Here is a 54,760-nt window from a genome sequence, read left to right as displayed (position 1 = left end):
TCAGGGCGCGGACGGAGCGGCTGCATATCCTGGTCAACAATGCCGGCATCTCCTGGGGCGCGCCGCTGGAAAGCTTTCCCTACCATGCCTGGGCCAAGGTGTTCGGCGTCAATGTCACGGCGGTCTTCCACCTGACGCGCGAATTGCTGCCTCTGCTCGAAGCCGCCGCCAGCGATGCCGACCCGGCCCGGGTGATCAACCTCGGATCGGTGATGGGCACGCAGCCTTTGGCCGAAGATGCCTACTCCTACTCGGCCTCGAAGGCCGCGGTTCACCACTTGACGCGCATCCTGGCGAGCGAATTCGCCGCCCGCCGCATCACCGTCAACGCCTTTGCGCCTGGCCCTTTCCGGAGCCGGATGACGGCCTTCGCCACCGGCACCGAGGACCAGGTAAGACATGTCGGCAACCATGTTCCGATCGGCCGCATCGGCGCACCGGATGACATTGCCGGCGCAACGCTCTATTTGTGCAGCCGTGCCGGTAGCTATGTCACCGGCGCCATCCTGCCGATCGATGGCGGGCAGTCGGTGCAACACGGGCTGACATTATTCAAGGAATGAGACGCACGCCATCCGGCGAGTGAAATGCCGGGGGTGAAGATGGAGGACATCAGCGTGGAACCGATCAGTCTCGATGTGCTTCTGGCCAACGTCGGCAAGGAAGTCGGCGTGTCGCCATGGCGGGTCGTCACCCAGCGCATGATCGACCAGTTCGCCGATGCCACCGACGACCATCAGTTCATCCATTGCGATCCTGAACGCGCCAGCCGCGAAACGCCGTTCGGCGGCACCATCGCGCATGGCTTCCTGTCGCTTTCGCTGTTGTCGGCGATGACCTTCGAAACCATGCCGCCGCTGGAAAACAGCAAGATGGGCGTCAATCACGGCTTCGATTCGCTACGCTTCCTGGCGCCGGTGAAGACCGGCTCGCGTATCCGCACCCGTTTCGTGCTGGCCGACGTCAAGGTCAGGCCGTCGGGGTGGGTGCAGACGGCGCACGACGTGACGATCGAGATCGAGGGCTCGAAAAAACCGGCGCTGACCGCGCGCTGGCTGACGCTGACGCTGATCGAACGCCAACCGGAAGCGGTTTGAGGTATCCAACGCCTGGGGACCTAAATCTATTTGGCTTCGGCCGCGACGTACTTCATGTGACGGCTGACCTGCAGCGCAATGTAGACGACCAGTGAGCAACCGATTGGAAACACGATCTCGTTGAGGCCGGTTGCGATCGCCTGCGGCAGTGCGAGAGCAGCGTCATTTGCCGCGGCCGTCTCGATCGTCAGCACCGTGATGCCGCCGCCGAATACCGCGCCTATCAGGGCGCCTGCCAGCGCGAAATGGAGCGGACGCGGTTCTTCCTTCGATGCCAGCGACGCCAGTATCCAGCCGAGCAGCCCGTATTCGATCGCCCGCAGCACACCGAGCGTCGTGAGCGACAGGATGGCCGGCTTTGCCGCCGCGTCCAGCGCGCTGACCATGACCTTTTGCGTCCCTTTGGCGATGCCCATCGCCAGTGGCGCTGAAATCGCGCTGATCAAGCCGCCGAGTGAGGCTCGCACTTTGGTGAGTGCCGTGCCGAGGCTGACGCCGGCGCAGACGAAGAACGACCAGGTCACGCCTTGCGCCAGTTCGATCAGAACCTGCGTCGTCGCGGGGTAGGCACCTGCCGCAAATCTGACGGTCAGAATGAGAGCTTCCATGGCAAAGCCGAGCGCGATCGCCAGCCATGCGACCATGACGACGCGCCTGAGCGCCATCCTGGCGCGATGGGAAAGCGGGTCCACGTCCGGCACGCCGGACGAGAGCTCAGTTCCGGTCATAACGGCCTCCCGAAACGAAATTCTTGCAGAGCCGCGAATTAGTCTTTGTCTGTAACAGTCCGATGTTGCCGGCTTTATTGCCGGGTTACATGGGTATTGCGACAGTCAAGCTTCTGCTTCGTGCCACCCTTGCCCGACGCCGTACAGCGTATATATGCTGCATCCGGCCATCGGTCATAAGGCAGTAGAAAGTTGCAGCTAAGCGTCCAGGAGCGCCGCGAAAAACAAAAGGCCGAACTGCGTTCCGAACTGGTCGACGCCGCGCACAAGCTTGTCCAGGAAGAAGGCTATAACGGCCTCACCATCCGCAAGCTCGCCGAGCGCGTTGGCTATGCGCCGATGTCGGTCTATTCCTATTTCGCCGACAAGCAGGACATCCTGTTCGCGCTGGCCGAGGATGCATTCGAGACCTTGGCCAGGCGCATCGCAAATCATACGGCCGACGACCCGATCGAGGCGCTCAAGGCGGTACTTGTCGAATACGCCGCCTTTGGGCTGGAAAATCCCAACGAATACCGCACCGTCTTCATGACCGAAAAAGTCAGGCCGCCAGCCGGAAAGACCTTCGCCGAAATGGAGAGCGGCAACCCGGCGATGAAAGTGCTGATCGCGAGGGTCGAAGCCTGCGTTGCCGCCGGCAGGCTCAAAGGCGATCCACGCGCCATCGCCACCATGCTGTGGGCGGTCGGCCACGGCGCCATCTCGCTGCTGATCACCTTCCCGTTCTACCCGTTCGGCGACCAGACGACGTTCATCACGCGGATCGGCGACATCATGCTCGAAGCCATCGCCGCGCACGAGATTGCGCCGCTCACGCCGCCGGTCAACTCCTGAAGAGCGGCGCTCCTCCCGATCTGCAGGGTCTTCTCCGAACGATCTGCGCTGCGGTGCCGAGCGTTCGGCAATTCTCCGTACGCGTACGATTTTGCTTGAACACAGGGAGTCCAGGGCGTATCCGTACACAAGTCCGTACACGTACGAGAAATTCAATAGCTGAACCGGAGACCGACGATGAAAAAGGCAATTCTCATGCTCGCCGCCCTGCTGGCGCTCTCTGGCGCCGCATTTGCCGGCAGCAGTCAGCCAGCCAAGCAAGAAGCGGCCTGCATCGACACCAAGGCCGATGTAAAGCTCGATTGCGCGCCGACCGGATCGCTTGAAAAGGCGGACGCCGCGGCCCACAAGGCCGGCAGCAAGGGCCCGAGGCTCGGCATCGGCATCGACCCGTGGATCGTGCCAAGCAGCTTCTGAGCCGGTCGGGCGACAATACGCGGTGATGAACCGAAAGGGCGGCAGGAATTTCCGGCCGCCGATCTTGTCTGCTTCAGCCCTGCTTTATCGCGGCGTGCAGATCACTTCTTACGCTTCTGTCCCGCCACGTTTTTACGCTTGCCGGGTCTTGCTGGTGCGCCGGGAATGGCCGTTCCGGTGATCGACACCGGATCGCTGGCCGGGAATGTATCCTCGAGGCCTTCCTCGAGTTCCTCTTCGATATCCGTCCCAGTGCGCTGCTCGTCTTCAAAAGAGCGCACGGCCGGCGTCTTGACCGGCGACTTCGGCGCGGAGTTCGGCGGCATTTGCATTCTCCCTCGGCTCGCTGTCGCAGAACGGTCAGGCGCGGCGAACATGCCTATGCTGCCGCGTCGCGCGCTGCCTCGGACAGAAAAGTAAAGACATAATCGGAAAAGGAACGCCAGCATTCGACGCGGAACGCGTCGGCCGCCGTGCGCAACAGCACAATTTCGACCTTGCCGAGAATGCTACGCGACGCCGCCCCGACCGGAAAGGCGTCGAGCGACAGATCCTGCGGGCAGCCGGCATTGATCGTCGCCGCGGCAGCCGGACCGATAACCGATATGGCGACGTTGCGGTGCGAGATGCCGACCGCCGAATGCAGTACGGAAATGCTGGCGCAGTCGGCGAGCGGATCTTTTCCGTTCTCGTCAATGACCAGCCATTCGTCCGGCCCGAGCCACAAGGCCGTGCGTCCGGCCTTTGCCGCCGAGGTTTTCGGCCTTTGCGGCAGGACGACGCCGAGCGCTTTCGAAAGTGCCGCAATCGAGGCTTCCGGCGCGCGCAACGATATGCGCTCGGCCGGCGGCAGCACGGCAAGTGTAACGCCGGCGGCGGAAAGCGACTGGCCGGCGAGAGCCGGACGGCGCTCGACTGAGGGTCCGGCGGCGTTGGTTTTCACGGCGGCCTTAGCCATTGAGGCGCTCCCCCTTCTCATCGAAGAACACCATGCCGGTGACCTCCACCTCGACCACCCCGTTCGGCATCGGCACATAGAGCGTCTCGCCCGTGCGATCGCGGCCGCCGGCGACCAGCCCCAGCGCGATCGAGCGGCCGCAATTTTGCGACCAATAGCTCGACGTGACATGGCCAATCATCTTCATCGGGATTGCCTGCTTCGGGTCCGCGACGATCTGCGCGCCCTCCTCCAGCACCACCTTGGGATCCCTGGTCTTCAGGCCGACAAGCTGCTTGCGGCCCTTGGCGACCAGATCCGGCCGCGCCATGCCGCGAATGCCGACGAAGTCGGTCTTCTTCTTGCCGACCGCCCAGTCGAGCCCGGCGTCGTTCGGCGTCACCGTGCCGTCGGTATCCTGGCCGACGATGATGTAGCCCTTTTCGGCGCGCAGCACATGCATAGACTCTGTGCCATAGGCACAGGCGCCATGCTTCTGGCCCTCGGCCCACAACGCTTCCCAGACCGCTTCGCCGTAGTCGGCCGGCACGTTGACCTCGAAGCCGCGCTCACCGCTGAACGACATGCGAAACAGCCTGGTCGGCACGCCGCAAATCCGGCCTTCGCGCACCGACATATGCGGCAGCGCCTCATCCGACATGTCGATGCCCTCGACCAGCGGCGCAATGATGTCGCGAGACTTCGGTCCCTGCACGGCAATCACCGCCCATTGCTCGGTGATCGAGGTCAGCCAGACGTTAAGATGCGGGAACTCGGTCTGGAGATAGTCTTCCATATGGTTCATGACCCGAGGCGCACCGCCGGTCGTCGTCGTCACATGGAAACGGTCGGGGGCAAGCCTGCCGACGACACCGTCGTCATAGATGAAGCCGTCCTCACGCAGCATGATGCCATAACGGCAGCGGCCGGGCTCGAGCTTTTCCCATGGATTGGTGTAGAGCAGTTCCATGAATTTGGCCGCATCCGGCCCGACCACCTCGATCTTGCCCAGCGTCGAGGCGTCGAACAGGCCGGCCGTCTTGCGCACCGTGACGCATTCGCGGTCGACGGCGGCATGTATGTCCTCGCCCGGCTTCGGGAAATACCAGGCGCGCTTCCACTGACCGACATCCTCGAATACAGCGCCCTGGCGCTCGGCCCAGGGATGGATCGCCGTCTTGCGGGTCGGGTCGAACAGGGAACCCCGCGCGTGACCGACGATCGAGCCGAATGTCACCGGCGTATAGGGCGCGCGGAACGTCGTCAGCCCGACCTGCGGGATCGGCTTGCCCAACGTCTCGGCGGCAATCGCCAGGCCGTGCATGTTGGAGGTCTTGCCCTGGTCGGTCGCCATGCCATTGGTGGTGAAGCGTTTGACGTGCTCTATCGAGCGCATGCCCTCATGCACTGCCTGGCGGATGTCCTTGGCGGTGACGTCGTTCTGGAAGTCGACGAACGCCTTCACCGTCGTGTCGGCGCCGGCACCGGGTGCTGCACCCAGCATGCCGCGCGACCAGCTTTCGCCGGCGTCGACCTTCGGCTTGGTGCCCTTGGCCGGCCTGCTGCCGGCGTCCTTGGCCGCCTTGGCGCCGGCGGCGTAGGCTTCGTCGATGGTCGCCGACAGCCCGTCGGTGCCGTTGCAGGCGCCGACCGAGACGCAGTCCTGCGCATAAATTCCGGGCACAAAGCGCTTGGTCTCGTCGTTGAAGGCGACCTTGCCGCGTGATTGCGAGAACAGGTGCACCGACGGCGTCCAGCCGGCCGACATCAGGATCGCGTCGACCGGTATGGTGCGTTCGCCGCCGCCATTCTTCGGCTGCACGGTCATCGACGACACCCGCAATTTGCCGCCGGCGCGTATCACCGCGCGGCCGAAATTGACCTCGATGCCGAGCGCCCTCGCCTCGTCGATCACCGGCCCGGTCGGGTTGTCGCGCAGATCGATGATCGCCGCCACGTTGATGCCGGCCTTTTTCAGGTCGATCGCCGCCGCGTAGGCGGAATCGTTTGCCGTGTAGACGCCGACATTCCTGCCGACGGCGACGCCGTAATGGTTGAGATAGGTGCGCGCCGCCGACGCCAGCATGATGCCGGGGCGGTCGTTTTCGGCAAACACCATGTGCCGCTCGATGGCGCCGGTCGCCAGCACCACCCGTTTGGCACGAACCTGCCACAGCCGCTCGCGCGGCAGGTCGCGGCCGGGGTTCTGCAGATGGTCGCTGACGCGCTCGACCAGCCCGACGAAATTCTGCGCGTAATAGCCGAACGCCGTGGTGCGCGGCAGCACGCGGACATTGTCCATCGACTTCAACTTGGCGACGGCGGACTGCGCCCAGGCAAAACCGTCCTGGCCATCGATCCTGGCGCCGCTCTCGAAATGAAGGCTGCCGCCGAATTCCGCCTGCTCGTCGGCAAGGATGACACGCGCCCCGGTTTCAGCCGCGGCCAATGCCGCGGCGATACCCGCGGCACCGCCGCCCAGCACCAGCACATCGCAGTGGGCGAAGCGCGCCGAATAATGGTCGGGGTCCGGCTGGTCGGGAGCGACGCCAAGGCCGGCGGCGGCCCTAATCTTTGGTTCGTAGAGGTTTTTCCACGCAGTCTTCGGCCACATGAACGTCTTGTAGTAGAAGCCGGCCGAAAGCATCGGCGAGGCGATACTGCTGACGGCGCCGACGTCGAAGGCGAGCGACGGCCAGCGGTTCTGTGACTGTGCGGTCAGCCCGTCATAGAGCTCCTGCACCGTAGCTCGGACGTTCGGCGTCTTGCGTGCCGCGTCGCGTTTGATCTCGACCAGCGCGTTCGGCTCTTCGGCGCCGGCCGACAGAAAGCCGCGCGGCCGGTGATACTTGAACGACCGGCCGACAAGATGGACGCCATTGGCAAGCAGCGCCGAGGCCAGCGTGTCGCCCTCGATACCGGTATAGGGACGGCCATCGAAGCTGAAGCCAGCTATCTTTGCCTGTTTGAGCCGTCCGGCGCCGGCAATGCGGAATGTCGCGCTCATTTGGTGGCTCCCGGCAGCTTTACGGGCTTCGGCTCGCCGGCCTTGTAGGTCATCAGGAACCTGTCGCTGACGGTGTCGCGCACGGCGTTGAAGAACCGCGCGCAGCCGTGCATGTGCCGCCAGCGCTCATAGATGATGCCCTTGGGATTTGAGCGGATGAAGAAGAACTTTTCGAAATCGTCGTCGCTCTCGCCGGCGATGTTTGGGGAACGCGCAATATGCGCCTCGCCGGCGTTGCGGAATTCGAGCTCCGGACGCTCTTCCTCGCAATAGGGGCAGCGGATGAGAAGCATGGTTGGTCCTACAATTCGCCGTGGCCGACGCGGGCGCCGGCCGGTTGGTCGCAAAGCCTCTGGCCCAAGGTCACGAAGGGCGCGACCAGCCGGATGCGCTCCTCGATGCTTGCCGCAGGGCTGAAGAGGTCGCGGTTGGCCATGTTGCCGATCGTCAGCAGGACCGGATCGACCGTGACGATGACGACGCGCGGCTCGAACGGCTCGTCGTTGTCCAGATCCGCCGGCCGGCCTTCAAGAAACGAGACGACCCTTTGTCCGCCGCTCCAGACGCAGGCCAGAATGCCGTCGTCGACGGAAAACGGCCATTCGGTCTCGTTTTCGGCGCGGCTGATCGGCTGCGTGCGCACCTCGTCCGGCGACGGAAAATGGAACAGGCCTTGCTCGCCGGCGAGCATCAGCGGCATGGCGACGGCCATCTCGGTCATCATCAGTGCGCCACCGCTGCCGCCGCCGCCTCGTCGATGAGGCGGCCGGTGCGGAAGCGCTCGATGGTGAAGGGCGCGTTGATCGGGTGCGGATCGTCCCTGGCGATGGTATGGGCAAAGACATGGCCCGAACCCGGCGTCGCCTTGAAACCGCCCGTGCCCCAGCCGCAATTGACATAGAGGCCGGGCACCGGCGTCTTGGCCAGGATCGGCGAACGGTCCGGCGTCACGTCGACGATGCCGCCCCATGAGCGCAGCATCTTCATACGGGTGAAGATCGGGAACATCTCGCAGATCGCATCGAGCGTATGTTGCAAAATGTGCAGCCCGCCGGTCTGCGAATAGGAGACATACTGGTCGGTGCCGGCGCCGATTACCAGTTCGCCCTTGTCGGATTGCGAGATATAGGCATGCACCGTGTTCGACATCACCACACAAGGCACCACCGGCTTGACCGGCTCCGACACCAGCGCCTGCAGCGGATAGCTTTCCAGCGGCATACGCACGCCGGCCATGTTCATGATCACCGAGGAGTGGCCGGCGGCGACCACGCCGACCTTCCTGGCGCCGATGAAGCCGTGCGTCGTCTCGACGCCTGTGACCGCACCGTTCGGCGCCCGCTTGACGCCGGTGACCTCGCAATTCTGGATGATGTGGACGCCGCGCGCCGAGGCGCCGCGCGCATAGCCCCAGGCGACCGCATCGTGACGCGCCGTGCCGCCACGGCGCTGCAGGGAGGCGCCCATCACCGGATAGCGCGCATTGCGTGAAATGTTGAGCGGCGGGCAGAATTCCTTCGCCTGCTCCGGCGTCAGCCATTCATTGTCGATGCCGTTCAGCCGGTTGGCATGGACGTGGCGCTTCAGCACCTGGATGTCGTGGATGTTATGGGCGAGCATCATGACGCCGCGCGGCGAATACATGACGTTGTAGTTGAGCTCCTGGCTGAGCCCGTCCCACAGCTTCAGCGCATGGTCGTAGATGCCGGCGCTCTCGTCGTAGAGATAGTTCGAGCGGATGATGGTGGTGTTGCGGCCGGTATTGCCGCCGCCGAGCCAGCCTTTTTCCAATACCGCGACGTTGGTGATGCCGTGCACGGTGGCGAGATAATAGGCGGTGGCCAGGCCGTGGCCGCCGGCGCCGACGATGATGACGTCGTACTCCTTCTTCGGCTCCGGCGAGGACCACTGCTCCTCCCAGCCCTTATGGCCGCGCATGGCCTCGCGGGCGATGGCGAATACCGAGTATTTCTTCAACGTCGCAGGCCTCACAAATGGCGGCCGGGCAGATCAGCCAACCCCGGGCGCGCGAGCTTGTATCACTAGCGAAACGGCGCTGCCAGCCTTGCACTGTTTGCGACGGCGCTTGCCGTTTTGCGCCGTGGTGGAAAAAGGCATGCGACGTGATGGAGCGATCAAACCACATCTGAAGCACCTTGCACGTATCGGGTGGCTCGCGCCGCCCCGATTTGCGACCAAGCATCCCGATTGCCGGCAAGGGCCGGCGCGAAAAGGATGCAGGAAAATGCTCACACTTGCCAACAAAGTTGCCATCGTCACAGGCGCCAGTTCCGGGATCGGCCGCGCCACGGCCAAGCTGTTTGCGGAGGAAGGAGCCAAGGTGGTCGTCGCTGCCCGCCGCAAGGCGGAGCTTGACGCGCTGGTTGCCGAAATCGAAGACGCCGATGGCACGGCCATCGCCCTTGCCGGCGATGTCCGCGACGAAGCCTACGCGAAGGCCCTGGTCGACCTGGCGGTCGAGAAATTCGGCGGGCTGGACATCGCCTTCAACAATGCCGGTTCGGTCGGCAAGACGGGGCCGGTTTCGGAGCTGTCGCTGGAGGGCTGGCGCGAGGCGCTCGACACCAACCTGACCAGCGCCTTTCTGGGCGCAAAATACCAGGTGCCGGCGATGGTCGACCGCGGCGGCGGATCGCTGATCTTCACCTCCACCTTCGTCGGCCACACCGTCGGCATGCCCGGCATGACCAGCTATGCCGCAAGCAAGGCCGGACTGATCGGATTGACGCAGGTGCTTGCCGCCGAATACGGCGCCAAAGGCGTGCGGGTCAACGCGCTGCTGCCGGGCGGCACCGACACGCCTTCGGCAACGTTCAAGACCCCTGAATCGCGAGCCTTCGTTGAAAACCTGCATGCCTTGAAGCGCGTCGCCGAGCCTGACGAGATCGCCCGCTCGGCGCTCTATCTGGCTTCCGATGCATCGAGCTTCACCACCGGCGCGGCCCTGTTCGCCGACGGCGGCGTCTCGATCACCCGCACGTGAAGCGTTTCGCGGTCGGTGAGGCCCGCCAGCCGCAATGCCTGAAAACCGGTCTTGCTTTTCCCGGCGATTTGACGATTCCGTCTTCTCCTCGAAGATGGGTTGGAAACATGCTGCTGATCAGGACCTATATCGCCGCAAGCGCAATCGAAGGCGTCGGCGTGTTCGCCGCCGAGCCGATCCGGAAAGGGGCGCAGATCTGGCGGCTCGATCCGGACTTCGACCGGCTGATCCCGGTGGAAAGATACGAGACGGCGCCGCCGCACCTCAAGGAATTGCTCGACAGATATGCCTATCCCAGTCCGGACCGGCCGGGCTTCATGATCTATGAGGTCGACAATGGCCGCTTCATGAACCACGCCGACAAACCGAACACCGACTTTTCGCAATATGGCGGGGCCACTGCGACCCGCGACATCGCCGCCGGCGAGGAGATAACCTGCGACTACGGCGAGTTCTTCGAGGGTTTCGAGCAGCTCCACCTGGCCACGGCGTAGCGTCGCCTATCTGGCCCAAGGCGAATTTTGTTCTTGCTTTGTGCCGGCAGCTATGCTAGTAAACTCGGTATGGTGCTGATTCAGACCAACGACCCGCCGCTGAGGCGGGTTTTTCGTTTCGGGGTCGGCACCACCTCTCAATCGGCAGTGGACAGAGCGCCTTGATTCTGCTATCAGCCGCCCCAATTCGTGGTGTAACGCGCCGCGGAGGCTTGTGGCTATGGCCGCTTGCCTGTTGATTTCAAACCCGAAAGACAGGATTGCCCGTGCAGGTACTCGTCCGCGACAACAATGTTGATCAGGCGCTTCGCGCGCTCAAGAAAAAGATGCAGCGCGAAGGCATCTTCCGCGAAATGAAGATGCGCGGACATTACGAGAAGCCCTCCGAGAAGCGCGCCCGTGAAAAGGCGGAAGCCGTCCGCCGCGCCCGCAAGCTGGCCCGCAAGCGTGCCCAGCGCGAAGGCCTGCTGCCGATGACGCCGCGTCCGGTCGCGGCCGGTGCTGCCGGTGCCGGTGCCCCGCGTCCGCCGCGGTTCTGACGCCAATTTTTCGTCCTTTTCCAAGGATATCCAGGGTGGCGCGATGCGGAATCGCCGCCACCTTTTTTGTTGTGATGTAGACCCGGTCCGAAAGGACCGGTTGGGAGAGATGCCGGTTCGGAGGGGGAACGGACCAGACGGCGCAGTAAGGACAGGGCAGACATGGACGCAATTACCGTAGAGCGCAGAACCGCGTGGCGCGGCCTCGCCCTGACGGCAGCCCTGCTTTCCGGGATGGCGCTTGCCAGCTGCCAGAGCGTTCCGACCGGCGAGTTCAACAACATCGACAAGGCGCAAGCCTCGAGCGAGAACATCTCCTCGCTATCGGCGGTGATCCAGCGCAACCCCGAGGATCCGGAAGCCTACAATGTGCGCGGCTCGGCCTATGGCCGCGGCGGCCAGTACCAGGCGGCGCTGAAGGACTTCAACACCGCCATCCAGCTCAATCCGAATTTTTACCAGGCCTATTCGAATCGCGCGCTCATCCAGCGCTTCCTCGGCGACCAGGCGAGCGCGCTTGCCGACTACAACCGCTCGATCCAGATCAATCCCAACTATGACGCCGCCTATATCGGCCGCGGCAATCTCTACCGCAGGGCCGGCCGGGTGCAGGAAGCCTTCAACGATTTCCAGAAGGCCATCCAGCTCGACACGACCGACGCGCGCGCCTATCACAATCGCGGCCTGATCTACCAGAGCCAGGGCCAGCACGCCTTTGCCATCGAGGACTTCTCGACCGCCATTTCGTTGGCGCCGGACGCCTCCGAGCCCTACAACGGACGCGGCCTCTCCTACCTGGCCATGAACGACGAGGACAATGCCTTCGCCGACTTCAACATGGCCATCAAGCTCGACGGCAAGAACGCCGAGGCCTGGTCCAACCAGGCGTTGATCTACGAGCGGCGCGGCGACAAGGCCAGGGCCGCAAAATCCTACCGCGAGGCCGTGCACCTCAATCCGACCTACCAGCCGGCCAAGGACGGCCTGGCCCGCACCAGCACCGGCTGAGCGGCCGGTTAATCGGCCGGCCCTTTCCGCGCCCCGACAACCCTGCGTTTACCCTTGCCTTGCTGGCGCCAGGTTTTCGGCGGAACGCTCGGCGTGCTCAGCCGTTTGTACAAGGTAATTTCGAAAGGACCCTGCCATGATCAAGAAACTCGCTTGTGCCGCCGCTCTCGCGACGACCGTCGTTGCCGCTCCCGCCAGCGCCAGCAAGCTCCAGCTCGGCGTGCTCGACTGCACCATCGACGGCGGCACGGCCTATCTCGTCACCTCCAACAAGGGTGTTTCCTGTGTCTTTCGTCCACATCGTGGCGGCCCCTCCGAAGTCTATACCGGGGTGATTTCCAAGCTCGGCGTCGATGTCGGCCGGACGCATCAGGGCCAGCTGGTATGGGCGGTTCTGGCGGCGACCCGCAACCACGATGAAGGCGACCTTGCCGGCAGCTACTATGGCGTGAACGCCGAGGCCAGCGTGGTCACCGGTGGCGGCGCCAATCTCCTGGTCGGCGGCCTCGACAGCGCCTTTTCGCTGCAGCCGCTCAGTGTCCAGGCACAGACCGGCGTCAACCTGGCGGTCGCCGTCACCTCGCTGGATCTGATCCACTCGTTGAAATAGCGGCGTAGCATGGCTCCCGAGCGGCGGGGAGCGTAGGTGTCGGCCTGCGAATAGCTGCCGAAGGCTCATAGTTTCCGGCAGGCCCACTCCGCGGAGAATGGGCCGCCCTGATGTTCAAAGTTGCGGCGCTCGAAGATCACGGCATGGCAACTGTGTTCATGCCATTATCGTGACCGAAGATTGCGGCGATCCAATATTGCTTGTCTTCGGTCTGACCAGAATCTCAACGCTTCGTGATCGTCCCCCATCGCACAATTTGAAATCCGCCACGTCAACGGCGATCACAGCCGCTTGATCTCAACTGCGGTTGAGGTTGTAGAAGTCCTCCCATACTGCGGCATGTACTCATTTGGACGTGAAGAACGCTCCAATACTTTAGACCAGCGTCTAAGAAAGCCTGGGGGGGGCCGGATGACCAAGACAAGCACAAACAGGGTCGACTGGCGCGCGCTGTGGGCGAGCGGCGATCTGGCGCGTTTCTGCTTCATCAGCCTCGGCATCCTGCTGCACGCCACCAACGAAACGATGGTGGCAACGGTCATGCCGGCCATGGTCGGCGAGCTCGCCGGCGTGCAACTGGTGGGCTGGTCGCTGGCGATCTACGAGCTCGGCGCCATCGTTGCCGGTGCGGCCGCCGGACGGCTGGTGAGCTATGTCGCGCTGCGCACCAACATGATGGTCGCCGCGATGCTCTATGCCGGCGGCGCGCTGGTTTGCGCCACCGCGCCTTTGATGCCGCTGTTCCTCTGCGGCCGCCTGATCGAGGGGCTCGGTGGCGGCGCGCTGGTGTCGCTGGCCTTCGTCTCGGTCGAGCGGCTGTTTGCCCGCGCGATCTGGCCGCAGCTTTTTGGCGTCATGTCGGCGATCTGGGGTGTCGCCGCCTTCAGCGGACCGGTGCTCGGCGCGGTAATGACCGAATTGCTGTCCTGGCGCTGGGCCTTCGGCGTCTTCACCCTCGGCGGCACGGCCATGGCGCTGGCAAGCTTCCTTGTGCTCGATACACCTGAAGCAACAAGGCCGCAGGCGACCGGCGGCTCGGCGCCGCCCTTCCCCTTGGCGGCTCTTGGCTGCCTCGCCGTTAGCGTCGTGCTGATCGCCACCGCCGGCGTCGACATCGCCCTGCTGCGCTCGTCGCTGCTGCTCAGCCTCGGCCTGATCGGCCTGGCGCTGTTTATCTATATCGACGCACTGAAGCCGCGCTCGCGCCTGTTCCCGTCGCGGCTGTTCTCATGGCGCTCGCCGGTCGGCGCGGGCATGACCGTGGTCGCGGCATTTTCGGTGGCGACCTGCTCGTTCGCGGTCTACGGGCCACTGCTCCTGACCAGCCTGCACGGCATCCCGATCCTGACCACCGGCTACATCATCGCCGCCGAATCGATCGCCTGGTCGATCCTGTCGATCCTCGTCGCCAATGCGCCGCCGGAACGCGAGCGGCTGATCATTGTCGGCGGTGCGCTGATGATCGCCACGGGCGTTGCCGGTTTCGCCTATACTGTGCCGGCGGGCTCGATCCCGCTGATCCTGCTTTGTGCCTTGTTGCAAGGCGGCGGCTTCGGCATCGCCTGGCCGTTCGTCACGCGCGTAATCGTGGCATCGGCGCGGGAGGGCGAGCAGACGATCGCCTCGGCCGCCGTGCCGACCATGCAGCGCATCGGCTATGCCGTGGGTGCGGCATTGACCGGCATCGTAGCCAACGCCAGCGGCTTTTCAGAGGGCCTGAACCGCGAGGCCGCGGCAAACGTCGCTGCCTGGCTGTTCCTGGCGTTTATCCCGCTCGGGATCCTGGGATGCCTTGCCGCCTTGCGGATTTCGGGGGCGCCGCCAGCGAAGCTGCCGATCTCCCCCCTCGCAGGGGAGATTGACTAGAGCGTCGGACATTCAGGTTGAATCGCGAAGGATTCCACTAACGTCGGGTTTGTGATTCACTTCCTTAAGGAGGTGATTTGCCATGCCCAAGCCCTATTCGCTCGATTTGCGTGAACGCGTTGTGCGGTTTGTCGAGGCTGGTCATTCGCGGCGTGCGGCGGCGGCACATTTTGGGGTGTCGGTTTCGTTCGTCGTGATCCTGATGAGGAACTATCGAAAGACCGAGAGCCTGGTGCCCAAGCCGAGCGGAGGCCGCCGCCATTCCAAGCTCGACCCCCATCGTGCGTTCCTGATTGGTTGTGTGGCCGAGAAGGACGACATCACCATGCCGGAGCTTGCCGCCGAGCTGGTTACTGCTACAGGCGTCCAAGTGGCTCCGGCCTCGATCTCACGTTGGCTCATCAGGAACGGCTACCGCTTCAAAAAAAACGCTGCTGGCCAGCGAGCAAGATCGACCCGACATCAGCAAGGCGCGCCAGCAGTGGCGGGCCAAACGCCAGCCGCGGATGCGGCTTGAGCCACATCGGCTGGTGTTTATCGACGAGACCGGAACCACTACGAAGATGACGCGCCTGCGCGGTCGCTGCCTGAAGGGCCAACGGCTGCGCTCAAAGGCACCGTTCGGACATTGGAAGACGCAGACTTTCATCGCCGGGCTGCGCTGCCATGGGCTCACCGCCCCTTTCGTCGTCGACACGCCGATGAACCGTCGCATCTTCGACACCTACGTCGAAACGCAGCTCGCTCCGACGCTGGCAAAGGGCGATGTGGTCATCCTCGACAATCTCGCTGCCCACAAGAGTCGGCCGCCGAGGCAGCCATCCGGGCCAGAGGCGCATGGCTGCTCTTCCTGCCGCCCTATAGCCCCGATCTCAACCCGATCGAAATGGCCTTCGCCAAGCTCAAGGCGCATCTGCGCGCAAAGGCCATCAGAACCATCGACGCCCTGTGGCAGGCCATTGGCGATATCTGCAATCTCTTCTCTCCAACAGAATGCAGAAACTACTTCACTGCCGCAGGCTATGGACTCACATGAAAGTCCGCCGCTCTAGACGACGACCGTCTTCAGCCGCTCGGCGATCAGTGCCGCGAGCCGCGTCGCCACCTCATCCTTGCTCATCTCTGGCCATTCCTCGACGCCGGCCTTTGAGACGATCCGTACCTTGTTGCGGTCGCCGCCCATCACGCCCGGAGCACCATCTTCATGCGAGACATCATTGGCGACGATAAGATCGGCCCCCTTTTTTGTAAGCTTGGCCTCGGCGTTCCTGACCAGATCCTGCGTCTCCGCAGCGAAACCGACCACCAGCATCGGCCGCTTTTTGTGATGCCCGACACCGGCAAGAATATCGGGATTTTCCACCATCCGCAGCGCCGGCGGCTCCTCGCCCGCCACCTTCTTGATCTTTTCCCCGGCCGAACTTTGAGTGCGCCAGTCGGCGACAGCCGCGACGAACACTGCCGCGTCGGCCGGCAGCAGCTGCTCGACCGCGTCCTTCATCTCGACGGCCGTTTCGACGTGCAGCGTGGCGACGCCGGCCGGATCGGCAATGCCGACCGGACCGGAGACGAGACGCACATCGGCGCCGAGCCTGGCTAGCGCCGCCGCAATGGCGTGGCCCTGCTTGCCCGACGACCGGTTGGCAATGTAGCGGACCGGGTCGATCGGTTCATGCGTCGGCCCGGAGGTGACAATGATCTTCCTGCCTGCCAGCGGCTTTGGCCGGCCGTCGAGCAGCGCCTCGATCGCGGCGACGATCTCCAGCGGCTCGGCCATGCGGCCCTCGCCCACCTCGTTGCTCTCGGCCATCTCGCCCTTCGCCGGGCCGACGAATGCGACGCCGTCCTTGCTCAGCGCCGCACGGTTGCGGCGGACCGCCGGATGCGCCCACATTTTCGGGTTCATCGCCGGCGCCATCAAAACTCGCTTGTCGGTGGCGATGAGCACGGTCGAGGCAAGGTCGTTGGCATGGCCATTGGCGAGCTTTGCCATCAGGTCGGCGGTGGCCGGCGCCACGACCACAAGGTCGGCCTCGCGCGACAGCCTGATATGGCCGATATCGTGCTCGTCCTGCCGGTCGAACAGTTCGGTAAAAACATGGTCGGCGGACAGCGCCCCGGCCGCCAGCGTGGTGACGAATTCCTGCGCCGCCGCGGTCATCACCACCCGAACAGCAGCGCCGCGCTCGCGCAGCCGGCGGATCAGGTCGAGCGCCTTGTAGGCGGCGATGCCGCCGCCAATGATCAGCAGGATGCGCTTGCCCGAGAGGGTCATGCCCGAGGCCAGTTCTTGTCCAATGTCATGCCGGCTTCAGCGCCGATTCGATGTCGGTATGGATGAAATCGTCACCCTTGAAAAGTAGCGGCAGGTTTCGGGTCTTGGCCAGGGCATAGGCGAAACAGTCGCCCATGTTGAGGTCAGCACGATGGCGGGATCCGCGACCGTACCGAGAGTAGGCAAGTCGTGCGACCTCGAGCTGCGCCAGATCAAAAGGAACGACCGTCAGTTCGAGGCGGTCGATGAGCACCTGAAGTTCGGCGGGGTTGATGCCACCGCCGGACCGGTTCGCCACACAATGTGCCTCCAGAAGTGTTGCAGTGCTTATCAGTACAGCAGATGAGGTGCCGAAAACATCGACCAATGCAGCCGCATCCGGCTCTGCGCCGATGATTGCGATTAACGCAGACGTATCAACTGCAACGGTCATAGAAGTCCCTCATCCCACATGTGATCAGTAAGCGCTTTGAGGTCAATGGGGTATTCTGATTTCCGTCCGAGCGCCAAGATCTCGTCACGTGACGCTTTCAGCCGCCACTCCCCGTTCTGGAGCTTGCTCTCGGGGATCGTCACTTTGCGCAGGGCATCCCGCGCTTCCTGCTCCATCGAAACGCCGCGCGCGGCAGCGCGTTCGCGCAGCACCTGCTTCACTTCGTCATCAAGATTACGGATTGTGATAGTGCTCATAGCGTAGCTCCTCGCCGTTAACATAGCGACAAGCGGCGTGATTGCAATGACAGCACTGCTGTCATTGCAATCAGAGCAGCTTCCAGGCGATATACACCAGCGTCAGCGCGATCACCCACAGCGCCAGCCGGCCGGAGCGGGTGTGGCGCGCCTCGGCTTTGCCGATCGCGTCCGCCGTCCCCTCGTCGAAGCGCAGGCCGTTTTCGGCCATCAGGTCGATCTCACGCGACAGCCGCTCGGTACGGGCTGCGAGGTCCGGCGCCTGACGGGCCAGCGCCAGCAGCGCGCTGGCACCGTCGCGCGCATCGGCCAGCAGCGCGCGCGGGCCGAGATTGCGGGCAATCCAGCCGCTGACCACCGGCTCCGACGTCTTCCACATGTTGAAGGCCGGGTCGAGGGTGCGGGCGACGCCTTCGACAACGACCATGGTCTTCTGCAGCAGCACCAGTTCGGATCGCGTCGCCATGTCGAATAGGTCGGTCACCTCGAACAGCAGCGTCAACAGCTTGGCCATCGAGATGGTCTCGGCCGGCTGGCCGTGGATCGGTTCGCCGATCGCCCGGATCGCCTGGGCGAAAGCTGCGACATTGTGCTGGCGCGGCACGTAGCCGGCCTCGAAATGAACTTCGGCGACGCGCTGGTAATCGCGCGTGATGAAGCCGTAGAGGATTTCGGCGAGGAACCGGCGCTCCTTTCTGCCGAGCCGGCCGGCAATGCCGAGATCGACGGCGACGATGGTGCCGTCGGCTTCTATGAACAGGTTGCCCGGGTGCATGTCGGCGTGGAAGAACCCGTCACGCAGCGTATGGCGCAGAAACGACTGAACGAGGTTGGCGGCAATCGCCTTCAGGTCGTGGCCAGCGGCGGCTAGGCCGGCAATATCGTTCATCTTGATGCCGTCGACCCATTCCATGGTCAGCACGTCACGACCGGTGCGCTCCCAGTCGACCGACGGCACACGGAAGCCGGGATCGTCCTTGGTATTCTCGCCGAGCTCCGAAAAAGCCGCCGCCTCCAGCCTCAGGTCCATTTCGATTTTGGTCGTCTGGGCCAGTGTCTCGGTCACCTCGACGGGCCGCAGCCGGCGCGACGACGGGATGTATTTTTCCTGCAGCCGGGCGGCGAGAAAATAGCTCTCGAGATCGCGAAAGAAGCGGCGGCGCACGCCCGGCCGGATGACCTTCACCGCCACCCGGGTAACGACGCCGTTCTGCAGGATTTCGGCGGTATGGACCTGGGCGATCGAGGCGGCGGCGACGGCCTCGCCAAAACTGACATAGAGCTCGTCGACCCTGCGTCCGAGCGAGGCCTCTATCGCGGCGACAGCCTCGGCCTTCGGAAACGTCTGCATCTTGTCCTGCAGCATGGCAAGATCAAGCGCGATATCGTTTCCAACGACATCCGGCCGTGTCGCCAGGAACTGGCCGAGCTTGACGTAAGACGGGCCGAGCCGCACGACCGCCTTGGCCAGCCTGTCGCCACGCTCATAGGCAAGCGCGTGACGGCGGGTGAACAGCCGGGCCATGCGCCAGCCGAATTTCGGCAAGCCGAAGAGCTCGTCACCGGGCAAAGCCGCGATGACACCCTCGCGGACCAGCACCCAGCCGGCCCGCACGAGCCTGAAACCAGCGCCGATGCTGCTCATGGCTGGCTTTGCCCCGCCGATTTCCTAGACCGGCGAAGAGCACATTGAGTACGAAGGATACGGGCCAGCTTCAAAGCTTCCAGCCCGAGTGGAGCGCGGCGATGCCGCCGGAGTAGTTGCGGAATGAGACGCGCTCGAAGCCGGCGCGCGAAATCATCGTCGCGAAATTCTGCTGATTGGGAAATTTGCGGATCGATTCGACCAGATAGGAATATGGCTCGCCATCGCCGGTCACCACCTTGCCGATCCGCGGGATGGCGTTGAACGACCATGCTTCGTAGACCTTGTCGAGCAGCGGCATCTCGACCTCGGAGAATTCAAGGCAGAGAAAGCGCCCGCCGGGCTTCAGCACGCGATAGGCTTCGGCGAGCGCCACATCGATGCGCGGCACGTTGCGGATGCCGAAAGCGATGGCGTAGGCATCGAAAGTAGCGTCGGCAAAAGGCAGTTCCTCGGCATTGGCTTCGACGAAATCGGTATTTGCCGACAGGCCCTTTTTCTCGGCCCGGTCGCGGCCGACGGCGAGCATCGAGCCGTTGATGTCGAGAACCGTTGCATGAGCGTGCCTGCCGCTCGCCTCGACGATGCGGAAGGCGACATCGCCGGTGCCGCCGGCAACGTCGAGAACGCTCCAGCCCGGCCGCTTCGGTGGATTGAGCCAGGCGACCAAGGCGTCCTTCCACAACCGATGCAACCCGGCCGACATCAGGTCGTTCATCAGGTCGTAGCGGTTCGCCACCTTGTGGAAAACATCATTGACCAGGGACTGCTTGTCGCCTGGTCCTACCCGCTTGAAACCATAGGAGGTTTCCATGCCGCCCGCAGCAGTGGTTCTTTCAACCGACATCGTTTTGATCCGCCATAAAATCGGCGGGACCATAGCCGATCGATGGTGCGGGCGCTATTGTTTAAGGCGCGGTGTTCGGCCGCGCTTCGAAGCAGGTTCCGGAAAAGTGTCACACGCTTCCGACAGGAACTTGCGTCATAAGAAAAAAAGCCTGACGGGATAATTGAATGCCTTTGAAAGCAGAACTGCACTGCCACATCGAAGGGGCAGCGGCGCCTGAACTCGTCCTCCGCCAGGCTGAGAAATACGGCAAGGATGCCTCGCCCTACATCCAGGACGGCTCCTTCGTGTGGCACGACTTCACCTCTTTCCTCGCAGCCTACGACTTCTCGTCGGACCTGTTCCGCACCGAAGAAGACTATGCGCGGCTGGCCGATCACTACCTGACCAGCCTCGCCCGCGACGGCGCCATCTATTCCGAGGTTTTCACCTCGCCCGACCATGCAAGCAAGGCCGGGCTGTCGCCGAAGGCCTATACCGACGCGCTCGGCGAAGGCATGGCCCGCGCCAAGGCGAAGACCGGCATCGAAGGCCGCATGATCGTCACCGGCGTGCGCAATTTCGGTGTCGAATCGATCGAACGGGCGGCACGTTTTGCCGCCCGCTGCGGGCATCCGCTGGTCACCGGTTTCGGCGTCGCCGGCGACGAGCGGATCGGTGATCTGGAAGATTATGTCAGGGCCTTCGAGATCGCCCGCGAGGCCGGCCTCGGCATCACCGTGCATGCCGGCGAATTGATGGGCTGGGAGAGCGTCGAGGCGGCACTCGACCACATCCGCCCGTCTCGCATCGGCCATGGCGTGCGCGCCATCGAGAACCCCGATCTCGTGCGGCGCATCGCCGACGAAGGCGTCGTGCTCGAATGCTGCCCCGGCTCCAATATCGCGCTGAAAATCTTTGACAGTTTCGCCGACCATCCCTTTCCCGCCTTGAAGGCGGCGGGCTGCAAGGTGACGCTCAACTCCGATGACCCGCCCTATTTCTGGACCTCGCTGAAACGCGAATACGACATCGCCGCCGAGCATTTTGCGATGGATGACAAGGCGCTCACCGCCGTCACCAGGACGGCTATCGAGGCAGCCTTCGTCGACAGGAAGACCAAGGCGGCGCTGCTCGGCAGGCTCGGCGCCAAGGGCAGGTGAATGGTGAACGGCTCACCCGGCGCTTCGGTCCGTCAACTGCGGGCTTTGCCGCGCACCAAGGACTCGCAAACCAGTTCACTATTCACTATTCACCATTCACCATTCACTTGCGCAGTTGGAGAACACCATGAAGGGCGTCACCGTCGTCGACCATCCGCTTGTCCAGCACAAGCTGACCATCATGCGCAAGAAAGAGACTTCGACGGCCGGCTTCCGGCGGCTGCTGCGCGAGATCTCGCTGCTGCTCGGCTACGAGGTCACCCGCAACCTGGAACTGACGACGACGACGATCGAGACGCCGATCGAGACGATGGAGGCGCCGACGCTGGAGGGCAAGAAACTGGTCTTCGCCTCGGTGCTGCGCGCCGGCAACGGCTTGCTCGAAGGCCTGCTCGATCTGGTGCCGGCGGCGCGTGTCGCCCATATCGGCCTCTACCGCGACCATGAGACGCTGGAAGCGGTCGAGTATTTCTTCAAGGCGCCGGGCGACCTCGCCGACCGGCTGGTGATCGTCGTCGACCCGATGCTGGCGACCGCCAATTCGGCGATCGCGGCGATCGACAAGCTGAAAGGCCGCGGTGCCACCAACATCCGCTTCCTCTGCTTGTTGGCGGCACCAGAGGGCCTTGAGCGGTTCACCCACGCGCATCCCGATGTTCCCGTCTTCACCGCTTCCATCGACCGCCAGCTCAACGAGAAGGGCTACATCATGCCCGGCCTTGGCGATGCCGGCGACCGCATGTACGGCACCAAATAGATCCGTTTACCGACTGTTTACGCAAACGGCTGGTTTCCGCATTCGTTAAAGCGGCAAACACCATGTCGGACTAAGGATCGGCAACCACAAAGGCCGGTCCATGCTGCGCAAGCTTCTCATCCTTGGCGTGTTTGCCGGAACGTCGGCATCGCTGCCGATCGTATATCAGTCCAATTCACAGGTAATCGAGCGGCTGTTGAAATCCGCCATCGGAGCCAGGCCGGCCGACACCCAAACCGACCTGAATCTCGCCGCCGTTCGGGACAGGCCGGCGACGCCGCAGCCGCTCGGCCGCAAGGTCGTCGTCACCGCGGACGCGCGCGGGCATTTCATGTCGGTCTTCAAGTTGAACGGCCGACAGATCGACGGCATGATCGATACCGGCGCGACGCTCGTCGCCATCAACAGTTCGACCGCGCGCAGGATCGGCATCTCGCTCAATCCGACGGACTTCAGCCATCAGGTCAACACCGCCAACGGTGCGATCAAGGCCGCCGTGGTGACGATTGATCGGCTGCAGATCGGCAGGATCACCGTCGAGGGCGTCGAGGCCGTCGTGCTCGACGACAGGGCGCTGCACACCAACCTGATCGGCATGAGCTTTCTGCAGCGGCTCGAAAAATACCAGGTCGAAGACGGCACGCTGCTGCTGGTTCAGTAGGCCGTGATCCCGAACCGCAGGTCCACGCCAGCGAAAAGGGGACCGGTCGTCGGACAAGATCATGGTCCAAAGAAGGGTAGAGCCCATCCGATGCCATCGGAATGGGCTCTATCCGCGCGGCAGGATCCGCCGGATGACGGTTTTCTCCGTGGCCGGTTTGGAAGGGCCGATCATATAGGCCGAAAGCACGACGGCCGCGGCCGCTTCGGCATCCCCGGTATTGCGGGCATGGACTAGCGCCAGCGCTTCGCCGGCCCGCACTTCGGCGCCGATCGGCAACAGTCTGGTGATGCCGACGGCGTGATCGATCCTGTCGTCGGGCCGCGTCCGCCCGCCGCCAAGCCCGACCACGGCAAGCCCGATCTCGCGCGTCGCGATGCCGGAGACAAAGCCGTTCGCGCTCGCCTTGACCGCGAATTCCGTTGCCGCTTTCGGCAGATATTTTTCCGGATTGTCGACAAAGTCGGCGGGACCACCCAGTGCCGCCACCATGCGCGCGAAGATGGAAGCAGCGCGGCCGCCGGCCAGCGTCTCGGCGGCGCGGCGCAGGCCGTCCTGGTTGGACGACACCAGGCCTGCCGATTGCAGCATCTCGGCGGCCAGCGCCAGCGTCAAGTCCTCCAGCCGCCGGTCGCGAAAGCGGCCGGTGAGAAAATCGACGGCGTTGCGCACCTCGACCGCATTGCCGGCGGCGGAGGCCAGCGGCTCGTTCATGCCGGTGACCAGCGCCGATGCCTTCAGGCCGGCGCCATTGGCGACCTCGACCAGGCTGTTGGCCAGCGCGGTTGCGTCGCGCGATTTCTCCATGAAGGCGCCGTTGCCGACCTTGACGTCGAGCACCAGCGAACCAAGGCCGGCCGCCAGCTTCTTCGACAGGATCGAGGCGGTGATCAGCGGCACCGATTCGACCGTTCCCGTCACATCGCGGATCGCGTAGAGCCTGGCGTCGGCGGGTGCGAGGTCTGCGGTCTGGCCGATGATGGCGCAGCCGGTTTCGAGCACGGTCTTGCGGAAGCGCGCAACATCCGGCTGGCTGACATAGCCGGGGATCGCATCCATCTTGTCCAGCGTGCCGCCGGTATGGCCCAGACCCCTGCCGGAAATCATCGGCACATAGGCGCCGCAGGCAGCGACGATCGGTGCCAGCATCAAGGAGACATTGTCGCCGACGCCGCCCGTCGAATGCTTGTCGGTGACCGGGCCGGGCAGATCCGACCAGTCGAGCACATCGCCGGAATCGCGCATCGCCATAGTCAGCGCCACCGCCTCGTCGCGGCTCATCCCGTTGAAGAATACCGCCATGGCGAGGGCGCCGACCTGTGCGTCGGTAACGGTGCCGGCGGTCAGGCCCTCGATGAAGAACGCGATCTCGTCAGCCGAGAGCTTCTGCCCGTCGCGCTTGCGGCGGATGATTTCCTGGGGAAGCATCAGGCGTCGACCCTGTGCTCCGGAAGCCCGTCCTGAAAAACACGCTGCAGGATGGTCGCCAGCCGCGCACCGCCGACCGGCGCCATGTCCTTGGTCTCCTGGTGCGACAGCTCGGCTCCGGTCATGCCAGCGGCAAGGTTGGTCACGACCGAACAGGCGGCGACGCGCAGCCCGAGGAAGCGCGCGAGAATGACCTCCGGCACCGTCGACATGCCGACCGCGTTGGCGCCCATGACGCGCGCCATGCGGATCTCGGCGGGCGTCTCGAAGCATGGGCCGGAGAACCACATATAGACGCCCTTGTGCAGCATGGTACCGGTCGCCTTCGCCGCCCGCTCGATGGCGGAGCGGAGATCGGCGTCATAGGCTTCGGTCAGGCCGACAAAACGGCGGTCGCTCGGTTCGCCGATCAGCGGGTTGGACCCCGAGAAATTGATGTGGTCGGTGATCAGCATTACCGAGCCCGGCCCCATCCCGGGATCGACCGAACCGGCGGCGTTGGTGAGGATCAGCCTGGAGATGCCGAGGCCGGCGAGCACTTCCAGCGCCGGCCGCATCGCCGCTGCGTTGCCGTGCTCGTAATAGTGTGCGCGGCCGGACAGCATCAGCACCGGCGTGCCGGCAAAGAGCCCCGCCACCACCTCGCCGGCATGGCCGCTGACGCCGCTTCGGGGAAACCCCGGCAAGTCGGCGTAGGAGATGCGCACCGCATCCTCGACCTGGTCGACGAGCCCGCCAAGCCCTGACCCCAGCACCAAGGCGGTGGTCGGCGCCAGCCCATCCAGCCTTTCGACGAGGTGATCGAGCGCTTCCTTCATTTCAGCACATCGCCTTCAAACCCGTATGGCAACAACTCGCCCATGGTCACGGTCTCGACCACGCCGCTGTCATCGCAGAGATAGAACTTCGTCTCCGGCCGGCAGAATTCGGCCAGCCGCTGCCGGCAGCCGCCGCAGGGCGAGCATTTTGCCACGCGTTCGGCGATCACGGCGATTTCCGTGATCTTGCCGCCGCCACCCATGACGTAGTGGCCGAGCGCGGTGGTTTCGGCGCACCAGCCCTCAGGATAGGACGCGATCTCGACATTGGCGCCGGTGAAGACACGGCCGTCCTCGGTGCGCAGCGCCGCGCCGACCGGAAATTTCGAATAGGGCGCATAGGCCTTGGCCATGGCGGCTTTCGCCGCTTCGAACAGATCATGAGCCATGATAGATCAGCGTTCCTTGACATAAGGCACGCCGCCGGCGCGCGGCGGGATTGCCTTGCCGATGAAGCCGGCAAGCAGGATGACGGTCAGCACATAGGGCAGCGCCTGCATGAATTGCACCGGCACCTTGCCGATCAGCGGCAGCGGCGTGCCTTGCAGGCGGATCGACGCGGCGTCGAGGAAGCCGAACAGCAGGCAGGCGAACATGGCGTTGACCGGTTTCCATTTGGCGAAGATCAGCGCGGCCAGCGCGATATAGCCCTTGCCGGCGGTCATGTCCTTCACGAAGCCGCCATTCTGCACCATCGACAGATAGGCGCCGGCAATGCCGGTGAGCACGCCGGTGCAAATCAGCGCCCGGTAGCGCAGCCAGGCGACCGAGATGCCGGCGGTGTCGACGGCCGCCGGGTTCTCGCCGACAGCGCGCAGGCGGAGCCCGAAGCGGGTGCGAAACAGCACCCACCAGGTGAACGGCACGGCCAGGAAGGCGAGATAGACCAGCACGGAGTGGCCGGAGATGAGTTCCGAATAGATCGGCCCGAGAATCGGAACGCCCCTGAGCGCATCCGCGCCCGGCCAGATGATTGCTTCGAAGCGCTCGCCAGCAGCCAGCGCCGGCGTGCGCCCGCCTTGCTGGAACCAGGCCTGGCCGAGCATGATCGTCGATCCGGCGGCAATGAAATTGATCGCGACGCCGGAAACGATCTGATTGCCGCGATGGGTGATCGAGGCAAAGCCGTGGATCAGCGCGAAGGCAACCGAGATGAGGATGGCCATGCCGAGGCCGATATAGGCCGAGTGGAAGACCGAGGCGGCGGCCGCACCGGCGAAGGCGCCGACAAGCATCTTGCCCTCGAGCCCGATGTCGAAGACGCCGGCCCGCTCCGAATAGAGGCCGGCGAGGCAGGCGAGCAGCAAGGGGACCGAAAGGCGGATGGTCGAGTCCAGGACTTGTACGATGGCGTTGAAGAAATCCATCTCAGGCGCCCTTCCCTTTGACCGCTTCCATGCCGACCGATTTCGGGCTGAGCGAGGCGAACAACGCCTGGACATAGGGCCGGAACATATGCTCGAGCGCGCCGGCGAACAGGATGACGAGGCCCTGGATGATGACGATCATGTCGCGGCTGATCGCCGGCATTTCGAAGGCGAGTTCGGCGCCCCCCTGGTAGAGCATACCGAACAGGATCGCCGCCAGCACGATGCCGACCGGGTGCAGGCGACCCATCAGCGCCACCGCGATGCCGACGAAACCGGCGCCCGAAACGAATTCGAGCGCGACATTGTGCTGGTCGCCCATCGTCGGGTTGAGCGCCATCATGCCGGCCAGCGCGCCCGAGATCATCATCGCAATGATGATGATGCGTATTTCCGAAATCCCGGCATAACGCGCCGCTTTCGGGCTGTGGCCATAGGTGCGCATCTCGTAGCCGAGCTTCGTGCGCCAGATCAGCACCCACACCAGAAAGGCCATGGCTAGCGCCAGCAGGGAACTGACGTTGAATGGCGCCGAACGGATTTTGGCGCCGAACAATTCGATGACCCAGTTGAGCTTCGGCAATTGCGCGCCTTCGAGGAAGGTGCGCGTCTGCGGCGCCATCGAGCCGGGCGGCTTCAGCATCCCCACCAGCGCATAGACCATGACGCTGGCGGCGATGAAGTTGAACATGATGGTGGTTATGACGATGTGCGAGCCGCGCTTGGCCTGCAGATAGGCCGGGATCAGCGCCCACAGCGCGCCCATCGTCGCGGCGGCGATAATGGCGATCGGGAAGGTCAGCCACCAGGGCAGCACGCTGTCGAAGGCCAGGCAAACGATGCCGATACCGAGACCGGCGATATAGCCCTGGCCCTCGCCACCGATGTTGAACAGGCCGCAATGCGCCGCAACCGCCACCGAAAGCCCGCTGAAGATGAAGGTGGTGGCATAGAAAAGTGTAAACGCGATGCCTTGGCCGCGACCGAAGGCGCCCTCGACCAGGATGACAGCCGCGCGCAACGGGTTCTCACCGACCAATATGACGACGAAGCCGGCAACGACGAAGGCGACGAACAGATTGATCAGCGGGATCAGCACGTAGTCGGCCCAGGCCGGGAGCTTGGCATAGGGAGTGCTCATTCCGCCGCCTCGCGCTGCTCGATGCCGGCCATCAGCAGGCCGAGCTCGCCCTCGGTCGCGTCGGGGCCGCGTTCGCCGACGATGCGGCCGGCAAACATCACCAGGATGCGGTCGGACAGCGAGCGGATCTCGTCGAGTTCGACCGAAACCACCAGCACCGCCTTGCCCTGGTCGCGCATGGCGATGAGGCGCTTGTGGATGAATTCGATGGCGCCGACATCGACGCCGCGCGTCGGCTGGCCGACGATCAACACGCCGGGATCTTGTTCCATTTCCCGCGCCAGCACGATCTTCTGCTGGTTGCCGCCGGAGAAATTGGCGGTCTTGAGGCGGCAGTCCGCCGGGCGGATGTCATATTTGACGATCTTGTCCCGGGCATCGTCACGGATGGCGTCGATGTCGAGAAACGGCCCCTTCAGATAGCGCTCATCGTCCTGATAGCCGAGGATCGAATTCTCGTTCTCCTCGAAGGCCAGCACCAACCCGACGTGATGGCGGTCCTCCGGCACATGGGCAAGGCCGCGCTCGCGCAGCTCGCCAGGGTCGGCGGCGCCGGTGAGGTCGATCGGCTTGCCGTCGAGCATGACCGAGCCCGAAACGGCATGCCTGATGCCGGAAATCGCCTCGAGCAATTCGGACTGTCCGTTGCCGGCGACGCCGGCAATGCCGACGATCTCGCCGGCATGGACGTCGAAGGAGACGTCGTCGACCATGGTGACGCCGCGGGAATCCTTGACCGTCAGGTTCTTGACCGCGAGCTTGACGCCGCCGGCCTTCGCCTCGCCCTTCTCGACGCGCAGCAGCACGCGCCGGCCGACCATCAGCTCCGCCAGTTCCTCGACCGTGGTCTTCCTGGTTTCGCGTGTCGCCACCATCGTGCCCTGGCGCATCACCGAGACGGTGTCGGTGATCGCCATGATCTCGCGCAGCTTGTGGGTGATCAGCACGATCGTCTTGCCCTGCTCCTTCAGCTGCCTGAGGATGCGGAACAGATGGTCGGCCTCGGCCGGCGTCAGCACGCCCGTCGGCTCGTCGAGGATCAGGATTTCGGCGCCGCGATAGAGCGCCTTGAGGATTTCGACGCGTTGCTGCAGGCCGACCGGCAACTCCTCGATGACGGCGTCGGGATCGACTTCGAGCCCGTATTCGCGCTCGAGCCGTTCCAGCTCGGAACGCGCCTTGGCGATGCTCTTCTTCAGCAGTGCATCGCTTTCGGCGCCGAGAATGACGTTTTCCAGGACCGAGAAATTGTCGACCAGCATGAAATGCTGATGCACCATGCCGATGCCGAGCGCGATCGCATCATTCGGTGTCTTGATCGATGCCGGCTGGCCGCCGACACGGATTTCGCCGGAATCGGCCTGGTAGAAACCATAGAGGATCGACATCAGCGTCGACTTGCCGGCGCCGTTCTCACCGACGATGCCATGGATGGTGCCGCGCATAATCTCCAGATTGATGTCGCGGTTGGCGCGCACGGCGCCAAAGCTCTTGTCGATGCCGATCAGCTCGATTGCGGCTTGCGCCATGCAGCCTGTTCCCACTGTTATTTTTTTACCGCTTGGTCAAACGCCTAGCATGACGCCCAGTCTGTGCCAATTGGGTCTGTGCCAATTGCCCGGAGCAGGGTTCACTCTCGACAAATCCCGCCATGCTTGTCAATTTCCAACGTGGCCGCAGCCTGCACAATCGCCTGATCGAGGATTTGAGATGACCATGCCCGCCGACATGCCCGACCACCGGCTGACGACGCTGGAAATCCGCGCCGCCGAGCAGGAGAAGACCATCGAGGAACTGTCAGGCCAGATCGCCGAGCAGTGGAAGGTGATCGAGCGCATGCAGCGCGAGCTCGATGCGCTGGCCGAGCGCTTCCTGGCCCTGGAGGAACAGGCCGCACCCGACGTGCCGGTGACCAAGCCGCCGCACTGGTGAGCGGCTGACAATGCAAAACCGCCGGGCTTTCACCCGGCGGCTCGTCAGTCTGCAATGTCGATCAATCAATACGGGCAGGCATTGTCCGACATGTAGTCGTGCACCTTGATGGTGCCTGCGATGATGTCGGCCTTGGCCTTTTCGACCGCTGCCTTCATCGCGTCGTCGACAAGCGCCTTGTTGTTGTCGTCCATGGCGTAGTCGACGCCGCCTTCCTTGAGGCCGAGATCGTTGACGCCGGCCGTGAACTTGCCGTTCTTGGCATCCATGAAGGTGTTGTAGACGGCAACGTCGACGCGCTTGACCATGGAGGTCAACACCTTGCCGGGCTGCAGGCCGTTCTGGTTGGAATCGACGCCGATGCCGAGCTTGCCGGCGTCGGCCGCTGCCTGCAGCACGCCGACACCGGTGCCGCCTGCCGCCGCGTAGATTACGTCGGCGCCTTGGTCGATCTGCGTCTTGGCGATCTCGCCGCCCTTGGCCGGATCGTTCCAGGCTGCCGGCGTATCGCCGGTCATGTTCTGGATGACGTCGGTGGCGCCGGCCGCCTTGGCGCCGCCGACATAGCCGCAGCCGAACCTGCGGATCAGCGGAATATCCATGCCGCCGACGAAGCCGACCTTCTTGGTCTTGGAAGCCATCGCCGCCATCACGCCGACGAGGTACGAGCCTTCCTGCTCCTTATAGACCAGGGAGCGGACATTGGGCTTGTCGACGACCATGTCGATGATGGCGAATTTGGTGTCGGGGAACTCGGTGGCGATCTTGTCAAGCGCGTCGGCCCAGGAGAAGCCAGCCATGACGATCGGATTGCGGCCGTCCTCGGCGAAGCGGCGCAGCGCCTGCTCGCGCTGGGTGGCATTGCTGACCTCGAATTCCACATAGGGGATGCCGGTCTCGGTCTTGAACTTTTCGGCGCCGTTGAAGGACGCTTCGTTGAACGACTTGTCGAACTTGCCGCCGAGATCATAGAGGATCGCGGGTTGAATGTCCGCGGCGAAGGCCGGGAGAACCATTGCAGCTGCGGCCATAAGGCCTAGAACGATACGTTTCATGTGATCCACACCCCTGTCGGTTATTTGTCCATTATGCACCGCATGCCGGCCCGGTTCTCCGGCAGGCATGCGACGTCAGGCAGGAGTGTCTTCCTCCCGCTTCGGGTCAATCTGGCACGGCCCGAAACAAAATTCACGTGGAATTTTGACCCTTTGGAAAAGCATGGCGCCGCATCGCGGCGCCCCAGCATATTCCTTGCGTCAGGGGCATAAATCAGGCGGAGACGGCGGCCGGAATGGCGCAGGAGACGCCGGTTCCCTGCAGGCCGCAATAGCCGTAGGGGTTCTTCGCCAGATATTGCTGGTGGTCTTCCTCGGCGAAGTAGAATTCCGGCGCCGGTGCGATCTCGGTGGTGATCTTGCCGCGTCCGGCACCGCGCAGGGAAGCCTCATAGGCATCGCGCGAGGCGAGCGCCGCCTGGTACTGCGCGTCGTTGAACGTATAGATCGCCGAGCGGTAGGTGGTGCCGACATCATTGCCCTGGCGCATGCCTTGCGTCGGGTCGTGGCTTTCCCAGAACAGCTTCAAAAGCTCGGCATAGGACACGATCTTGGGATCGTAGACGACGAGCACGACTTCGGCATGGCCAGTGAGCCCGGTGCAGGTTTCCTGATAGGTCGGGTTGGGCGTGACGCCGCCGGCATAACCGGCCGCCGTGACCCAAACGCCCTCGACCTGCCAGAACAGGCGCTCGGCGCCCCAGAAGCAACCCAGCCCGAACATCGCCGTTTCCATCCCTTCGGGATAAGGACCCTTGAGCGGCCTGTTCGAGACAAAGTGCTTCGATGCGGTCGGGATCGGCCGGTCGCGGCCGGGCAGCGCCTCGGAGGGCTTCGGCAGGTTGAGCTTCTTGTTCAGCATGTCGCTGAGAAACATAGTGCGGTTTCCTTTTCTTCTTGGTTGAGCCTTCCCCGGCACGGGAACACCGGGTCAGGCTGGAAATGTCAGGTCGCGGCGAACCGCCCGCTGGGGCGCTGCCGCCTGTAGCCGATGGCGTAAAGAATGAACGCCAGCACCGCGAACACGGCGAAGCCGGGCTGGCTGAGCACCCAGGCGATGGCGCCGTCCCACAGCAGCGGATTGACCTTGTCGCGGACGAAGCTTTCGAAGGCGCTGCGCGTATCCGGCGAGACCGCGAGCCAGCTGGAATTAAGCGGTGTCATCACCAGCGCCGAAGCCGCCACCGACCGGGTCGCATCGAGCACGGCCATGATGACCGAAACCGAAAGCGCGATCATTGCGGCAAGACGGAAGATAAAGCGGAACATCCGGACCCTTCCTCCCCAGGAGCTTATCAGAATGTCGTGTGGACTGTTAAATAGGATCTGCGTGCTTTATCCGCAATCGCGACACGCGAAGTTGAACCTACGCCGCCGGTTTGCGCCGGAGCCGGTGACGCGCCGGACGGCGAAGACGCCGCCGATCGCGTCGACAAACTCGCCGGCTGTCCACATCGGGTCAGCCGCTGCCGCATCGGCAAACGGTGCGCCGGTGGCTGGACGGAGCCTCCCTATCCGGCAAAGCGAATAGACTATCGTTATGTCTTGGCATTCGGCACCGGATCGACTAGATGAGCCCCGCGCCTGTTGTTTTGACGGCTCAGGTGCGGGGAAAGGGTATCCGCTGGTCGACGGCGCCCACGGCCGGAATTCCGGTCCGGAATCCCAAAGGAGATGCATCTCCCCAACCCGCGCGGCGAAACCGGCCGCGTCGAAAATGCTAAAGACGGAGAGGTGGCCGAGTGGTTGAAGGCGCACGCCTGGAAAGTGTGTTTACGGGAAACCGTAACGCGGGTTCGAATCCCGCTCTCTCCGCCAGATACCCACTTAAGCGTCTGTTATTGTTTCGCTTTGTTAGTTGCGGCCTTTCCGTTCCTAACGTCCGCAAACGATGAAGCTCGGCCACCATGCCGCCGCCCCTTTGTTGACTTTGCTTGGGAATCGGAGTGTCCGGAAAAAACCGCAGGGCAGCCCCCAGGATTCGCGTCTGCGGACCTCCGCCGGCGCCTACAGGCAATCTAACCCAACGCCCCCCAAGCGGCGCCGGCCACTTTCAGCCCCTTCGTTCGAAAGTTGGCTTCCAGTCGCGATTGCGCGCCCGCTGATGGCCTTCGTAGTCAGGAATGCATGCGAAGAAGGTCGGTCACGGCCGGCAGCCTTGCAATTTGAGCAGACAAAGAGCCAGACCAAGTCGTCATGCATCGAGCCGTGGTCATGGCCGAGCCTGTCAATCAGCGCCTGGATGTCAAGTTTCGTCGATTTGCAGCACATCGGGTGCGCACCATTGACATAGATGGTGTCGCGGGCGGACAGAGTGTCGGCGAGGGTCTTTCGAGTCATGGCGATTCTCCGTTGAAGGGGCTCGCCGCAACGGGAGGATTATATTCCTTAATGCTGATCCCCTGCATTGTCTCGTGCGGAATGGGCTCTCCGGCATTAGACAGGGATATCCGGAGTTCGCCGTCTCGGGTGGTGGCTTCGACCTTAATGGGCATGCCCGCGGCACAAAGTTACCGGTTCGAATCCTGTCGGGTGCAGCATTGCCGCGGTTCGCTTGCCGACAACTATTCCTGCTGGAATTGACAGGGCCAATCTTCAGGCCTCGTCAAGCCAGAAGGCAACTCGGTCCGGGCGTCTCCGCAAGCCATGTTGAGCTGCCACTGGGACAGACCCACCGAATTGAAAAGGTCGAGGCCCTCGATACGGGTCAAAAACAAAAAAGCGCGGTCAAAGTCTATCGGCGCGGTGAACGTCGCTCCTCGGAAGTCCGCCCGCGCGAGATTGGCAAACGAAAAGCGGCTGCCGCTGATATCGGCGTCATGGAAGTGCGCACGCCCCAATTCCGCCTTTGTGAAATCAACATTGGTCAGATTGGCGTCCTGGAAATTCGAGCGCTGCATTTCCGCGCTCGCAAACACAGCGCCCTGCGCGTCCATACGGCTGAAGTCGGTCCTGTAGCCCTCGATTCTGTCGAACCGGGCGCCTTTGGCGGTCGAGTCGGCCAGGGAAGCACGCACAAGAGTTGCCTTCTCAAGATTTGCCGCACGGAGATTGGTGTTCCTGAGGTCGGTCGAAGTGAAATCAACACCGAACAGGTTCGCCCCGCTCAGGTCCTGTCCATCTAGGATGAGAAGCTTCTTGTCACACTCTTGCCAATTGACGCCAGGCGTCGCGGCTGCGTCGCAATTTTGAGCGGCAGCGGCGTTCTGCCAAGCAAACACAGTGCAAACCGCTAGAACCAAGCCGGATGTGACGTAAGCTCTGGTTCGCCTCAAAGTCATTGTTGCTGGACCTCTGCTACTCGCCGACACTCACCCTTACCACATCTGCTGACACTCGAGCCATGGTGACCACATGGCTGTGCTCGCGGCGCAGTGGGTCAAGCCTGGTGTGAAGCTCCGCGTCAAACACCTTCGCGGCGAATTCTAGGCGGCCAGCTTACATTAGCCAGAGTGAACAGAACGTGATTACGGGCCAGGCCTTCACACCTTCGCCTTGCATCAGCCCGCCCACCTAGCATGCCCCGCCATCGCGAACGGCCCAGCACGGGCGAAAGACAAGCTCCTTCCTGGCGCTGCGCCGCGTGCAGTCGGAACAAATGGGATCGACGCCGGTTAACAATCGAAGGGACCGCAAACGAAGCGGTATGATGATGATTGATATTTTTAGCTTCGAACTGGCCAATGCCAGGCTGCGCGTTAAACGGGCCGAGCGCTCGCTGAAGCGTGCGAATGAACTGTTGTTGAACGATGGCTGTGTCGCCGTCAATCTCGCGTTGTGCGACCGCATACGGTCTGAGCAAAAACGCGTGATTGAGGCCCGGGAACGCATGACGAAGATCGATCGGAAGAATTGACCCATGATGCTCGCGACCCTCCACCTTGAAACTGCGAGATACGGCGACGAATATCGCGTCGCAAGGCTCGCGCTGCTGAGGCAGCAAATGATACGGCACATCAAGCGCACAGACGCCTCGGCGCAGAAAGTCGAACAATCGCTGGCAAGATTTGCCGAAGCAAACACGCTCGGGGACCGGCTCGCGCAACAGTAGGTCCGCGCGCTCTACCGTCGTTTGACGACGACCCCGTCATGCTGCGTCGCCAACAACAAGGCTGCATCAACGTCGCACCTGCGCTCGCTGGGCGTCGCGCCCCAAAAGCACAAGGCAGTCGTTTCGGCGAAGATCCAAGAAGTGTCGATATTTTCACCTTCCTAGGGACGCAGGCACAACGCCAAAATGAAGGCCGCGATAAGCAGCATGGCAGGCAGAGGGGCGCGCGAAGGCTACTGAGCGGCTTTCATCTCGCCGCACTCTTGCCTCAGATCAGCCTACAACCAATCGGCCCGCGCTTCACCAGAAGCACGGGCATTGATAGGCTCGGCACCATCGCCGCCCCGTCTACCGCGGGACCGCTGGTATTCCCGAGACTGAGCGCTCTGTTTCGGCGGAGAAAACCACGAAGGCAAAGATCAGCACGGCGACAGCGACAATCATCGAGCCGGTGGCGACGATCGGCTCGAGCGCCGGATTTCCCTGCAGCATCAGGTAAAGCGCCGGCAGCATCACCACCAGGCCGAGATTGTAGACGCCGTAGTGGATCATCGCCGTCCTGCGGGCAGCCTTCGCCGGGTTCAGCGCATAATAGCCGCCGAATATTGCACTGGTGACCCACCCCAGCAGGTTGATGTGCGCGTGAGCCGGAAACGCGCCGTGATCGCCTGAAATTGCCATCTGCAGGCCAGCTGCAATTCCCAGAATAAGAAAGACGATGGCTGTCTTGAAAAAAAGCTCCGAAACCTTAGGCATGTCATTCCCCCAAACCCGTTTTGCCGCCGCATCATGCTCTGGTTCCGGCGATCTTGCCAAGGGGACCGTCGGGCCTGCGGCACCATTTGCCGCCGGCCTGACGGCCCGTCGGCAGCCGGCCGCCGGGCCTGGCCGGTTGCGAGTCCAGCCGGCAAAAAATATGCGCTCACCCTAATTTAATTGCAATATCACCCGCCAGGCTTCCATGTCGTTCTCACTAAGGAAGTCCTGCACAATCGTGGTGCCATACGCGCCAAAGGCCTGCCCGTCAGTGTTCCAGCAAGGCCTCGCCGAACTTCTCCCACAGCTGCGCGCAATCTGTAGCTCTGAGGCTGGGGGTTCCGAGTGGGCCATATCTGATGACGGCGGCGTGAACATCATAGCCAACGATAGGTGCATTGGCGACAAAGTGGATAGCCTCGCCCAATCGGCGAGAGCCAATTGGCGCATCGGTTTTGTTGGTGATGTCGAAGACACCACGAATATCCGCTTCCTGGTTCCTGGCTGCCAAAGCAGCCGCCATTTCCCTTTCGTGCATCATCGAAATCTCTCCGATCGGTCTAAGTCTAAGAACCGCGGCTTGTGCCGGTCCGGCAGCTGACAACCGGCAAATCGAAGTGCCTTTTGCAGCATCTCGATTGGCTCTTGCTGCGAGCCACTCCGCCCGCTGCCGCGGCAAGCCGATAAGGCAACTGCCAGCGAAATCCGCAGGCACGTCCACGGTCGCATCAAACACGGCCCACGTGCCAGTCGGTTCCTGAACGGGCAAAAACCTCATAACAGCGCCTGCTAATATACTATGCCGACTGTGAGGACGAGACTTTTTCCTGCGTCCACTAAACGAATGAGAGATGGTGTCGAAGTGCCGGGCGACGCTCGTCGAAAACAATCGTCTGCGACATCGCCAGGATCGGAGATGGGCCTGAGCCGGCCGCATTTTGGGAGTCGCCGCAAGGGACAAGCACAAGACGCAGCACACAAACGCGGCCAAATGTTCATCCAGAATCGCGATTTCGTTGCGGATAGATGGTCTCGCCGCGCTTCAGCATCGCCACGAACGCCGCGATCTTCTTCTTGCGCCCGGCTTCGGTCTTCATGTTGTGGATGCGGAAGGCGAGCGCGAAGCGGTTTTGCCCGCTGAGCTTTGCCAGCATCTCTTTCGCCCTGGGCTCGGCGTCTATTGCCGCCTGGAGGTCGTCGGGGATCTTCATCTCCTTGCCGCTCTTGTAGGCGCGCGCCCAGCGGCCGTCGGCCTTGGCCGCATCGACCTGCCTCAGCCCGTGCTCGGTCATCCGGCCCTCCTCGATCAGCCGGGCGACATTGTCGACATTGATCTGGCTCCAGGTGCTCTTCTTGCCGCGCGGGGTGTAGCGCTGCAGATAGCTTTTGCCGTCGAACGCCTTGCGCACCGCGTCGATCCAGCCCCAGCACAACGCCACGTCGATGGCTTGCTTCGGCGTGATCGACGGCAGCCCCGAATCGAGCTTATGGATCTTGATCCAGACTTCGTCCTCGCTGTCGTGATGCTCGCCAAGCCAGGCATGGAAGCTTTCGGCATCCTTGAACTCGCGCACCTTGGCGGGGTCGACCTTCACGGGCGCCATCAGCCGATCCGCCGGTGACCCAGGCGCGTAACGACGCCGAACCGCGCCCTCATATCAGCTCCAAGTCCGATATCCGCAGGCCTGTTGATTCCCGCCGGCACGCATTCAGCCCGCACGATTGGGCGTGCCGAGGACATGGGATTTCCGGCGGCAGCATGACGCCGTCGAATGTCTGCATGAACATCGCCGCCGCAAAGAACGCGTCTCTTCGGTGGCGTCGCTGTGCCAGCCGAGCCGCTTGCCGGACTCGATCTCGTAGACAATGACCGGGGACTGGGTGGTGCCGTGCCCGCCGTAAACCGCGAAAGCGCCGGCCCATTTGACCGACGGATCGTCCACTGCCCAAACCGGCGAACGTTCGAGCCTGTCAGATGCGACGACTGCTGTCATGGCTTCGTTCCTCTCAGCGAATTGCGAACACGAATCTAGATGACTTTTCTAGTCTGCGTCAGCAAAACTGGCTGGCAACCATTCCCTCGCCCACTGCGCGTGACGATTTGTCGGACCGCGATCCGACCTATTCTACTCTCGGGCCGGATCACTGGGCCGATTCCCCAATGCAACCAAGCCTTTACCCTTTAGCCACTTTTGAGTTGCCCCTGCGTTGCGTTCGTGGTCCGGTACAACCAGGGCGCTCAATGCGGCATTCGGCAACGGTCGCCTCACCGACCGTCAAGGCAACACACCGTCGAGCCAACACAGGAGATAGCAATGGGCATTTTCGACAGTATCAAAGGTGCGATTTTCGGAAACGCGGTTGCGGCCGAAGCGCCGCCGGCGCAACCGTCTCCCGCGCCTGCTTCGAGCACGGCCACCCAGCCGACGGCGCCTACCCGATCCGCCCCGGCTGCAACCCCGGCTCCGGCCGCGCCAGCCGCGCCGTCCTCTGCCCCGGACATCGCTGCCATTCTCGACAAGGCCGTGGCCGCGAAGGGGCAGAAGCTCAACTGGAAGAATTCGATCGTCGACCTGATGAAGGCTCTGAATATCGACAGCAGCGTCGGCGCCCGCAAGGAGCTTGCCCACGAGCTGAACTACACCGGCGATATGAACGACACTGTAACGATGAATCTGTGGCTGCACGACGCACTGATGAAAAAGCTGGCCGAGAATGGCGGCAAGCTTCCGAGCGATCTGGCCGCCTAGCGTCACAGATAAGCAATTCCAACAAAACGTGTGAACGGTTTTCCGTCCGGAATTGCGTCAAACAAAAAGACAGACCGGCTCGGCGTTTCCGTGAAACGACGAACCGTCCTGGTCCTGCCCGCACCGTGGTTCTTGCTGCGCCAACTTCGGCCGCAACCGAGCATACCACGATGCCAAGCGTCAGACCGCCAGGTAAATAAAATTGAGACCCGTCCCGACCGTCAGAATCGGTGTTTGGCGAGGTGGCATGCCACAAAAAGCGCTGCCGCCTCGCGCCCGGATTGCGTCCCGCAAAACCGACGATTTCGGTCGCTGCCCACGCGCTGGTAGGACCACCATTTTGCTGGCGAAACGCGACGTTCGGCGTATCATTCTCCCCGGAGAGAGTTCATGGTGGGAGGAAGCCAATGAACGTGGTGCAGAGGGTGACTGTCGCCGACTTGACGGCCCAAGAGCTTGTTTCATCTGCGCTTTCACGGTTCGGTGCCGGCGACACCATATCGACGAGGGCGATGCTGGACATCGTTCGCAGGACGGCCCCGGCCTGCGGCAACAGTGACGACGATCTGGTCGAGCTTATCGTCATGACGGCCGTTGGTAGGACCATGGGCGTCGTGTTCGACCATCGGTCCCAATAAAACAATCCGGAACGAATACCAGGCTGCGCCCAGGAGCAGTGGCGGGCGGTTGGCAGCGCCGCCAAAGAGGCCAGCCTATTTGTGCGCGAAGGCCGGCCTGACGCCAAGCCCCTGCTTTGAGCAAAACCGCCGCGCATGCCGGGTCATGCCCGAGGGCAGGGGACTGGGCGACACGCTCGAAGGAACTCGCTGAAATCTTGCCCGTTATGCTCTCGTCGAGATGAGGAGAGCTGCCATGGCCGACGACAAAACCAACACCGACAGTCGCGACCGCTCACGAGTGGCGGGCGGCGAAGACTACGAGGTACGTCACTTCGCCGAGGAAGCGGGCATCACCCCGGATCAGGCACGCACGCTGATCAAGCGTCATGGCACCGACCGCAAGGTGCTGAACGAAATCGCCGAAAGCATAAGAGCGTCGTAATGGCTGACAAGAAAACCGCAATGGCCGACCGCAAGACGCGCGATCCGGACGAAAAGGAGGCTCTGCGCCTGGCCGAAACCACCGACGTTTCGCCGAAGCAGGCGAAGGATCTGATGCGCAAGCACGGCAAGGACAGCCCGAAGGTCGAGAAGGAAGCCAAGAACTTCAAGGCCGAGGGCTGAGCCGCCGAGCCGGTTGGACGCGGCACAGGGTTGTGGCCGCAATCCTGCAGCTTATCGGTTTTCTAACAAATTCGGCCTATCCCTTCCGCTATCGCGGCTCAGGGATGCCATATGCGCGGGATATCTGGTGAGGCGAGGCCGTCGATAGGCGATATACGGCATGTGAGGTTGGTATTTTGCCTGCTGGCGGCGGTCGTAATGGCGGCGGCGCTCCTCGCCTTTGCCACCGCCCTCCTGCAGGATCCTGACAGCTGGTGGCACATCAAGGTCGGCATGGATATGCTGGCAAGCCGCACATTCCCCACCGTCGACGTCTATTCCTACACTTTTGCCGGCCAGCCATGGATCGCCAAGGAATGGCTTAGTCAGCTTCTCCTTGCAATTGCCTTTGAAGCCGGCGGCTGGAACGGCGTGGTGCTGCTGGCGACTGCAGTAATCGCGCTCACGATCTTCTTGACGTCGTGGTATCTCAGCGCGTGGTTGAAGCCGACGCTGGCGATAGGACTGACGCTGGTTCTCGCGCTCTTGATCGGGCCAATCTATGTCGCCCGGCCGCACATCTTTACCTTGCCCATCATCGTCGTCTGGACCGCCGGTCTTTTCCAGGCCGCACGCAACGAGAAAGCGCCGCCTTTGTGGCTGCTGACGCTGCTTTGCCTGTGGGCCAATCTCCATGCCACCTTCACCTTCGGTTTCGTCATCGCCACCTTCGCCGGCCTCGATCTCGTCATGCGCACGCGCTTGTCGAACCCCCGGCTGCTGGCCAAGTGGATCGCTTTCGGGCTGCTTTGCCCGCTGGTCAGCCTGCTCAATCCCTATGGCGTCAAGGCCATACTCGCCACGTTCACGGTGGCCTATGGCAATGAGGCGGTGCCTTACATTGCGGAGTGGCAACCCTTCGACGCTTCGCGGCACACCCTCCAGGAGGTGGCGCTGCTGGTGACGTTTTTCGGACTGCTCGTGTCGAGATTGCGCATTGGCTGGGCCAAGGCACTGTTCCTTGTCTTCACGCTGCACGCCTATCTCACCCACATACGGTTCATATACTTGTTCTTTCTTCTTGTCCCGGTGGTCCTTGCCGTTGAGGTCGCGCAACAATATCCAGCGCTTTCAGCTGAAAAATGGGCGGCGGAAAAGCGCGACGGACTTGAACAATTTTTCGCACGGCAATTTTCCAGGATTTGCGCTGGACTTGCCGTTTTGCTGGTTTTGGCGGCTGCCGCCTTCACGACCTATCCGGTCGCGCCGAGCCAGAAGACCTCGGCAAGGGACGCACTGGCCTTCGCCCAAACCCATAACCTGTCGGGCAATCTGCTGAACTCCTACGATTTTGGCGGTACGCTGATTTTCCATGGCATCAAGACGTTTATCGACGGCCGCGCGGATCAGCTCTTCCTGAATGGCTTTACGGAAACGGATGAGCAGACTGGGCACAGCCGGGGCAAGCCGATCCTGAAAGCCCAACTCGAGAAATATACGATAGGCTGGGCATTGTTGACCGCCGACGACAGCCGCATTCCGTTCTTCGACGAACTGGGCTGGAAGCGGGCCTATGCAGACGACTACGCGGTGATCTACACCCGCGCGGACTGAGCCCCGGCAGCTTCGCGCGCCGGTGTGCACCTTCCTCCTGAAGCTGTGGCCAGCGCCGAGGCGGCGAAATCCTTATGGGATTTTGATTTCTTTGCTCCGCGTCCCGTCTCGAACCTTTATGGCACTTCGATCCATATTCACCGAAGCGGTGTATCCAGCCGCCGATATGATACGGCGACCGGTTTTGGTAGTTTGTTAAAGTAAACACACAAATACATAGGAAAATGCGCGGTGGACATAATTGTTGTCGCGATTGGAATCGCGTTCTTTGCTCTATGCTTCGGCTACATCAAAGCCTGCGACAAGCTGTAAGGGTAGGGATCGTAACATGCTTTTCGACTATATCCTCGGCGGCGCCGTGACCTTGTTTCTTCTCGCCTACCTGACATACGCCCTCGTTCGCCCGGAACGCTTCTGATCTCCGCTGGCAAGGAGCCAACCCCATGACAATCAACGGATGGCTGCAGATCCTCGTCTATTGCGGGATCGTCGTTCTGCTGGCCAAGCCGCTCGGCGGCTACATGCATCGCGTTTTCAGCGGCGAGCGCACATTCCTGTCTTCAATTCTGGCCCCGCTCGAGCACGGGCTCTACCGCATATCAGGGACGAGCGAGCGCGAGGAGCAGCACTGGACCTCCTATGCGGCGGCCCTGCTGTTCTTTAACCTGGCCGGCTTCCTGGTACTCTATTTGCTGCAACGGCTGCAAGGCGCCCTGCCCTACAATCCGGCCGGCATGACCGCCGTCGAACCTGGGCTGGCCTTCAACACCGCCGCCAGCTTCATGACCAACACCAACTGGCAGAACTACGGCGGCGAAAGCACGATGTCCTATCTCGTGCAGATGGCCGGCTTGACCGTGCAGAATTTTCTGTCGGCGGCGACCGGCATCGCCATTGCGGTCGCACTGATCCGCGGCTTTGCCAGGGCCTCAGGCAAATCGATCGGCAATTTCTGGGTCGATATGACCCGCGGCACGCTCTATCTGCTTTTGCCGTTCTGCATCGTCCTGACGCTCGTCTATGTCTATCTCGGCATGCCGCAGACGCTCGCTGCCTACGTCAACGCGACGACGCTCGAAGGCGCGCAACAGACTATAGCGGTCGGGCCGGTCGCTTCCCAGGTTGCCATCAAGATGCTCGGCACCAATGGCGGCGGTTTCTTCAACGCCAATGCAGCGCATCCCTTCGAAAATCCCGACGCAATCTCCAACCTGATCCAGATGGTGACGATCTTCGCCCTCGGCGCGGCGTTGACCAACGTCTTCGGCCGCATGGTAGGTAACCAGCGCCAGGGCTGGGCAATTCTGTCGGCTATGGGCGTGCTGTTCATCGCCGGCGTTGCCGTCTGCTACTGGGCGGAAGCCGCAGGCAATCCGCTGGTCCATGCGCTGGGCGTCGACGGCGGCAACATGGAGGGCAAGGAGAGCCGTTTCGGCATCGCTCTGTCGGCGCTGTTTGCCGTCATCACCACCGCCGCGTCCTGCGGCGCGGTCAACGCCATGCATGACGGCTTCACCGCACTCGGCGGCATGATCCCCATCATCAACATGCAGCTCGGCGAGGTCATTGTCGGCGGCGTCGGCGCCGGCTTCTACGGTATCCTGATGTTCATCGTCATTGCCGTTTTCGTCGCCGGGCTGATGGTGGGACGCACGCCCGAATATCTCGGCAAGAAGATCGAGGCCAAGGAGGTCAAGATGGCTATGCTGGCCGTGCTCTGCCTGCCGCTGGCAATGCTGATCTTCACCGCTATCGCGGTGCTGCTGCCGACGGGCGTTGCTTCCATCGCCAATGCTGGTCCACACGGCTTCTCTGAGGTTCTCTATGCCTACACCTCGGCCGCGGCGAACAATGGCTCCGCCTTTGGCGGTCTCAGCGGCAACACGCCCTGGTACAACGTAACGCTCGGCATCGGCATGCTGATGGGCCGCTTCCTGGTCATCATTCCGGCGTTGGCGATTGCTGGCTCGCTGGTTGCGAAGAAGACCGTCCCTGCCTCCGCCGGCACCTTCCCGACCGACGGTCCACTGTTCGTCGGGCTGCTGGTCGGTGTCATCTTGATCGTCGGTGGCCTGACCTTCTTCCCGGCCCTGGCGGTCGGACCGATCGTCGAGCACCTGGCGATGATTCACGGTCAGACATTCTGAAACGGCCATGCCCTGGTTCAAGATCATACCTCGGAAGGTCCGGCATCGCCCCGAGCCGGAGGGGGAGAAAACGCCCCCTCCTTTCCCGACGCTGTCCACATTCCTCGCTATTGCGGCAGCCTTGATCATGATCTGGCTGCTGGCTTACGGGCCGCCGCACCTTCGTTCTGCACAGGATCGACCGGTCAACAAAATCGACACTGGAGCTACCAAATGAGCCCGTCGAAATCCGCGAGCATCATGGATACCCGCATTCTGTGGCCCGCTATCGGCGGTTCCTTCAGAAAACTGAACCCGCGCACCTTGATGCGAAACCCAGTGATGTTTGTCGTCGCCGTCGTCTCGGCGCTCACCACCGTGCTGTTCGTCAAGGATCTCGTTACCAGCGGCGGCGATCCTGGCTTCACGCTGCAGATCATCATTTGGCTGTGGTTCACCGTGCTCTTCGCCAATTTCGCCGAAGCGGTGGCCGAAGGCCGCGGCAAGGCGCAGGCAGACTCGCTGCGCCGGGCGCGAACCGAGACGCAGGCCAAGCTGTTGAACGATGGCGACCGCAGCAAGTTCAAACTGGTGCCCGGCACCAGCTTGAAGGTCGGCGACATCGTGCTTGTTGAAGCCGGCGACATCATCCCCTCGGACGGCGAGGTGGTCGAAGGCGTGGCGTCAGTCAACGAGGCGGCCATCACCGGCGAATCCGCACCGGTCATCCGCGAATCCGGCGGCGACCGTTCGGCGGTGACCGGCGGCACGCAGGTCTTGTCCGACTGGATCCGCGTGCGCATCACCGCGGCTGCCGGCCATACGTTCCTCGACCGCATGATCTCGTTGGTCGAGGGCGCCGAGCGCCAGAAGACACCCAACGAGATCGCGCTCAATATCCTGCTCGTCGGCATGACGCTGATCTTCGTGCTGGCCACGGCGACGATCCCGAGCTTCGCCTCGTATTCGGGCGGTCATATCTCGGTGACGGTGCTGGTCGCCCTGTTCGTTACCCTGATCCCGACCACAATTGGCGCCCTGCTGTCGGCGATCGGCATTGCCGGCATGGACCGCCTGGTGCGCTTCAACGTGCTGGCCATGTCGGGCCGCGCCGTCGAGGCGGCCGGCGATGTCGACACGCTGCTGCTCGACAAGACCGGAACCATCACGCTGGGCAACCGCCAGGCGACGGCATTCCGTCCGGTCAAGGGCATCACCGAACAGGAATTGGCCGACGCGGCCCAGCTTGCCTCGCTTGCCGACGAAACGCCGGAAGGCCGCTCGATCGTCGTCCTGGCGAAGGAAAAATACGCCATCCGCGCCCGCGACATGGCAAGCCTGCACGCGACGTTCGTGCCCTTCACCGCGCAAACCCGCATGAGCGGCGTCGATCTGGAAGGCTCCTCGGTCCGCAAGGGCGCAGTCGATGCGGTACTTGCCCACGTCAACCTCTCGACAGTTGCCACAGGCCGTACGCGCAGCGACACCGTCCGCGACCTTCAGGCGATCGCCGACGAGATCGCCAAATCGGGTGGCACTCCACTCGCGGTCGAGCGCGACGGGCGCCTCCTCGGCGTCGTCCATCTGAAGGACATCGTCAAGGGCGGCATCGCAGAACGCTTTGCCGAATTGCGCCGCATGGGCATCCGCACGGTGATGATCACCGGCGATAATCCGATGACCGCGGCGGCGATCGCGGCGGAAGCCGGCGTCGACGACTTCCTTGCCCAGGCGACGCCCGAGGACAAGTTGAAGCTGATCCGCGACGAGCAGGCCAAAGGCAAACTGGTCGCGATGTGCGGCGATGGCACCAACGATGCGCCGGCCCTTGCGCAGGCCGATGTCGGCGTTGCCATGAACACCGGCACGGTCGCGGCGCGCGAGGCCGGCAACATGGTCGATCTCGACAGCGATCCGACCAAGCTGATCGAGATCGTCGAAATCGGCAAGGCGCTGCTGATGACGCGTGGTTCGCTGACCACCTTCTCCATCGCCAACGACGTTGCCAAGTATTTTGCCATCATCCCGGCAATATTCGCCGTCTTCTACATCGCCCCGGGCCAGACCGCCGGGCCGCTGCAAGCGCTCAACGTCATGCATCTGGCGACGCCGCAGAGCGCTATCCTCTCGGCCATCATCTTCAACGCGCTGATCATCATCGCGCTGATCCCGCTGTCGCTGAGGGGTGTCAAATACCGCGCGGTCGGCGGCGGTGCGCTGCTCAGCCGCAATCTCATTGTCTATGGCCTCGGCGGCGTCGTAGTGCCCTTCGTCGGCATCAAGATGATCGACATGGCCATCACCGCTCTCGGTCTCGCATAAGGAACCATGTCGATGCTCAATCAAATCAGACCCGCGATCGTCATGATCGTCTTCTTCACGATCCTGACGGGTTTGGTCTATCCGATCGGCATGACCGGCATTGCGCAGGCGCTGTTTTCGCGCCAGGCCAATGGCAGCCTGATCGAGAAGGACGGCAAGCTCGTCGGTTCCGAGCTGATCGGCCAGGCTTTCACCAGCGACCGCTACTTCCATGGCCGTCTCTCGGCTGCCGGCGACGGCTACAATGCCGCCGCCTCGGGCGGCTCGAATCTCGGCCCGACCAATCCCAAGCTGATCGACCGCATCAAGGTTGACGCCGAAAGGCTGAGGACGGAAAACCCGAACCAGCCGGTACCGATAGATCTGGTCACCACGTCCGGCAGCGGCGTCGATCCGCATATCAGCCCCGACGCGGCCTATTTTCAGGTCGCCAGGGTGGCCAAGGCCAGGGGCGTCGATGAATCCAGGATCAAATCGCTTGTCGACAGCCATGTCGAGGATCGCGAATTGGGATTCATCGGCGAGCCGGTAGTCAATGTGCTGGCCCTCAACCTTGCGCTGGACGATGCGATGAAACGGTAAAGGAACCGGCGCCGGGATCGACACCGAAGCCGGCGCCGTTCATGATTGACCCTTATGCCAGACGACAGCCGCACCGCCGAAACCAGGCCCTCTCCCGACGCGCTGCTCGAGCATGCCGAGCGGGAGGAGCGCGGTCGCCTGAGGATATTTCTCGGCGCCGCTCCCGGTGTCGGCAAGACCTACGAGATGCTGATGTCGGGCCGCGCCAGGCTGGCCGACGGGGTCGACGTGGTGATCGGCGTCGTCGAGACGCACGGCCGCAAGGAAACCCAGACGCTGGTCGAAGGCTACGAGGTCGTTCCTCGCCTTGAGATCGATTACAAGGGGCGGATCCTCGAGGAGATGGATCTCGACGCCATCCTCGCCCGGCACCCGGCGCTGGTTCTGGTCGACGAACTTGCCCATACCAACGCGCCGGGCAGCCGTCACCCCAAGCGCTACCTCGACGTCCAGGAAATCCTGACGCTCGGCATCGATGTCTATACGACGCTGAATATCCAGCACGTCGAGAGCCTGAACGATGTCGTGGCGCAGATCACCCGCGTCAGGGTGCGGGAAACTGTCCCCGACTCCATAATCGACCAGGCCGACGATATCGAGATCATCGACCTGACCCCCGACGATCTGATCAAGCGGCTTGAGGAAGGCAAGGTCTACATCCCCAGCACCGCCCAGCGCGCCATCGAGAACTATTTCTCGCCGGGCAATCTGACGGCGCTCCGGGAATTGGCGCTCCGCCGCACTGCCCAGCGGGTCGACGAGCAGTTGCTGACCCACATGCAGGCCCACGCGATACCCGGGCCTTGGGCGGCGGGGGAAAGGGTTCTCGTCTGCGTCGATGCGCGTCCGGGCGGGGCGGCCCGTGTACGTTATGCGCGGAGGTTGGCCGACCGGCTCCGCGCCCCTTGGACGGCGCTTCATGTCGATACCCCTCGTTCAGCTGCCATGCCCGAGGAGGACAAGGATCGGCTGGCGACGCAGCTGCGCCTTGCCGAGCAGCTCGGTGCCGAGGTGACGACCATTCCGGGTCAGAACGTCGCGCAAGACATCGTTCGGCATGCGACGGCGAACAACTTCACCCATATCGTGATCGGCAGGCCGACCCGATCGCGCTGGCGGGAATTGATCGAAGGCTCGCTCACTTACGATCTCATCCGCAATGCCGGCGACATCAGCGTCCATGTCATTTCGGGAAACGAACGCAACGCCGAGGCGACGTCGAGAACCGTCAAGGCGGCGGACGAGCAGTGGCAGTTCGAGATCTGGCCCTATCTCAGGGCCACGGCCTATGTTGTTGGCTCGCTCGCCTTCGCCGTCCTTCTCGACCAGTTTCTCGACGTCCGCAACCTGGCGATCATCTTTCTCATTGGGGTCCTGACGTCGGCTGTGACTGGCGGTCTCTGGCCGGCTTTGTATGCCTGCCTCATCAGCGCCATTGCCTTCAACTATTTCTTCCTGGAACCACGCTACACGCTGACGATCGAGGATCCGGAGAGCATCGTTGCGCTGGCTGTCTTCCTGGTTGTTGCGGTCATTGCCAGCAATCTAACAGCGCGCGTGCAGCGTCAGGCGGTCGCTGCGCGCTCGCGGGCACGCGCCACGGAAGATATTTATCTCTTCTCAAAGAAACTCGCCGGCGCTGGCACGCTCGACGACGTTCTCTGGGCGACTGCCTTCCAGATCGCCTCGATGCTGAAGCTGCGCGTGGTGCTGCTTCTGCCGGAGGACGGCACAATTGCGGTCAAAGCCGGCTACCCACCCGACGACACGCTGGCCGAGGCCGACATTGCAGCAGCCCGCTGGGCGTGGGAGCATAACCGCGCCGCCGGGCGCGGCGCCGACACGCTGCCCGGAGCAAAGCGCCTCTATCTGCCCTTGCGGACCGGACGCACGGCGGTGGGCGTCGTCGGCCTCGACAACGATAAGCAAGGTCCGCTGCTGACACCCGAGCAGCAGCGTCTGCTCAATGCGCTTGCCGACCAGGCGGCGGTCGCCATCGAGCGCATCCAGCTCGTCGCCGATGTTGACCGGGCCAAGCTTGCGGCCGAGGCAGACCGTCTGCGCTCGGCCTTGCTCACCTCCATTTCCCACGATTTGAAAACGCCGCTTGCCGCCATCATGGGCGCGGCCGGAACACTCAGGGACTTCGAGGCCGCGCTTCCCGAGCAGGACCGGACGGAACTGCTGTCGACCGTGCTCGATGAGGCGGAGAGGCTTAACCGCTTTATTGCCAATCTGCTCGATATGACCAAGATCGAATCCGGCACGATGGAGCCGAACTACGCCTTTCACTATCTCGGCGACATTGTCGGCTCAGCTCTGCATCGGGCCCGCAAAATCGTCCGCGAGCATAAGACCGAGATCGACATTCCATCGGATCTGCCGATGTTGCGGGTCGACCCCGTTCTGTTCGAACAGGTGCTGTTCAACCTCCTCGACAATGCTGCAAAATACGCGCCACCAGGTTCGACGATCCGCCTGCAGGCCTGGGCCGATAACGGCTTCATCATCCTGCAGATCATGGACGAGGGACCAGGCATTCCGCCAGCGGACCTGGAGCGCGTTTTCGACACTTTCTACCGTGTGCGCAAGGGTGACCAGGTGCGTGCCGGCACCGGGCTCGGCCTGTCGATTTGCCGCGGCTTCATCGAAGCGATGGGCGGGACGCTCTCGGCGGCAAACAGGTCCGACCGCTCGGGGGCGGTTTTCACGATCAAGATGCAACTGGTGCCGGCGGAACTGCCCAATCTCGGCGAACCCGAGGCGGGCCATCAAAATATGGACGATCTGCCATGACGAGCCTGGACGTCAGGATATTGGTGGTCGACGACGAACCGCCGATCCGGAAATTGCTTCGCGTCGGGCTTGGCAGCCAAGGCTATGCGATGAGCGAGGCGCCGAACGCCAGGGCGGCGATTGAACTCATCGAGACGGAAAAGCCAGACCTTGTGCTGCTCGATCTCGGTCTGCCCGGCATGAGCGGGCATGAGCTGCTCCGCAAATGGCGGGATGATGGCCTGGACATTCCCGTGGTTATTCTTTCCAGCCGCACTGATGAGGCCGGCATCGTCTCGGCCCTCGAACTCGGCGCCGACGATTATGTCACCAAGCCATTCGGTATGAACGAGCTTGTCGCACGCATCCGCGTCGCGCTTCGCCACAAGTTCCAACAGCAGGGTGAGAGACCGGTGTTCCAGACCGGCGACCTCTCCGTCGATCTGGTGAAGCGCATCGTCAAGGTCGAGGACAAGGAGATAAAGCTCTCGCCGAAGGAATATGACATCCTCCGCATCCTCGTACAGCATGCCGGCAAGGTTCTCACCCACCAATTCCTGCTGAAGCAGGTCTGGGGCGATTCCACCGACGTTCAATATCTCAGAGTCTACGTCCGGCAGATCAGGCAAAAGATCGAAAAAACGCCCGACCAGCCCCGCTATATCACCACCGAGACCGGCGTTGGATACCGGCTGCGCGAAGTCGATTGACGCGACGAGCATCCGAAGCCGAAATGCCTCTTCCAATCCGCTTCAAATCAGCGGCGGCCATGGTGTCGCCGGACAAAAGCCCTATATTACGGAAAGATCGGTTTTGTGCGGGAATGAACGAATGCCACAGCTTCGTCTATTGACGTTTTTAGGGTCGGCAATGCTGACTGCGGCGATGCTGCCGGGCGTAAATCCTGCTGCATCGGCACAGGTCGTCAGTCCCACCGACCGCAACGTGTTGATCCAGCAGGACCAGTTGCAGATGTTGGAGAACAGGCTGCGGCGCCAGCAATACCAGCAGCAGCAACAGCAGTACCGTGCCCAGGATCGCCAAATCCCAACCCCGCAACGGCAGGAGGTGCCGCAGATGAGGCCAACTTGCCAGTTGCTGCCGTCGGGGAGCGGCTTTGTCAGCACCTGCCGCTGACGACGGCCCTTTCATTTATTTAGCCGACTTATATATTGTGGAAACCGCTCCGCTTGCGCCCCATTGAACGCGGCCGACTTTGCAACGCTGCCCTTGCCGTTTGGGCACCGCCTCGACTGGATTATCGAATGGCAGCCAGCAAGAAGAAGGTCGTACGCAAGGCAAGGAAGGGCGACCGGATTCGCCAGGTCGCGGCGATTCCGTTTCGGCTGAACGAGCATGGCGACGTCGAGGTGATGCTGGTCACATCGCGAACGACGAGGCGCTTTATTGTGCCGAAGGGCTGGCCGATGAAGGGCAAGAGCGGCCGCAAGGCGGCCACCATCGAAGCACAGGAAGAAGCCGGCGTTCTCGGCAAGACACTGAAACAGCCGGCCGGCACCTATTGCTACTGGAAGCGGCTGGCGAACCGCTTCGTCCGTGTCGACGTCGTCGTCTATTTGCTGGAGGTATCCGAGGAACTTGCCGACTGGGAAGAATCCAAGAGGCGTCAGCGTGCGTGGCTGGCGCCGGCCGACGCGGCGGTGCTCATCGACGAGCCGGATCTCTCGACGCTGGTGAGGAACGTCAGGATTCCCGAGCTGGAGCATAATTCCAAAAAAAAGAATCCGGCTTTCGGAAAAGATCACGCTCAATAAAAGATCGAGGCTGTCCCGACTGGATCGGGATGGAATTGGCCCCAGCGCCTGCTGCCGTCATTTGAACCGAATCTCACTTGCCGCCGTCGCCCTCGGGCAAAGACCGCACCGGCGTGCCGGTATAGGCCCACAGCCATTCGCGCGGCAGCGGCCCCTTGTTGCGGTCGCTTTCCTGCGACTGTTCCCATGCATGCGCGAGGATGCCGACCGAGCGCGACAGCACGAAAAGGCCGCGCGTCAGCGGCGGCGGGAAGCCGAGCTCGCCGTAGATGACGGCCGTGGCGCCGTCGATGTTGAGCGGGATTTTTTTGCCCTTGCGCCGCGCCACCTCGGCCTCGATCGCCTCGGCGATGTCGGCGAAGCGCCCGCTGACGATGCCGCGCGCGGCAAAGTCGCGGGTTAGCTCGATGAGGCGGGGCGCCCGCGGGTCGACCGGATGGAAACGATGGCCGAGCCCGGGCACATAGCCGTTTTCCCCGGCAAGGAAACGATCGAGCCGCGCCGACACGGCGTCCGCAAGCGGCATGCCGGCGTCCAGTTCGGCAGCGATGTCTCCGTAGAAGGAGAGCGCCTGTTCGCCGGCGCCGCCATGCACATCGCCAAGCACGTTGACGGCTGATGCCATGGCACTGTTGATGGCGACGCCGCAGGTGATCGCCATACGGGCGATGGCGATCGACGGCGCCTGCGGCCCATGGTCGACGGCAGCACCCAGCGCGATGCCAAGCAGTGCCGCCTGCTCCTCGCTTGGCAGCTCGCCGCGCAGCATCAGCCAGATCATTGCCGGAAAACTGACGCGGCCGATCAGATCCTGGATCTCATAGCCGCGCAGCCGGATGACGCCGGGGCGCATCTCGATGATGCCGGTCTGCCACCATTCCTCGCCGCGTGCGCGACCGGTCTTGTTTTGCGTTCCGCTCATGCCTTCGCTCTTTTCCTGGCACGCGGCGGCAGGCCGGCAAAAACCTCGCCCATATGCTCGCCGAGCGCCGGCGGCGGCCTGCTCGGCAAAGGTGCCTCGCCATCGACCATGAAGCCGCCGCGCACCACGGTCAGCGGCTGGTCCATCCCGGACACAGCCGGGAAGCGCGCCGTCATGCCGCGCTCGATCACCTGTCGCTCCTGCAGTATCTGCGGGATTGTCAGCACCCGGCCTGCCGGCACGCCGGCGCGATTGAACGTCTCCTCCCAGGCGGCGGCCGAGTCGCTCGCCAAGGCATCCTCGATCAGCGCTTTCAATGCGATGCGGTTCTGCTTGCGCGTTTCTCGCTCGGCAAAGCGGACATCCGACGCCAACTCCGGCCGACTGATCAACCGGCACAGTGTGACGAACTGCTCCTGCTTGTTGGCTGCGATGTTGAGCAAGCCGTCGCCGGTGCAAAACGCGCCAGAGGGTGCGGCCGTCATGTTTTCATTGCCCATCGGCTGCGGCTCGACGTCCGCCGTCAGATAGTTCGACACCGGCCAGCCGAGCGCAGAAAGCGTGCATTCGAGCATCGAGACGTCGAGGAACGCGCCCTCGCCCGTCGTCTTCTGCTTGACCAATGCGGCGGCAATGGCGAAGGCCCCGACCAGCCCACCAAGCGTATCGGCGACCGGATAACCGACACGCAGCGGCGCCGTTTCCGGTGTACCGGTGATGCTCATAATCCCGGAAAGACCCTGGATGATCTGGTCGTAGGCTGGATTGTCGCGCATCGGCCCGGTCTGGCCGAAGCCCGATATCGCACAATAGACAAGGCTTGGCCGGACCTCTTTCAGCCTGGCATGGCCAAGCTCCAGCCGGTCCATTACGCCGGGGCGGAAATTCTCGACCAGCGCGTCGGCCGAAGCGACCAGATCGAGGAAGCGTTCGCGGTCGGCCTGCTGCTTGAGATCGAGCGCCACCGAGCGTTTTCCGGCATTCTGCGCCAGGAACGAAGCGCCCATGCCCGCCCGGTTGAGCTCCGGAGAGGCGCCGAGCTGGCGCGCCAGATCGCCGCCTTGCGGCGTCTCGACCTTGATGACGTCGGCCCCGAGCAACGCCAGCTGGTAGGCGCAATAGGGGCCGGCCAACACATTGGTCAGGTCAAGGATGCGGATGCCGGAAAGCAGGTCTGTCATGACGTCACGAACAGCTCAGGCATCGCCCGGCACGTGCTCCGGTCCCCGCATGCGTCTGTGCTCGATGTAGGCCCAGATATGCGGTCCAACCAGCCCGATGAAGGCCAGCGTCAGCAACGTCAGCGACAGCGGATGCTTGTAGAACACCGTCCAATCGCCGTTCGAGATGGTCATCGCGCGGCGGAACTGCGTTTCGGCAAGGGGCCCGAGAATCATGCCGATGATAACCGGCGCGGTCGGAAAATCGAAACGCCGCATCAGGAAACCGGCGGCACCGAGCAGATAGAGGATGACGAGGTCGATCGGCGATTGCGAGATGCCGTAGGTGCCGACTGTGGCGAACACCAGGATGCCGGCATAGAGCTGCGGCGCCGGGATCTTCAGCAATCGCACCCAAAGCCCGATCAGCGGCAGGTTAAGGACGACGAGGATGACGTTGGCGATGAACAGGCTGGCGATCAGCCCCCACACCAGGTCGGCCTGCGTCGTCAGCAGCAGCGGCCCCGGATTGATACCGTAGCTCTGGAATGCCGACAGCATGATTGCGGCCGTCGCCGATGTCGGCAGGCCGAGCGTCAGCATCGGCACCAGCACGCCGGCCGCGGATGCATTGTTGGCCGCTTCCGGTCCGGCAACGCCCTCGATGGCACCGACGGTGCCGAACTCGTCCTTGTGTCTGGAGAGTTTCTTCTCGATGGCATAGGAGAGGAAGGTCGGGATTTCGGCACCGCCGGCCGGCATGGCGCCGATCGGGAAGCCGATCAGGGAGCCGCGCAGCCATGGCCTCCACGAGCGCGACCATTCAGCCGCGGTCATGTAAAGCGACCCTTTCAACGGCACGATCTCGTCCTTGCCGGCATAGCGGCGCGAGGCCATGTAAAGCGTCTCGCCAACGGCGAACAGGCCAACGGCGACGACGATGACGTCGACGCCGTCGAGCAATTCGCTCATGCCGAAGGTGAAGCGCGGCTGCCCCGTCTGCAGGTCGACGCCTATCATGCCGACGACGAAGCCGGCGAACAGGCTGGTCAGGCCGCGTACCGACGACGAGCCGAGCACCGCCGAAACCGTGATGAAGGCCAGCACCATCAGCGAGAAATATTCGGCCGGGCCGAAGGCCAGCGCAAATTTGACGACGATCGGCGCCAGAAAGGCAACGCCGATCGTGCCCAGCGTGCCGGCGACGAAGGAACCAATCGCCGAGGTCGCCAGGGCCGCACCGCCACGGCCGGAGCGGGCCATCCTGTTGCCCTCGAGCGCGGTGACGATGGTGGCGCTTTCGCCAGGCGTGTTGAGCAGGATCGATGTCGTCGAGCCGCCATACATGGCGCCGTAATAGATACCGGCAAACAGGATGAAGGATGCCTCCGGCGCCACCTGATAGGTGATCGGCAACAGCAGCGCTATGGTCAGTGCCGGTCCGAGGCCGGGCAGCACGCCGATCGCAGTCCCAAGCGTGGTGCCGACCAGGCACCATATGAGATTGATCGGCGAGAAGGCGACCGAAAATCCGTGCGCGAGATGGCCGAGCGTTTCCATGGCGTCAGCCCCTCAGCATGGTGACGAGCGAATCGACGATCGCGTTCAGCTGGTTTTCGATGAAGCCGGCGCCGATATTGACGCCGAGCGCCCTGGCAAAGCCGAAATAGGCGGCCAGCGCCAGGATCAGCCCGAGCAGCACGTCACGCACCGGACGCCGGCTGCCGAAACCGTGGCAGATGAGAACGAACATGATGACAGATGCCGCGGTAAAGCCGAGCGGCTGGATCAGCACGAGGTTGGCGATCAGTCCGAGGGCGACGATGCCCATCGCCTTCCAGTCGGTCGGCGTCGCCTTTTCGTCCTCCGGCTGCCAGCCGCCCCGCAAGGCGGCAATGATGAGCAGCAGCGACAGGATCACCATGCCGGTCATGGTGATGTAGGGAAAGACGGTCGGACCGACCTTGGAATAGAGCGGCGACACCGGGATTGCCAGCGTCTGCCAGGCAACCGCACCCGCACAGGCGAGGAGCCCGACGCCGATCAGCAGTTCGGGCACTGCAAGGCGCGGCGGCGCCGGCTGGTCGCTGGTGCTCATCATCGTCCTCCCAATGTCGGTCCCTTGGGGCCGGTTCTCCTTGGACCGGTCTCACCCGGCCGATCTCGGCGCAGTTTCACCTCCGGCGCCGCGTATGTCCATGCGGCTGGCGAAAGTCGGCAAGGGTTGGCGTAGGCTGCCACCCCTTGCCGAGAGCATCACGCTAGACCGAGGTCCTTGAGGATCGTCCCGATGCGGGCCGTGTCTTCTGCGACGAATTTCGCATAATCGTCACCGGTGAGCAGGATCTGCGTCCAGTTGCGGTTCTTGCATTCGGTGGCCCAGGCGTCGCTCTTGGCCATGGTCT

Annotated in this window: 61 protein-coding genes, 1 tRNA gene and 1 pseudogene (2 of these 63 cut by a window edge); 31 read left to right on the top strand and 32 right to left on the bottom strand. The window is 63.0% G+C overall.

Annotated features, from left to right (window positions below; all coding sequences use genetic code 11):
• Together NKI79_RS03560 and NKI79_RS03555 are read left to right on the top strand one after the other, a co-directional pair.
• Positions 1–563, top strand: partial view of an SDR family oxidoreductase gene (locus NKI79_RS03560; protein WP_352799888.1) — the 3' portion only. Its footprint begins 253 nt before the window's first position; only the last 563 of its 816 coding nucleotides appear in the window; its start codon lies beyond the left edge, outside the window; it ends in the stop codon at positions 561–563.
• A gap of 39 nt (positions 564–602) precedes the next feature.
• Positions 603–1,097: a MaoC family dehydratase gene (locus NKI79_RS03555; RefSeq protein ID WP_031211357.1), complete on the top strand. Its 495-nt coding sequence runs from the start codon at positions 603–605 to the stop codon at positions 1,095–1,097.
• Between the two features lie 26 nt (positions 1,098–1,123).
• On the opposite strand, the gene NKI79_RS03550 is transcribed toward NKI79_RS03555, so the two are convergent.
• On the bottom strand, positions 1,124–1,825 hold the full coding sequence (locus NKI79_RS03550) for a hypothetical protein (protein ID WP_352478158.1): 702 nt from the start codon (positions 1,823–1,825) through the stop codon (positions 1,124–1,126).
• 192 nt (positions 1,826–2,017) lie between these two features.
• Between NKI79_RS03550 and NKI79_RS03545 the strand changes: the two genes are divergently transcribed.
• Both NKI79_RS03545 and NKI79_RS03540 read left to right on the top strand, forming a co-directional pair.
• A complete protein-coding gene (locus NKI79_RS03545; RefSeq protein WP_352799885.1) occupies positions 2,018–2,659 on the top strand; it encodes a TetR/AcrR family transcriptional regulator in 642 nt (213 codons plus the stop codon).
• 195 nt (positions 2,660–2,854) lie between these two features.
• On the top strand, positions 2,855–3,076 hold the full coding sequence (locus tag NKI79_RS03540) for a DUF680 domain-containing protein (protein ID WP_352799882.1): 222 nt from the start codon (positions 2,855–2,857) through the stop codon (positions 3,074–3,076).
• 101 nt (positions 3,077–3,177) lie between these two features.
• On the opposite strand, the gene NKI79_RS03535 is transcribed toward NKI79_RS03540, so the two are convergent.
• Genes NKI79_RS03535 through NKI79_RS03510 form a run of 6 tightly spaced genes read right to left on the bottom strand, consistent with a single transcriptional unit; the run spans position 3,178 to position 8,997 of the window.
• Complete coding sequence (locus NKI79_RS03535) at positions 3,178–3,402, bottom strand: hypothetical protein (protein ID WP_352506379.1); 225 nt, start codon at positions 3,400–3,402, stop codon at positions 3,178–3,180.
• Between the two features lie 53 nt (positions 3,403–3,455).
• Entirely contained in the window at positions 3,456–4,034 is a 579-nt protein-coding gene (locus tag NKI79_RS03530; protein WP_352799879.1) for a sarcosine oxidase subunit gamma, read from the bottom strand.
• On the bottom strand, positions 4,027–7,020 hold the full coding sequence (locus NKI79_RS03525; protein ID WP_352799877.1) for a sarcosine oxidase subunit alpha: 2,994 nt from the start codon (positions 7,018–7,020) through the stop codon (positions 4,027–4,029). The genes NKI79_RS03530 and NKI79_RS03525 overlap by 8 nt, the downstream gene beginning before the upstream one ends.
• A complete protein-coding gene (locus tag NKI79_RS03520) occupies positions 7,017–7,313 on the bottom strand; it encodes a sarcosine oxidase subunit delta (protein WP_254816882.1) in 297 nt (98 codons plus the stop codon). The genes NKI79_RS03525 and NKI79_RS03520 overlap by 4 nt, the downstream gene beginning before the upstream one ends.
• 8 nt (positions 7,314–7,321) lie before the next feature.
• Positions 7,322–7,744 carry a hypothetical protein gene (locus NKI79_RS03515; protein WP_352799876.1) on the bottom strand — a complete coding sequence of 141 codons (423 nt, stop codon included), beginning with the start codon at positions 7,742–7,744 and terminating at the stop codon, positions 7,322–7,324.
• Positions 7,744–8,997, bottom strand: coding sequence for a sarcosine oxidase subunit beta (locus NKI79_RS03510; RefSeq protein ID WP_352799875.1), 1,254 nt, complete (start codon positions 8,995–8,997; stop codon positions 7,744–7,746). Before NKI79_RS03510 ends, NKI79_RS03515 begins: the two co-directional genes overlap by 1 nt.
• Positions 8,998–9,265: 268 nt before the next feature.
• Between NKI79_RS03510 and NKI79_RS03505 the strand changes: the two genes are divergently transcribed.
• From NKI79_RS03505 to NKI79_RS03475, 7 genes and pseudogenes are all read left to right on the top strand, one after another.
• Positions 9,266–10,024, top strand: coding sequence for an SDR family oxidoreductase (locus NKI79_RS03505; protein WP_352799874.1), 759 nt, complete (start codon positions 9,266–9,268; stop codon positions 10,022–10,024).
• Positions 10,025–10,131: 107 nt separating this feature from the next.
• On the top strand, positions 10,132–10,518 hold the full coding sequence (locus NKI79_RS03500; RefSeq protein ID WP_352799873.1) for an SET domain-containing protein: 387 nt from the start codon (positions 10,132–10,134) through the stop codon (positions 10,516–10,518).
• A gap of 266 nt (positions 10,519–10,784) precedes the next feature.
• Positions 10,785–11,057 carry a 30S ribosomal protein S21 gene (gene rpsU, locus NKI79_RS03495; RefSeq protein WP_023675331.1) on the top strand — a complete coding sequence of 91 codons (273 nt, stop codon included), beginning with the start codon at positions 10,785–10,787 and terminating at the stop codon, positions 11,055–11,057.
• 162 nt (positions 11,058–11,219) lie between these two features.
• Entirely contained in the window at positions 11,220–12,065 is an 846-nt protein-coding gene (locus tag NKI79_RS03490) for a tetratricopeptide repeat protein (RefSeq protein ID WP_352799872.1), read from the top strand.
• A 136-nt stretch (positions 12,066–12,201) separates the two neighbouring features.
• On the top strand, positions 12,202–12,675 hold the full coding sequence (locus tag NKI79_RS03485) for a DUF992 domain-containing protein (protein WP_254816875.1): 474 nt from the start codon (positions 12,202–12,204) through the stop codon (positions 12,673–12,675).
• A 411-nt stretch (positions 12,676–13,086) separates the two neighbouring features.
• Positions 13,087–14,541, top strand: a complete 1,455-nt coding sequence (locus NKI79_RS03480; RefSeq protein ID WP_352799870.1) for an MFS transporter — start codon at positions 13,087–13,089, stop codon at positions 14,539–14,541.
• 82 nt (positions 14,542–14,623) lie between these two features.
• Positions 14,624–15,577, top strand: a pseudogene (locus NKI79_RS03475) (IS630 family transposase).
• A 12-nt stretch (positions 15,578–15,589) separates the two neighbouring features.
• Here the strand turns inward: NKI79_RS03475 and coaBC are convergent.
• The 5 genes from coaBC to ubiE all read right to left on the bottom strand — a co-directional run bounded on the left by coaBC (position 15,590) and on the right by ubiE (position 19,998).
• Positions 15,590–16,816, bottom strand: a complete 1,227-nt coding sequence (gene coaBC, locus NKI79_RS03470; protein WP_352799869.1) for a bifunctional phosphopantothenoylcysteine decarboxylase/phosphopantothenate--cysteine ligase CoaBC — start codon at positions 16,814–16,816, stop codon at positions 15,590–15,592.
• A gap of 25 nt (positions 16,817–16,841) precedes the next feature.
• Entirely contained in the window at positions 16,842–17,249 is a 408-nt protein-coding gene (locus NKI79_RS03465; protein WP_254816872.1) for a type II toxin-antitoxin system VapC family toxin, read from the bottom strand.
• Positions 17,246–17,506 carry a FitA-like ribbon-helix-helix domain-containing protein gene (locus NKI79_RS03460; RefSeq protein WP_352799868.1) on the bottom strand — a complete coding sequence of 87 codons (261 nt, stop codon included), beginning with the start codon at positions 17,504–17,506 and terminating at the stop codon, positions 17,246–17,248. The genes NKI79_RS03465 and NKI79_RS03460 overlap by 4 nt, the downstream gene beginning before the upstream one ends.
• Before the next feature lie 70 nt (positions 17,507–17,576).
• Entirely contained in the window at positions 17,577–19,151 is a 1,575-nt protein-coding gene (gene ubiB, locus NKI79_RS03455) for a 2-polyprenylphenol 6-hydroxylase (protein WP_352506391.1), read from the bottom strand.
• A gap of 70 nt (positions 19,152–19,221) precedes the next feature.
• Positions 19,222–19,998 carry a bifunctional demethylmenaquinone methyltransferase/2-methoxy-6-polyprenyl-1,4-benzoquinol methylase UbiE gene (gene ubiE, locus NKI79_RS03450; RefSeq protein WP_352799866.1) on the bottom strand — a complete coding sequence of 259 codons (777 nt, stop codon included), beginning with the start codon at positions 19,996–19,998 and terminating at the stop codon, positions 19,222–19,224.
• Between the two features lie 167 nt (positions 19,999–20,165).
• Here ubiE and NKI79_RS03445 point away from each other — a divergent pair, with 167 nt between their 5' ends.
• From NKI79_RS03445 to NKI79_RS03435, 3 genes are all read left to right on the top strand, one after another.
• Entirely contained in the window at positions 20,166–21,140 is a 975-nt protein-coding gene (locus NKI79_RS03445; RefSeq protein ID WP_352799865.1) for an adenosine deaminase, read from the top strand.
• 127 nt (positions 21,141–21,267) lie between these two features.
• Positions 21,268–21,897 carry a uracil phosphoribosyltransferase gene (gene upp, locus NKI79_RS03440; RefSeq protein ID WP_254816867.1) on the top strand — a complete coding sequence of 210 codons (630 nt, stop codon included), beginning with the start codon at positions 21,268–21,270 and terminating at the stop codon, positions 21,895–21,897.
• Between the two features lie 100 nt (positions 21,898–21,997).
• On the top strand, positions 21,998–22,558 hold the full coding sequence (locus NKI79_RS03435; protein ID WP_352506393.1) for a TIGR02281 family clan AA aspartic protease: 561 nt from the start codon (positions 21,998–22,000) through the stop codon (positions 22,556–22,558).
• A 108-nt stretch (positions 22,559–22,666) separates the two neighbouring features.
• On the opposite strand, the gene deoA is transcribed toward NKI79_RS03435, so the two are convergent.
• The 6 genes from deoA to NKI79_RS03405 are packed head-to-tail and all read right to left on the bottom strand — an operon-like array spanning position 22,667 to position 28,841.
• Positions 22,667–23,986 carry a thymidine phosphorylase gene (gene deoA, locus NKI79_RS03430; protein ID WP_352799864.1) on the bottom strand — a complete coding sequence of 440 codons (1,320 nt, stop codon included), beginning with the start codon at positions 23,984–23,986 and terminating at the stop codon, positions 22,667–22,669.
• On the bottom strand, positions 23,986–24,804 hold the full coding sequence (locus NKI79_RS03425; RefSeq protein ID WP_254816864.1) for a purine-nucleoside phosphorylase: 819 nt from the start codon (positions 24,802–24,804) through the stop codon (positions 23,986–23,988). Before NKI79_RS03425 ends, deoA begins: the two co-directional genes overlap by 1 nt.
• Positions 24,801–25,193: a cytidine deaminase gene (gene cdd, locus NKI79_RS03420; protein WP_023675315.1), complete on the bottom strand. Its 393-nt coding sequence runs from the start codon at positions 25,191–25,193 to the stop codon at positions 24,801–24,803. The genes NKI79_RS03425 and cdd overlap by 4 nt, the downstream gene beginning before the upstream one ends.
• Before the next feature lie 6 nt (positions 25,194–25,199).
• Positions 25,200–26,171: an ABC transporter permease gene (locus NKI79_RS03415; protein WP_254816863.1), complete on the bottom strand. Its 972-nt coding sequence runs from the start codon at positions 26,169–26,171 to the stop codon at positions 25,200–25,202.
• Between the two features lies 1 nt (position 26,172).
• On the bottom strand, positions 26,173–27,312 hold the full coding sequence (locus NKI79_RS03410) for an ABC transporter permease (protein ID WP_352799862.1): 1,140 nt from the start codon (positions 27,310–27,312) through the stop codon (positions 26,173–26,175).
• Positions 27,309–28,841, bottom strand: a complete 1,533-nt coding sequence (locus NKI79_RS03405) for an ABC transporter ATP-binding protein (RefSeq protein WP_352799860.1) — start codon at positions 28,839–28,841, stop codon at positions 27,309–27,311. The genes NKI79_RS03410 and NKI79_RS03405 overlap by 4 nt, the downstream gene beginning before the upstream one ends.
• Positions 28,842–29,022: 181 nt before the next feature.
• Between NKI79_RS03405 and NKI79_RS03400 the strand changes: the two genes are divergently transcribed.
• Positions 29,023–29,244 carry a SlyX family protein gene (locus NKI79_RS03400; RefSeq protein WP_352799859.1) on the top strand — a complete coding sequence of 74 codons (222 nt, stop codon included), beginning with the start codon at positions 29,023–29,025 and terminating at the stop codon, positions 29,242–29,244.
• Positions 29,245–29,309: 65 nt separating this feature from the next.
• Here the strand turns inward: NKI79_RS03400 and NKI79_RS03395 are convergent, their stop codons facing one another.
• The 3 genes from NKI79_RS03395 to NKI79_RS03385 all read right to left on the bottom strand — a co-directional run bounded on the left by NKI79_RS03395 (position 29,310) and on the right by NKI79_RS03385 (position 31,568).
• Positions 29,310–30,299: a BMP family lipoprotein gene (locus NKI79_RS03395; protein ID WP_254816859.1), complete on the bottom strand. Its 990-nt coding sequence runs from the start codon at positions 30,297–30,299 to the stop codon at positions 29,310–29,312.
• A gap of 214 nt (positions 30,300–30,513) precedes the next feature.
• Complete coding sequence (gene msrA, locus NKI79_RS03390) at positions 30,514–31,176, bottom strand: peptide-methionine (S)-S-oxide reductase MsrA (protein WP_352478110.1); 663 nt, start codon at positions 31,174–31,176, stop codon at positions 30,514–30,516.
• Positions 31,177–31,244: 68 nt separating this feature from the next.
• Positions 31,245–31,568, bottom strand: coding sequence for a hypothetical protein (locus NKI79_RS03385; RefSeq protein WP_352799857.1), 324 nt, complete (start codon positions 31,566–31,568; stop codon positions 31,245–31,247).
• 459 nt (positions 31,569–32,027) lie between these two features.
• Between NKI79_RS03385 and NKI79_RS03380 the strand changes: the two genes are divergently transcribed.
• Positions 32,028–32,117: transfer RNA gene (locus tag NKI79_RS03380), tRNA-Ser, on the top strand.
• Between the two features lie 189 nt (positions 32,118–32,306).
• Here NKI79_RS03380 and NKI79_RS03375 read toward each other — a convergent pair.
• Together NKI79_RS03375 and NKI79_RS03370 are read right to left on the bottom strand one after the other, a co-directional pair.
• Positions 32,307–32,639 carry a hypothetical protein gene (locus tag NKI79_RS03375; protein WP_352799855.1) on the bottom strand — a complete coding sequence of 111 codons (333 nt, stop codon included), beginning with the start codon at positions 32,637–32,639 and terminating at the stop codon, positions 32,307–32,309.
• A gap of 224 nt (positions 32,640–32,863) precedes the next feature.
• Positions 32,864–33,580: a pentapeptide repeat-containing protein gene (locus NKI79_RS03370; protein WP_352799854.1), complete on the bottom strand. Its 717-nt coding sequence runs from the start codon at positions 33,578–33,580 to the stop codon at positions 32,864–32,866.
• Between the two features lie 365 nt (positions 33,581–33,945).
• Here NKI79_RS03370 and NKI79_RS03365 point away from each other — a divergent pair, with 365 nt between their 5' ends.
• Complete coding sequence (locus NKI79_RS03365; protein ID WP_254816855.1) at positions 33,946–34,155, top strand: hypothetical protein; 210 nt, start codon at positions 33,946–33,948, stop codon at positions 34,153–34,155.
• A gap of 3 nt (positions 34,156–34,158) precedes the next feature.
• Positions 34,159–34,350, top strand: a complete 192-nt coding sequence (locus NKI79_RS03360) for a hypothetical protein (protein ID WP_352799853.1) — start codon at positions 34,159–34,161, stop codon at positions 34,348–34,350.
• Positions 34,351–34,698: 348 nt separating this feature from the next.
• Here NKI79_RS03360 and NKI79_RS03355 read toward each other — a convergent pair whose 3' ends face one another.
• The 4 genes from NKI79_RS03355 to NKI79_RS03340 form a co-directional block, all read right to left on the bottom strand.
• Positions 34,699–35,106, bottom strand: a complete 408-nt coding sequence (locus NKI79_RS03355) for a heme-copper oxidase family protein (protein WP_254816852.1) — start codon at positions 35,104–35,106, stop codon at positions 34,699–34,701.
• A gap of 268 nt (positions 35,107–35,374) precedes the next feature.
• Positions 35,375–35,647, bottom strand: coding sequence for a hypothetical protein (locus NKI79_RS03350; RefSeq protein ID WP_254816851.1), 273 nt, complete (start codon positions 35,645–35,647; stop codon positions 35,375–35,377).
• Between the two features lie 454 nt (positions 35,648–36,101).
• On the bottom strand, positions 36,102–36,710 hold the full coding sequence (locus NKI79_RS03345; protein ID WP_352799852.1) for a YdeI/OmpD-associated family protein: 609 nt from the start codon (positions 36,708–36,710) through the stop codon (positions 36,102–36,104).
• Between the two features lie 105 nt (positions 36,711–36,815).
• Entirely contained in the window at positions 36,816–37,100 is a 285-nt protein-coding gene (locus NKI79_RS03340) for a hypothetical protein (protein ID WP_352799850.1), read from the bottom strand.
• Between the two features lie 321 nt (positions 37,101–37,421).
• On the opposite strand from NKI79_RS03340, the gene NKI79_RS03335 reads away from it, so the two are divergent.
• The 13 genes from NKI79_RS03335 (at position 37,422) to NKI79_RS03275 (ending at position 50,273) form a co-directional block, all read left to right on the top strand.
• Positions 37,422–37,856: a DUF3597 domain-containing protein gene (locus NKI79_RS03335; RefSeq protein ID WP_352799848.1), complete on the top strand. Its 435-nt coding sequence runs from the start codon at positions 37,422–37,424 to the stop codon at positions 37,854–37,856.
• A gap of 407 nt (positions 37,857–38,263) precedes the next feature.
• The gene (locus tag NKI79_RS03330) at positions 38,264–38,494 is read left to right on the top strand and encodes a hypothetical protein (RefSeq protein ID WP_254816847.1); all 231 of its coding nucleotides are present in this window, start codon (positions 38,264–38,266) and stop codon (positions 38,492–38,494) included.
• Positions 38,495–38,729: 235 nt separating this feature from the next.
• Positions 38,730–38,918, top strand: coding sequence for a DUF3606 domain-containing protein (locus NKI79_RS03325; RefSeq protein WP_254816846.1), 189 nt, complete (start codon positions 38,730–38,732; stop codon positions 38,916–38,918).
• Positions 38,918–39,100, top strand: coding sequence for a hypothetical protein (locus tag NKI79_RS03320; protein ID WP_254816845.1), 183 nt, complete (start codon positions 38,918–38,920; stop codon positions 39,098–39,100). Before NKI79_RS03325 ends, NKI79_RS03320 begins: the two co-directional genes overlap by 1 nt.
• A gap of 111 nt (positions 39,101–39,211) precedes the next feature.
• Complete coding sequence (locus NKI79_RS03315) at positions 39,212–40,693, top strand: hypothetical protein (RefSeq protein WP_352799847.1); 1,482 nt, start codon at positions 39,212–39,214, stop codon at positions 40,691–40,693.
• A 328-nt stretch (positions 40,694–41,021) separates the two neighbouring features.
• Positions 41,022–41,111, top strand: a complete 90-nt coding sequence (locus NKI79_RS03310) for a K(+)-transporting ATPase subunit F (RefSeq protein ID WP_023675300.1) — start codon at positions 41,022–41,024, stop codon at positions 41,109–41,111.
• A 25-nt stretch (positions 41,112–41,136) separates the two neighbouring features.
• The gene (kdpA, locus tag NKI79_RS03305) at positions 41,137–42,840 is read left to right on the top strand and encodes a potassium-transporting ATPase subunit KdpA (RefSeq protein WP_352799846.1); all 1,704 of its coding nucleotides are present in this window, start codon (positions 41,137–41,139) and stop codon (positions 42,838–42,840) included.
• Positions 42,841–43,053: 213 nt separating this feature from the next.
• Positions 43,054–45,141 (top strand): potassium-transporting ATPase subunit KdpB, encoded by a 2,088-nt coding sequence (kdpB, locus tag NKI79_RS03300; RefSeq protein ID WP_352799844.1) that lies wholly within the window; start codon positions 43,054–43,056, stop codon positions 45,139–45,141.
• Between the two features lie 12 nt (positions 45,142–45,153).
• Positions 45,154–45,723 (top strand): potassium-transporting ATPase subunit KdpC, encoded by a 570-nt coding sequence (kdpC, locus tag NKI79_RS03295; protein ID WP_352799843.1) that lies wholly within the window; start codon positions 45,154–45,156, stop codon positions 45,721–45,723.
• Positions 45,724–45,777: 54 nt separating this feature from the next.
• Positions 45,778–48,519 (top strand): DUF4118 domain-containing protein, encoded by a 2,742-nt coding sequence (locus NKI79_RS03290; protein WP_352799842.1) that lies wholly within the window; start codon positions 45,778–45,780, stop codon positions 48,517–48,519.
• Positions 48,516–49,208, top strand: coding sequence for a response regulator transcription factor (locus tag NKI79_RS03285; RefSeq protein WP_352799841.1), 693 nt, complete (start codon positions 48,516–48,518; stop codon positions 49,206–49,208). The genes NKI79_RS03290 and NKI79_RS03285 overlap by 4 nt, the downstream gene beginning before the upstream one ends.
• Before the next feature lie 121 nt (positions 49,209–49,329).
• Positions 49,330–49,635, top strand: coding sequence for a hypothetical protein (locus NKI79_RS03280; RefSeq protein ID WP_352799839.1), 306 nt, complete (start codon positions 49,330–49,332; stop codon positions 49,633–49,635).
• A 128-nt stretch (positions 49,636–49,763) separates the two neighbouring features.
• Positions 49,764–50,273 carry an NUDIX hydrolase gene (locus NKI79_RS03275; protein ID WP_352799837.1) on the top strand — a complete coding sequence of 170 codons (510 nt, stop codon included), beginning with the start codon at positions 49,764–49,766 and terminating at the stop codon, positions 50,271–50,273.
• A gap of 73 nt (positions 50,274–50,346) precedes the next feature.
• Here the strand turns inward: NKI79_RS03275 and NKI79_RS03270 are convergent, their stop codons facing one another.
• The 5 genes from NKI79_RS03270 to NKI79_RS03250 all read right to left on the bottom strand — a co-directional run.
• Complete coding sequence (locus NKI79_RS03270; protein ID WP_254816836.1) at positions 50,347–51,195, bottom strand: citryl-CoA lyase; 849 nt, start codon at positions 51,193–51,195, stop codon at positions 50,347–50,349.
• A complete protein-coding gene (locus NKI79_RS03265) occupies positions 51,192–52,376 on the bottom strand; it encodes a CaiB/BaiF CoA transferase family protein (RefSeq protein WP_352799835.1) in 1,185 nt (394 codons plus the stop codon). The genes NKI79_RS03270 and NKI79_RS03265 overlap by 4 nt, the downstream gene beginning before the upstream one ends.
• Positions 52,377–52,391: 15 nt before the next feature.
• Positions 52,392–53,915, bottom strand: a complete 1,524-nt coding sequence (locus tag NKI79_RS03260) for a tripartite tricarboxylate transporter permease (protein WP_352476420.1) — start codon at positions 53,913–53,915, stop codon at positions 52,392–52,394.
• Positions 53,916–53,919: 4 nt separating this feature from the next.
• Positions 53,920–54,453 carry a tripartite tricarboxylate transporter TctB family protein gene (locus NKI79_RS03255; protein WP_254816833.1) on the bottom strand — a complete coding sequence of 178 codons (534 nt, stop codon included), beginning with the start codon at positions 54,451–54,453 and terminating at the stop codon, positions 53,920–53,922.
• A gap of 158 nt (positions 54,454–54,611) precedes the next feature.
• Positions 54,612–54,760: the end of a Bug family tripartite tricarboxylate transporter substrate binding protein gene (locus NKI79_RS03250; protein WP_352649569.1), read on the bottom strand. Its footprint extends 829 nt past the window's final position; the window shows 149 of its 978 coding nt (coding positions 830–978); its start codon lies off the right edge, out of view — the gene reads right to left on this strand; it ends in the stop codon at positions 54,612–54,614.

It is taken from the genome of Mesorhizobium sp. M0340, assembly GCF_040321535.1.
Classification (GTDB): Bacteria; Pseudomonadota; Alphaproteobacteria; order Rhizobiales; family Rhizobiaceae; genus Mesorhizobium.
The sequence above is the reverse complement of the archived record's forward strand: the minus strand, read 5'-3'. Positions and strand labels throughout refer to the sequence as shown.

Coding starts and splice junctions, on each gene's coding strand:
- NKI79_RS03555 (WP_031211357.1), top strand. CDS start 603: ATGGAGGACATCAGCGTGGAACCGATCAGTCTCGATGTGCTTCTGGCC.
- NKI79_RS03550 (WP_352478158.1), bottom strand. CDS start 1,825: ATGACCGGAACTGAGCTCTCGTCCGGCGTGCCGGACGTGGACCCGCTT.
- NKI79_RS03540 (WP_352799882.1), top strand. CDS start 2,855: ATGCTCGCCGCCCTGCTGGCGCTCTCTGGCGCCGCATTTGCCGGCAGC.
- NKI79_RS03535 (WP_352506379.1), bottom strand. CDS start 3,402: ATGCCGCCGAACTCCGCGCCGAAGTCGCCGGTCAAGACGCCGGCCGTG.
- NKI79_RS03530 (WP_352799879.1), bottom strand. CDS start 4,034: ATGGCTAAGGCCGCCGTGAAAACCAACGCCGCCGGACCCTCAGTCGAG.
- NKI79_RS03525 (WP_352799877.1), bottom strand. CDS start 7,020: ATGAGCGCGACATTCCGCATTGCCGGCGCCGGACGGCTCAAACAGGCA.
- NKI79_RS03520 (WP_254816882.1), bottom strand. CDS start 7,313: ATGCTTCTCATCCGCTGCCCCTATTGCGAGGAAGAGCGTCCGGAGCTC.
- NKI79_RS03515 (WP_352799876.1), bottom strand. CDS start 7,744: ATGATGACCGAGATGGCCGTCGCCATGCCGCTGATGCTCGCCGGCGAG.
- NKI79_RS03505 (WP_352799874.1), top strand. CDS start 9,266: ATGCTCACACTTGCCAACAAAGTTGCCATCGTCACAGGCGCCAGTTCC.
- NKI79_RS03500 (WP_352799873.1), top strand. CDS start 10,132: ATGCTGCTGATCAGGACCTATATCGCCGCAAGCGCAATCGAAGGCGTC.
- NKI79_RS03490 (WP_352799872.1), top strand. CDS start 11,220: ATGGACGCAATTACCGTAGAGCGCAGAACCGCGTGGCGCGGCCTCGCC.
- NKI79_RS03485 (WP_254816875.1), top strand. CDS start 12,202: ATGATCAAGAAACTCGCTTGTGCCGCCGCTCTCGCGACGACCGTCGTT.
- NKI79_RS03480 (WP_352799870.1), top strand. CDS start 13,087: ATGACCAAGACAAGCACAAACAGGGTCGACTGGCGCGCGCTGTGGGCG.
- coaBC (WP_352799869.1), bottom strand. CDS start 16,816: ATGACCCTCTCGGGCAAGCGCATCCTGCTGATCATTGGCGGCGGCATC.
- NKI79_RS03465 (WP_254816872.1), bottom strand. CDS start 17,249: ATGACCGTTGCAGTTGATACGTCTGCGTTAATCGCAATCATCGGCGCA.
- NKI79_RS03460 (WP_352799868.1), bottom strand. CDS start 17,506: ATGAGCACTATCACAATCCGTAATCTTGATGACGAAGTGAAGCAGGTG.
- ubiB (WP_352506391.1), bottom strand. CDS start 19,151: ATGAGCAGCATCGGCGCTGGTTTCAGGCTCGTGCGGGCCGGCTGGGTG.
- ubiE (WP_352799866.1), bottom strand. CDS start 19,998: ATGTCGGTTGAAAGAACCACTGCTGCGGGCGGCATGGAAACCTCCTAT.
- NKI79_RS03445 (WP_352799865.1), top strand. CDS start 20,166: ATGCCTTTGAAAGCAGAACTGCACTGCCACATCGAAGGGGCAGCGGCG.
- upp (WP_254816867.1), top strand. CDS start 21,268: ATGAAGGGCGTCACCGTCGTCGACCATCCGCTTGTCCAGCACAAGCTG.
- NKI79_RS03435 (WP_352506393.1), top strand. CDS start 21,998: ATGCTGCGCAAGCTTCTCATCCTTGGCGTGTTTGCCGGAACGTCGGCA.
- deoA (WP_352799864.1), bottom strand. CDS start 23,986: ATGCTTCCCCAGGAAATCATCCGCCGCAAGCGCGACGGGCAGAAGCTC.
- NKI79_RS03425 (WP_254816864.1), bottom strand. CDS start 24,804: ATGAAGGAAGCGCTCGATCACCTCGTCGAAAGGCTGGATGGGCTGGCG.
- cdd (WP_023675315.1), bottom strand. CDS start 25,193: ATGGCTCATGATCTGTTCGAAGCGGCGAAAGCCGCCATGGCCAAGGCC.
- NKI79_RS03415 (WP_254816863.1), bottom strand. CDS start 26,171: ATGGATTTCTTCAACGCCATCGTACAAGTCCTGGACTCGACCATCCGC.
- NKI79_RS03410 (WP_352799862.1), bottom strand. CDS start 27,312: ATGAGCACTCCCTATGCCAAGCTCCCGGCCTGGGCCGACTACGTGCTG.
- NKI79_RS03405 (WP_352799860.1), bottom strand. CDS start 28,841: ATGGCGCAAGCCGCAATCGAGCTGATCGGCATCGACAAGAGCTTTGGC.
- NKI79_RS03400 (WP_352799859.1), top strand. CDS start 29,023: ATGACCATGCCCGCCGACATGCCCGACCACCGGCTGACGACGCTGGAA.
- NKI79_RS03395 (WP_254816859.1), bottom strand. CDS start 30,299: ATGAAACGTATCGTTCTAGGCCTTATGGCCGCAGCTGCAATGGTTCTC.
- msrA (WP_352478110.1), bottom strand. CDS start 31,176: ATGTTTCTCAGCGACATGCTGAACAAGAAGCTCAACCTGCCGAAGCCC.
- NKI79_RS03385 (WP_352799857.1), bottom strand. CDS start 31,568: ATGTTCCGCTTTATCTTCCGTCTTGCCGCAATGATCGCGCTTTCGGTT.
- NKI79_RS03375 (WP_352799855.1), bottom strand. CDS start 32,639: ATGACTCGAAAGACCCTCGCCGACACTCTGTCCGCCCGCGACACCATC.
- NKI79_RS03370 (WP_352799854.1), bottom strand. CDS start 33,580: ATGACTTTGAGGCGAACCAGAGCTTACGTCACATCCGGCTTGGTTCTA.
- NKI79_RS03365 (WP_254816855.1), top strand. CDS start 33,946: ATGATGATGATTGATATTTTTAGCTTCGAACTGGCCAATGCCAGGCTG.
- NKI79_RS03360 (WP_352799853.1), top strand. CDS start 34,159: ATGATGCTCGCGACCCTCCACCTTGAAACTGCGAGATACGGCGACGAA.
- NKI79_RS03355 (WP_254816852.1), bottom strand. CDS start 35,106: ATGCCTAAGGTTTCGGAGCTTTTTTTCAAGACAGCCATCGTCTTTCTT.
- NKI79_RS03350 (WP_254816851.1), bottom strand. CDS start 35,647: ATGATGCACGAAAGGGAAATGGCGGCTGCTTTGGCAGCCAGGAACCAG.
- NKI79_RS03345 (WP_352799852.1), bottom strand. CDS start 36,710: ATGGCGCCCGTGAAGGTCGACCCCGCCAAGGTGCGCGAGTTCAAGGAT.
- NKI79_RS03340 (WP_352799850.1), bottom strand. CDS start 37,100: ATGACAGCAGTCGTCGCATCTGACAGGCTCGAACGTTCGCCGGTTTGG.
- NKI79_RS03335 (WP_352799848.1), top strand. CDS start 37,422: ATGGGCATTTTCGACAGTATCAAAGGTGCGATTTTCGGAAACGCGGTT.
- NKI79_RS03330 (WP_254816847.1), top strand. CDS start 38,264: ATGAACGTGGTGCAGAGGGTGACTGTCGCCGACTTGACGGCCCAAGAG.
- NKI79_RS03325 (WP_254816846.1), top strand. CDS start 38,730: ATGGCCGACGACAAAACCAACACCGACAGTCGCGACCGCTCACGAGTG.
- NKI79_RS03320 (WP_254816845.1), top strand. CDS start 38,918: ATGGCTGACAAGAAAACCGCAATGGCCGACCGCAAGACGCGCGATCCG.
- NKI79_RS03315 (WP_352799847.1), top strand. CDS start 39,212: ATGCGCGGGATATCTGGTGAGGCGAGGCCGTCGATAGGCGATATACGG.
- NKI79_RS03310 (WP_023675300.1), top strand. CDS start 41,022: ATGCTTTTCGACTATATCCTCGGCGGCGCCGTGACCTTGTTTCTTCTC.
- kdpA (WP_352799846.1), top strand. CDS start 41,137: ATGACAATCAACGGATGGCTGCAGATCCTCGTCTATTGCGGGATCGTC.
- kdpB (WP_352799844.1), top strand. CDS start 43,054: ATGAGCCCGTCGAAATCCGCGAGCATCATGGATACCCGCATTCTGTGG.
- kdpC (WP_352799843.1), top strand. CDS start 45,154: ATGCTCAATCAAATCAGACCCGCGATCGTCATGATCGTCTTCTTCACG.
- NKI79_RS03290 (WP_352799842.1), top strand. CDS start 45,778: ATGCCAGACGACAGCCGCACCGCCGAAACCAGGCCCTCTCCCGACGCG.
- NKI79_RS03285 (WP_352799841.1), top strand. CDS start 48,516: ATGACGAGCCTGGACGTCAGGATATTGGTGGTCGACGACGAACCGCCG.
- NKI79_RS03280 (WP_352799839.1), top strand. CDS start 49,330: ATGCCACAGCTTCGTCTATTGACGTTTTTAGGGTCGGCAATGCTGACT.
- NKI79_RS03275 (WP_352799837.1), top strand. CDS start 49,764: ATGGCAGCCAGCAAGAAGAAGGTCGTACGCAAGGCAAGGAAGGGCGAC.
- NKI79_RS03270 (WP_254816836.1), bottom strand. CDS start 51,195: ATGAGCGGAACGCAAAACAAGACCGGTCGCGCACGCGGCGAGGAATGG.
- NKI79_RS03265 (WP_352799835.1), bottom strand. CDS start 52,376: ATGACAGACCTGCTTTCCGGCATCCGCATCCTTGACCTGACCAATGTG.
- NKI79_RS03260 (WP_352476420.1), bottom strand. CDS start 53,915: ATGGAAACGCTCGGCCATCTCGCGCACGGATTTTCGGTCGCCTTCTCG.
- NKI79_RS03255 (WP_254816833.1), bottom strand. CDS start 54,453: ATGAGCACCAGCGACCAGCCGGCGCCGCCGCGCCTTGCAGTGCCCGAA.